60 protein-coding genes (1 of these 60 running past the window's edge) are annotated in these 56,257 nt (G+C 69.2%); 32 read left to right on the forward strand and 28 right to left on the reverse strand.

Annotated elements, in window-relative coordinates; all coding sequences use genetic code 11:
- Positions 1–157: 157 nt before the first annotated feature.
- Positions 158–301: a hypothetical protein gene (locus BMY07_RS35945; protein WP_281245086.1), complete on the reverse strand. Its 144-nt coding sequence runs from the start codon at positions 299–301 to the stop codon at positions 158–160.
- Between the two features lie 350 nt (positions 302–651).
- Between BMY07_RS35945 and BMY07_RS24355 the strand changes: the two genes are divergently transcribed.
- Together BMY07_RS24355 and BMY07_RS24360 are read left to right on the forward strand one after the other, a co-directional pair.
- The gene (locus tag BMY07_RS24355) at positions 652–1,935 is read left to right on the forward strand and encodes a helix-turn-helix domain-containing protein (protein WP_092783739.1); all 1,284 of its coding nucleotides are present in this window, start codon (positions 652–654) and stop codon (positions 1,933–1,935) included.
- 14 nt (positions 1,936–1,949) lie between these two features.
- Positions 1,950–2,309 (forward strand): hypothetical protein, encoded by a 360-nt coding sequence (locus BMY07_RS24360; RefSeq protein WP_092783742.1) that lies wholly within the window; start codon positions 1,950–1,952, stop codon positions 2,307–2,309.
- Between the two features lie 739 nt (positions 2,310–3,048).
- Here the strand turns inward: BMY07_RS24360 and BMY07_RS24365 are convergent.
- The 3 genes from BMY07_RS24365 to BMY07_RS24375 form a co-directional block, all read right to left on the reverse strand.
- Positions 3,049–3,771, reverse strand: coding sequence for a Crp/Fnr family transcriptional regulator (locus BMY07_RS24365; protein WP_143073620.1), 723 nt, complete (start codon positions 3,769–3,771; stop codon positions 3,049–3,051).
- 311 nt (positions 3,772–4,082) lie between these two features.
- Positions 4,083–4,766: a hypothetical protein gene (locus BMY07_RS24370; protein WP_143073621.1), complete on the reverse strand. Its 684-nt coding sequence runs from the start codon at positions 4,764–4,766 to the stop codon at positions 4,083–4,085.
- A 362-nt stretch (positions 4,767–5,128) separates the two neighbouring features.
- The gene (locus BMY07_RS24375) at positions 5,129–7,219 is read right to left on the reverse strand and encodes a hypothetical protein (RefSeq protein WP_143073622.1); all 2,091 of its coding nucleotides are present in this window, start codon (positions 7,217–7,219) and stop codon (positions 5,129–5,131) included.
- 639 nt (positions 7,220–7,858) lie between these two features.
- Between BMY07_RS24375 and BMY07_RS24380 the strand changes: the two genes are divergently transcribed.
- Complete coding sequence (locus tag BMY07_RS24380; protein ID WP_092783211.1) at positions 7,859–8,113, forward strand: hypothetical protein; 255 nt, start codon at positions 7,859–7,861, stop codon at positions 8,111–8,113.
- Between the two features lie 169 nt (positions 8,114–8,282).
- Here the strand turns inward: BMY07_RS24380 and BMY07_RS24385 are convergent, their stop codons facing one another.
- Positions 8,283–9,002 (reverse strand): CPBP family glutamic-type intramembrane protease, encoded by a 720-nt coding sequence (locus BMY07_RS24385; RefSeq protein ID WP_143073623.1) that lies wholly within the window; start codon positions 9,000–9,002, stop codon positions 8,283–8,285.
- 144 nt (positions 9,003–9,146) lie between these two features.
- The gene (locus BMY07_RS24390) at positions 9,147–9,620 is read right to left on the reverse strand and encodes a MarR family transcriptional regulator (RefSeq protein WP_218150752.1); all 474 of its coding nucleotides are present in this window, start codon (positions 9,618–9,620) and stop codon (positions 9,147–9,149) included.
- A gap of 1,114 nt (positions 9,621–10,734) precedes the next feature.
- Here BMY07_RS24390 and BMY07_RS35575 point away from each other — a divergent pair.
- From BMY07_RS35575 to BMY07_RS24400, 3 genes are all read left to right on the forward strand, one after another.
- The gene (locus BMY07_RS35575) at positions 10,735–10,914 is read left to right on the forward strand and encodes a helix-turn-helix domain-containing protein (RefSeq protein ID WP_281245087.1); all 180 of its coding nucleotides are present in this window, start codon (positions 10,735–10,737) and stop codon (positions 10,912–10,914) included.
- 72 nt (positions 10,915–10,986) lie between these two features.
- Positions 10,987–11,973 carry an XRE family transcriptional regulator gene (locus BMY07_RS24395; RefSeq protein WP_245782624.1) on the forward strand — a complete coding sequence of 329 codons (987 nt, stop codon included), beginning with the start codon at positions 10,987–10,989 and terminating at the stop codon, positions 11,971–11,973.
- Positions 11,970–12,506 carry a flavoprotein gene (locus BMY07_RS24400; RefSeq protein ID WP_092783217.1) on the forward strand — a complete coding sequence of 179 codons (537 nt, stop codon included), beginning with the start codon at positions 11,970–11,972 and terminating at the stop codon, positions 12,504–12,506. Before BMY07_RS24395 ends, BMY07_RS24400 begins: the two co-directional genes overlap by 4 nt.
- Before the next feature lie 44 nt (positions 12,507–12,550).
- Here BMY07_RS24400 and BMY07_RS24405 read toward each other — a convergent pair whose 3' ends face one another.
- From BMY07_RS24405 to BMY07_RS24455, 11 genes are all read right to left on the reverse strand, one after another.
- A complete protein-coding gene (locus BMY07_RS24405; RefSeq protein WP_092783220.1) occupies positions 12,551–13,180 on the reverse strand; it encodes a PIG-L deacetylase family protein in 630 nt (209 codons plus the stop codon).
- Positions 13,181–13,185: 5 nt separating this feature from the next.
- Entirely contained in the window at positions 13,186–14,040 is an 855-nt protein-coding gene (locus tag BMY07_RS24410) for a 5'-3' exonuclease (RefSeq protein ID WP_092783223.1), read from the reverse strand.
- Complete coding sequence (locus BMY07_RS24415) at positions 14,040–15,179, reverse strand: glycosyltransferase family 4 protein (RefSeq protein WP_092783226.1); 1,140 nt, start codon at positions 15,177–15,179, stop codon at positions 14,040–14,042. Before BMY07_RS24415 ends, BMY07_RS24410 begins: the two co-directional genes overlap by 1 nt.
- Positions 15,172–15,735: a phosphoribosyltransferase gene (locus BMY07_RS24420; RefSeq protein WP_092783229.1), complete on the reverse strand. Its 564-nt coding sequence runs from the start codon at positions 15,733–15,735 to the stop codon at positions 15,172–15,174. The genes BMY07_RS24415 and BMY07_RS24420 overlap by 8 nt, the downstream gene beginning before the upstream one ends.
- A complete protein-coding gene (locus BMY07_RS24425) occupies positions 15,732–16,709 on the reverse strand; it encodes a radical SAM protein (RefSeq protein WP_092783232.1) in 978 nt (325 codons plus the stop codon). The genes BMY07_RS24420 and BMY07_RS24425 overlap by 4 nt, the downstream gene beginning before the upstream one ends.
- A complete protein-coding gene (locus tag BMY07_RS24430; RefSeq protein ID WP_245782625.1) occupies positions 16,706–17,782 on the reverse strand; it encodes a glycosyltransferase family 2 protein in 1,077 nt (358 codons plus the stop codon). Before BMY07_RS24430 ends, BMY07_RS24425 begins: the two co-directional genes overlap by 4 nt.
- Positions 17,767–18,234, reverse strand: coding sequence for a DUF6884 domain-containing protein (locus BMY07_RS24435; protein ID WP_092783235.1), 468 nt, complete (start codon positions 18,232–18,234; stop codon positions 17,767–17,769). Before BMY07_RS24435 ends, BMY07_RS24430 begins: the two co-directional genes overlap by 16 nt.
- Complete coding sequence (locus BMY07_RS24440; protein ID WP_092783238.1) at positions 18,231–18,788, reverse strand: formylglycine-generating enzyme family protein; 558 nt, start codon at positions 18,786–18,788, stop codon at positions 18,231–18,233. Before BMY07_RS24440 ends, BMY07_RS24435 begins: the two co-directional genes overlap by 4 nt.
- 2 nt (positions 18,789–18,790) lie before the next feature.
- Positions 18,791–19,489 (reverse strand): reverse transcriptase family protein, encoded by a 699-nt coding sequence (locus BMY07_RS24445; protein ID WP_245782626.1) that lies wholly within the window; start codon positions 19,487–19,489, stop codon positions 18,791–18,793.
- Positions 19,490–19,771: 282 nt separating this feature from the next.
- Complete coding sequence (locus BMY07_RS24450) at positions 19,772–20,467, reverse strand: 7-cyano-7-deazaguanine synthase (RefSeq protein ID WP_092783244.1); 696 nt, start codon at positions 20,465–20,467, stop codon at positions 19,772–19,774.
- Positions 20,468–20,473: 6 nt separating this feature from the next.
- Entirely contained in the window at positions 20,474–20,959 is a 486-nt protein-coding gene (locus BMY07_RS24455; RefSeq protein ID WP_245782627.1) for a hypothetical protein, read from the reverse strand.
- A gap of 1,380 nt (positions 20,960–22,339) precedes the next feature.
- On the opposite strand from BMY07_RS24455, the gene BMY07_RS24470 reads away from it, so the two are divergent.
- Both BMY07_RS24470 and BMY07_RS24475 read left to right on the forward strand, forming a co-directional pair.
- On the forward strand, positions 22,340–23,596 hold the full coding sequence (locus BMY07_RS24470; protein WP_245782628.1) for a helix-turn-helix transcriptional regulator: 1,257 nt from the start codon (positions 22,340–22,342) through the stop codon (positions 23,594–23,596).
- Between the two features lie 11 nt (positions 23,597–23,607).
- Positions 23,608–24,342, forward strand: a complete 735-nt coding sequence (locus BMY07_RS24475) for a 5-formyltetrahydrofolate cyclo-ligase (protein WP_092783250.1) — start codon at positions 23,608–23,610, stop codon at positions 24,340–24,342.
- 203 nt (positions 24,343–24,545) lie between these two features.
- On the opposite strand, the gene BMY07_RS24480 is transcribed toward BMY07_RS24475, so the two are convergent.
- On the reverse strand, positions 24,546–25,187 hold the full coding sequence (locus BMY07_RS24480; RefSeq protein WP_245782629.1) for a prepilin peptidase: 642 nt from the start codon (positions 25,185–25,187) through the stop codon (positions 24,546–24,548).
- Positions 25,188–25,585: 398 nt separating this feature from the next.
- Between BMY07_RS24480 and BMY07_RS24485 the strand changes: the two genes are divergently transcribed.
- The 12 genes from BMY07_RS24485 (at position 25,586) to BMY07_RS24540 (ending at position 34,281) form a co-directional block, all read left to right on the forward strand.
- The gene (locus tag BMY07_RS24485; protein ID WP_245782630.1) at positions 25,586–26,038 is read left to right on the forward strand and encodes a hypothetical protein; all 453 of its coding nucleotides are present in this window, start codon (positions 25,586–25,588) and stop codon (positions 26,036–26,038) included.
- Positions 26,032–27,054: a hypothetical protein gene (locus BMY07_RS24490; RefSeq protein WP_092783253.1), complete on the forward strand. Its 1,023-nt coding sequence runs from the start codon at positions 26,032–26,034 to the stop codon at positions 27,052–27,054. The genes BMY07_RS24485 and BMY07_RS24490 overlap by 7 nt, the downstream gene beginning before the upstream one ends.
- 125 nt (positions 27,055–27,179) lie before the next feature.
- Positions 27,180–27,890 carry a hypothetical protein gene (locus tag BMY07_RS24495; RefSeq protein ID WP_092783256.1) on the forward strand — a complete coding sequence of 237 codons (711 nt, stop codon included), beginning with the start codon at positions 27,180–27,182 and terminating at the stop codon, positions 27,888–27,890.
- The gene (locus BMY07_RS24500; protein ID WP_092783259.1) at positions 27,890–28,792 is read left to right on the forward strand and encodes a MinD/ParA family ATP-binding protein; all 903 of its coding nucleotides are present in this window, start codon (positions 27,890–27,892) and stop codon (positions 28,790–28,792) included. The genes BMY07_RS24495 and BMY07_RS24500 overlap by 1 nt, the downstream gene beginning before the upstream one ends.
- A 104-nt stretch (positions 28,793–28,896) precedes the next feature.
- Positions 28,897–30,270, forward strand: a complete 1,374-nt coding sequence (locus BMY07_RS24505; RefSeq protein WP_245782631.1) for a TadA family conjugal transfer-associated ATPase — start codon at positions 28,897–28,899, stop codon at positions 30,268–30,270.
- On the forward strand, positions 30,258–31,181 hold the full coding sequence (locus BMY07_RS24510; RefSeq protein WP_092783262.1) for a type II secretion system F family protein: 924 nt from the start codon (positions 30,258–30,260) through the stop codon (positions 31,179–31,181). The genes BMY07_RS24505 and BMY07_RS24510 overlap by 13 nt, the downstream gene beginning before the upstream one ends.
- A 5-nt stretch (positions 31,182–31,186) precedes the next feature.
- On the forward strand, positions 31,187–32,080 hold the full coding sequence (locus tag BMY07_RS24515) for a type II secretion system F family protein (RefSeq protein WP_092783767.1): 894 nt from the start codon (positions 31,187–31,189) through the stop codon (positions 32,078–32,080).
- Positions 32,081–32,130: 50 nt separating this feature from the next.
- Positions 32,131–32,319, forward strand: a complete 189-nt coding sequence (locus BMY07_RS24520) for a hypothetical protein (protein ID WP_054044579.1) — start codon at positions 32,131–32,133, stop codon at positions 32,317–32,319.
- Between the two features lie 5 nt (positions 32,320–32,324).
- Positions 32,325–32,774, forward strand: coding sequence for a TadE family protein (locus BMY07_RS24525; RefSeq protein WP_092783770.1), 450 nt, complete (start codon positions 32,325–32,327; stop codon positions 32,772–32,774).
- A 135-nt stretch (positions 32,775–32,909) separates the two neighbouring features.
- A complete protein-coding gene (locus BMY07_RS24530; RefSeq protein ID WP_281245089.1) occupies positions 32,910–33,317 on the forward strand; it encodes a pilus assembly protein TadE in 408 nt (135 codons plus the stop codon).
- 98 nt (positions 33,318–33,415) lie between these two features.
- Positions 33,416–33,805 carry a hypothetical protein gene (locus BMY07_RS24535; protein ID WP_092783265.1) on the forward strand — a complete coding sequence of 130 codons (390 nt, stop codon included), beginning with the start codon at positions 33,416–33,418 and terminating at the stop codon, positions 33,803–33,805.
- Positions 33,806–33,855: 50 nt separating this feature from the next.
- Positions 33,856–34,281, forward strand: a complete 426-nt coding sequence (locus BMY07_RS24540) for a hypothetical protein (protein WP_177215747.1) — start codon at positions 33,856–33,858, stop codon at positions 34,279–34,281.
- A gap of 1,154 nt (positions 34,282–35,435) precedes the next feature.
- Here BMY07_RS24540 and BMY07_RS36080 read toward each other — a convergent pair.
- The 4 genes from BMY07_RS36080 to BMY07_RS24550 all read right to left on the reverse strand — a co-directional run bounded on the left by BMY07_RS36080 (position 35,436) and on the right by BMY07_RS24550 (position 38,096).
- Positions 35,436–35,693: a hypothetical protein gene (locus BMY07_RS36080; protein ID WP_342741557.1), complete on the reverse strand. Its 258-nt coding sequence runs from the start codon at positions 35,691–35,693 to the stop codon at positions 35,436–35,438.
- A gap of 27 nt (positions 35,694–35,720) precedes the next feature.
- Entirely contained in the window at positions 35,721–36,470 is a 750-nt protein-coding gene (locus BMY07_RS36085) for a hypothetical protein (RefSeq protein WP_342741558.1), read from the reverse strand.
- A gap of 840 nt (positions 36,471–37,310) precedes the next feature.
- A complete protein-coding gene (locus BMY07_RS36090) occupies positions 37,311–37,466 on the reverse strand; it encodes a hypothetical protein (protein ID WP_342741559.1) in 156 nt (51 codons plus the stop codon).
- Between the two features lie 126 nt (positions 37,467–37,592).
- Positions 37,593–38,096 carry a winged helix-turn-helix transcriptional regulator gene (locus BMY07_RS24550; protein WP_092783776.1) on the reverse strand — a complete coding sequence of 168 codons (504 nt, stop codon included), beginning with the start codon at positions 38,094–38,096 and terminating at the stop codon, positions 37,593–37,595.
- 852 nt (positions 38,097–38,948) lie between these two features.
- Between BMY07_RS24550 and BMY07_RS34515 the strand changes: the two genes are divergently transcribed.
- The 9 genes from BMY07_RS34515 (at position 38,949) to BMY07_RS35585 (ending at position 45,734) form a co-directional block, all read left to right on the forward strand.
- Positions 38,949–39,089: a hypothetical protein gene (locus BMY07_RS34515; protein ID WP_170067831.1), complete on the forward strand. Its 141-nt coding sequence runs from the start codon at positions 38,949–38,951 to the stop codon at positions 39,087–39,089.
- Between the two features lie 34 nt (positions 39,090–39,123).
- Positions 39,124–40,359, forward strand: coding sequence for an AAA family ATPase (locus tag BMY07_RS24555; protein ID WP_092783268.1), 1,236 nt, complete (start codon positions 39,124–39,126; stop codon positions 40,357–40,359).
- Between the two features lie 55 nt (positions 40,360–40,414).
- Positions 40,415–42,220: a hypothetical protein gene (locus tag BMY07_RS24560; RefSeq protein ID WP_092783271.1), complete on the forward strand. Its 1,806-nt coding sequence runs from the start codon at positions 40,415–40,417 to the stop codon at positions 42,218–42,220.
- A gap of 79 nt (positions 42,221–42,299) precedes the next feature.
- Complete coding sequence (locus tag BMY07_RS24565) at positions 42,300–42,557, forward strand: hypothetical protein (protein WP_092783274.1); 258 nt, start codon at positions 42,300–42,302, stop codon at positions 42,555–42,557.
- Positions 42,558–42,644: 87 nt separating this feature from the next.
- Entirely contained in the window at positions 42,645–43,172 is a 528-nt protein-coding gene (locus BMY07_RS24570) for a hypothetical protein (RefSeq protein ID WP_177215748.1), read from the forward strand.
- Positions 43,169–43,513 (forward strand): hypothetical protein, encoded by a 345-nt coding sequence (locus tag BMY07_RS24575; RefSeq protein ID WP_092783276.1) that lies wholly within the window; start codon positions 43,169–43,171, stop codon positions 43,511–43,513. The genes BMY07_RS24570 and BMY07_RS24575 overlap by 4 nt, the downstream gene beginning before the upstream one ends.
- A gap of 165 nt (positions 43,514–43,678) precedes the next feature.
- Positions 43,679–44,407 (forward strand): restriction system modified-DNA reader domain-containing protein, encoded by a 729-nt coding sequence (locus BMY07_RS24580; RefSeq protein ID WP_143073624.1) that lies wholly within the window; start codon positions 43,679–43,681, stop codon positions 44,405–44,407.
- A gap of 26 nt (positions 44,408–44,433) precedes the next feature.
- The gene (locus tag BMY07_RS24585; RefSeq protein ID WP_092783282.1) at positions 44,434–45,033 is read left to right on the forward strand and encodes a hypothetical protein; all 600 of its coding nucleotides are present in this window, start codon (positions 44,434–44,436) and stop codon (positions 45,031–45,033) included.
- Positions 45,030–45,734 carry a hypothetical protein gene (locus tag BMY07_RS35585; RefSeq protein WP_245782632.1) on the forward strand — a complete coding sequence of 235 codons (705 nt, stop codon included), beginning with the start codon at positions 45,030–45,032 and terminating at the stop codon, positions 45,732–45,734. Before BMY07_RS24585 ends, BMY07_RS35585 begins: the two co-directional genes overlap by 4 nt.
- Before the next feature lie 632 nt (positions 45,735–46,366).
- Here BMY07_RS35585 and BMY07_RS24600 read toward each other — a convergent pair.
- Complete coding sequence (locus BMY07_RS24600) at positions 46,367–46,900, reverse strand: MarR family transcriptional regulator (protein WP_092783285.1); 534 nt, start codon at positions 46,898–46,900, stop codon at positions 46,367–46,369.
- 430 nt (positions 46,901–47,330) lie between these two features.
- Between BMY07_RS24600 and BMY07_RS24605 the strand changes: the two genes are divergently transcribed.
- From BMY07_RS24605 to BMY07_RS24615, 3 genes are all read left to right on the forward strand, one after another.
- Positions 47,331–47,531, forward strand: coding sequence for a hypothetical protein (locus BMY07_RS24605; protein WP_092783288.1), 201 nt, complete (start codon positions 47,331–47,333; stop codon positions 47,529–47,531).
- Between the two features lie 107 nt (positions 47,532–47,638).
- Positions 47,639–48,451 carry a restriction system modified-DNA reader domain-containing protein gene (locus BMY07_RS24610; RefSeq protein ID WP_143073625.1) on the forward strand — a complete coding sequence of 271 codons (813 nt, stop codon included), beginning with the start codon at positions 47,639–47,641 and terminating at the stop codon, positions 48,449–48,451.
- 100 nt (positions 48,452–48,551) lie between these two features.
- A complete protein-coding gene (locus BMY07_RS24615; protein ID WP_092783294.1) occupies positions 48,552–48,971 on the forward strand; it encodes a hypothetical protein in 420 nt (139 codons plus the stop codon).
- Here the strand turns inward: BMY07_RS24615 and BMY07_RS24620 are convergent.
- From BMY07_RS24620 to BMY07_RS24640, 5 genes are all read right to left on the reverse strand, one after another.
- Positions 48,958–49,884 carry a C40 family peptidase gene (locus BMY07_RS24620; protein WP_092783782.1) on the reverse strand — a complete coding sequence of 309 codons (927 nt, stop codon included), beginning with the start codon at positions 49,882–49,884 and terminating at the stop codon, positions 48,958–48,960. The genes BMY07_RS24615 and BMY07_RS24620 overlap by 14 nt on opposite strands.
- Before the next feature lie 58 nt (positions 49,885–49,942).
- Positions 49,943–51,034 (reverse strand): replication-relaxation family protein, encoded by a 1,092-nt coding sequence (locus BMY07_RS24625; RefSeq protein ID WP_092783297.1) that lies wholly within the window; start codon positions 51,032–51,034, stop codon positions 49,943–49,945.
- A gap of 88 nt (positions 51,035–51,122) precedes the next feature.
- Positions 51,123–53,771: a DUF8128 domain-containing protein gene (locus BMY07_RS24630; RefSeq protein ID WP_092783300.1), complete on the reverse strand. Its 2,649-nt coding sequence runs from the start codon at positions 53,769–53,771 to the stop codon at positions 51,123–51,125.
- 52 nt (positions 53,772–53,823) lie between these two features.
- On the reverse strand, positions 53,824–55,749 hold the full coding sequence (locus BMY07_RS24635; RefSeq protein WP_092783303.1) for a VirB4 family type IV secretion system protein: 1,926 nt from the start codon (positions 55,747–55,749) through the stop codon (positions 53,824–53,826).
- Positions 55,749–56,257, reverse strand: the 3' end of a protein-coding gene (locus tag BMY07_RS24640; protein WP_092783306.1) for a PrgI family protein. It continues 748 nt past the right edge of the window; the window shows 509 of its 1,257 coding nt (coding positions 749–1,257); its start codon lies beyond the right edge, outside the window; the stop codon is at positions 55,749–55,751. Before BMY07_RS24640 ends, BMY07_RS24635 begins: the two co-directional genes overlap by 1 nt.

Consider the following 56,257-nt stretch of genomic DNA (forward strand, 5'->3'; position numbering starts at 1 on the left):
GCAGCGCCGACCCTCGCGGGTCGGCGAGGATCGCAACTCTCATCGACCACGGACGGGTGCAGGTTCGGGCTGACCGTTAGCGCCCGGCGTTCTTAGGCGGCGTCGGGGCTGACCGGGAGCAGCCCGATGTCGTCGTTGATGATCGGGCCGGTGCGGATCAGTTGGCGAGGGCTCGGGTGATGGAGTCGTCGGTGCGGTGACGGCGGACCGGGTCGCCGAGGTCTTCGATGGTGAGCCAGGCGACGGTCATCCCGGCCTCGACCGCTGCTGGCGGGTACGGCCACAGCGATGGGTCAAGCATTCCCGCCCTCCCACTCGCGAGTGGGAACTTGTCGAAGCGGAGGCGGCCCCACCACCACCATCGCTCATTCCTCGGCGGCACGTCTCGGCGGAACGGGTTTCGGATACTCGGGCTTCGGCGAAGCCGACGCCTGCCTGACCGCAGCGAGGCCAGTCAACGCTCGGTGATCAACGACGGCCAGAGCGCCGATGGGGCGGCTACGAGGCGGCAATGAGGCGGCACTAGGTTTGACCTGCGCAAACGACTTTTCTGAGGTGGTAGTCCGAACGGGTGCGGCTCGCGGAGCGGGTGATCAGTCGTGACCGGTAGCTGGTTATCGTGGTGGGTGACCGAGGGGTGAGGTGGTGTTCATGGGCAACCGGCGAGAGGCGTTCGCCGCGCGGCGTGAGCAGATGGGCTATACCCAGGAGAACTTCGGGGCGGCGGTGGGGGTGGAGTTCTCCACTGTCGGACGTTGGGAACGGGGTGACCTGACCCCGCAGCCGTATCGCCGCCACCGTATTGCCCAGGCGCTCGGTGTGAGCCTGGACGAGTTGGGTGCGTTGCTCACGCCACCCCGGCAGACTTCTACCGTTGCCGTTGTAGTACCCGACTCTGCGGAGGCCGACGATATGAACCGTCGAGACCTGCTGCGCTTGTTCAGCATGACGGGTGCGCTGCTCGGGCTGTCTGCTGACGAGGCAGCTCTCGGCGATGTCGACCGGTTCGCTGCGGGGGCTCGCACCGGCATGGTTGACACGGCCGGGGCATCGGAGTTCGCCCAGCTCAACTCCCACCTGTGGCGCGTGTTCGCCCTGTCACCGACCAAGGCGCAAGCGTTACCACTGGTGCGGGCCCAGCTCCATGTGCTCACTGACTCGCTACGCCGACCGCAGACATCGGCCATTCGGCGGTGGCTGTGCGAACTGACCGCCGACCTGTATCAGCTGGCCGGTGAGATCTTCTTCGACGGCGATCGGTACACCGACGCCGCCCACTGCTACGCGCTGGCGGCGACAGCGGGCAAGGAGGCAGCCGCGTCTGACATGTGGGCCTGTGCGTTGACCAGACACGCCTTCATCGCCGTGTACGAGCGCCGGTTCGCCGAGGCCGTACCGCTGCTCGACCTGGCCGCCGGCCTTGCCCGCCGAGGCGACCCCGCCCTCTCGACCCGGCAATGGGTCGCCGCTGTACAGGCAGAGACCTACGCTGGTCTCGGCGACCTGGATGGTTGCCAGCGCGCACTCGACACGGCCGCCGAAGTCCAACACCTGCGCGGTCCGGTCCACAACGGCGGTTGGCTGCGGTTCGATGGTTCCCGCCTGTCCGAGGAACGCGGCACCTGTTACGTCACTCTGGGACGCTACGACCTCGCTGAGGCCGCCCTGACCGATGCGCTGGCTGGCGCCTTGACCGCCCGCCGGAAAGCCGGTGTGCTCACTGACCTGGCGATGATCGGAGTGCATCGGCGCGATCCTGACCAGGTCGCGACCTACGTCAACGCCGCCCTGGCCACCGCCCGCCAGACCGGCTCCGGAGTCATCGCACGCAAGCTGCGCGGCCTCCAGCCGAACCTGACCCCATTGCTCACCGATCAGCAGATCCAGCGACTCGATGCAGAGATCACCGAACTCGTCGGCAACCGCGCCGCATGATGGAGGACGACAGGATGCACAACGACCGTGGCCGTGTGTTCCGTGAGGCGTGGATCGCCGGAGTCACCAAGCACTACCCGGGCGAGCCCAAGCCGGGCTACATCACCCCGTGGGACCAGACTCCGGACTGGGAACGCGAAGCCGCGACCGCCGTGTACGACCAGGTCCTCGCCTTCATCAAGGCCACCGACGGCGCCACCGCCAAGCTCACCCCGGACCAGAAGGGCCGTTTCGTGGCGCTGTGCTGGATTGGCCAGATCTACAAGCACTTCCCCGACCCGAAGCCGTCCTACGTCGCGGACTGGGACGACCTACCCGATTGGCAGAAGGCTACGGACATCGACATCTTCGAGCGCATCGAACAAGACAGCTGACCTGTATGACGGCATTGGAGACATACGGCGTGGTCACTCGCTAATCAGGCCGGTGGCGAAACCCGCAAGAGAGGGTGAACGGCGCGGACGGCAAGCGGGGGACTTGCGGCTCGGCGTGAGGCGATGGGCTTCACCCAGGAAGGACTCACCGCAGCTGCGGATGTGGAGTTCTCCACCGTTAGTCAGTGGGAAACGTGGTTGCGATGACGCCTCAGCCGTCGCGGCCTCCTCGAATCGCGAAAGCACTGGGAATCTCTCTCGACGAGCTGAATCTGCTGCTCGGGCGGTTCCCGGCTGCCGGTTCGCAGGACCTGCCACAGCCGGTCATAGGGCAAGCTCTTCGAGCGGTCCCCACAGACCTCCCCCTTGTCGAGCTCGCCAGTGCCGGCAATCACGGCCGCGTATGACCTTGTCGGGAGCCTCGACATCGGTCCGGTGCCAGCTGGATTCTTCGCAAATCGCGCACCGCCAGCGTCACGCGGCCCATAAGCCAATGCCGCGAGTCAACTTGCATCATCGCAGCTCGGAGATAGCGTCGGCCTTTTCGCGAACGGCGCGGTTGGCACGCCCGGCAGCCTGTCACGGTCGACCGACGCCACCGCGACCTGGGCGTTCGTACTATCCGCACAGATGACGTCCAAAGGGACATATGTAGTCAGCCCGCGCGGCCAGTTCGGCGCGCCGAAACCTTGCTTGACCTGCCCGAATTTCTGACTCGGCGGGATTGGGCCAGAGGTTGCTATCGGGGATCGTTCAAGGCCTGCTGTGCGAACTGGCGGAGTTTGTCGATGGTGGTGATGTTGATTCGGCGGTAGTGGACTGTGAGGCCGTGTGGTCGGAGGTCGGCGATGGCCTTTTCGACGGTCCGGTGGGCCATCCCTGCGAGAGAGCCGAGGTCGTGCTGGGTGAGCGGGGGAAGTTGCCCTCTGCCGTCGATGAGGTCGGCATGGTTGTCGACGAGTTCGAGGAGCAGTATGGCCAGTCGGGTCGAGGCTTTCCTGATGGTGGTGTCGAGTTGGCGGCGGTTGGCCCAGCGCAGGTGTGATTCGATCGCCCGGCACAGGTTGATCGTGAGGTCTGGATGGGTTGTGAGCATTCTGGACAACGTGTGGGTGCTCATGGTCTGGACTAATACGGCGGTGGCCGCTTGTGCGGTCGTAGCCTGAGGGGTGCCGGGGCGGAGTGCGCTCGCCTCGCCGATCATGTTCCCGGCTCCGCGTAAGCCAAGGAGGGTTTCTGTGCCAGTGGCGGTGTGGGCGGCTATCTTGACCGTGCCGTCGAGGATGAATGATGCGGTTGCGCAGGTGTCGCCTTCGCGCAGGAGGGTCGTGCCCGGCGGATGGCTGATGGTGTGACTGACCTGAAACAGCATGCTCCTGGTCTCGGCGGTAAGCGAACCGAGCAGCGTGTCGGCGGGCCACTGAGCGCTCTGAAGCGACCGGAGCATGTCCGATGTGGACAATCCGACCTCCTTGTCGGGGTGTAGGGCAGGAGATTGCTTGTCGGGTGGCGAATGTGGCGTCCTATCCGATCGGACGTCGTAGTTCGAGCCGCGCGGCGACGAACGGGTGCTCCGGAGAGGGCCAGGATGTAGATCTGCCACTTCGTCGGAGGCGGGTGCTCCGGTGTTGACTGGTCCGACATGCTCGGCAGCGAGACCCGCGAGGTTTAGGCGACCGTGGGGCGTCCATTGCGCCGTCGGGGAAGCTTGGCGGTGGTGGTGTTTGTGTCAGGCGCGGTTGTGTTGGTGAGATCGGCCGTGTCGCTGGAGTGTCATGGTTGGGTCAGCATGGTGTCGATAGAGGTGCTGGCGGCGCTCAAGAGCGCGGTGACGCGTGTGATCGCCCACGTCGAGGGCCGTGTCCGGGTGACGAGTAGGGCGTGTGCGCGCTCGAGTACGACGCGCGCGTCGTGCGGACGGTGCTGGCGCAGGTGCAGTGCGCCGAGTTCGGTCAGGGCCGTTGCCTCGCCACGGGGATCGTCGTTGTGCTGGTGATGGTTAACGGCGAGGATCAACCGCTCGTGGGCCAGGGCGTGGTCGCCGCGGGTGTCGATGACGAGCGCGGCGAGGATCATCACCTCGCCTACCCGAACGGGGTCTTTGGTCGAGGTGGTGTCGATGAGGGCAGCGGCGGTGGTGGCGTCGCCGATATCGAGGTGGGCGCGGGCCAGGCGCAGCGTCATGGTGTCGATGATGGGTTGGTCGCCGAGGCCGCGGGCGCTGAGATGGGCCGCTGTGTGCACGGTAATGGCGAGGTGGGCGCTGTCGGTGGGTAGGTGTAGCCGGGCCCAGGGCAGCATCGCGTCGGCGATGCGGGGTATGGCTGCCGCGATGGTGGTGTCGGTGAGGTGATCAGGGTCGGTGGCCGCGCGCAGGCATTGCAGGAGCGCGGGTGCGGCGTGGTTGAACCAGGCCTGTGCTTGATGGTGGTCGTGGAATTGCGCGGCCTCGCTCACTGATCCTGGTGGGAGTACGGCCCGGGAGGCCGGTGTGACCAATCGGTGACCGGGGTCGAGCACCCCGGCTGCGGCCCGCGCGGCTGCTTGCCACCACAGCACCGCGCGCCGCGTCCCGATGCGTGTGTCGGCGTGGGGCTGCGGTGGGGCTGTGGCCGTGGTCTCGTAGCAGTGGTCGTGGCCGCAGGAGTTGGCGTGGCGCAGGGTCCGGTCCACCAACAGCATGTCGAGTAGGCGGCGGGTGTGGTCGTGGGAGGTGTCCAGTACGTGAGCGGCCACCGTCGGGGTGAACGGGCCGGGAACACCGGCCAGTCGCCTCGCTGCCCACGACTGCGCACGTGGCGTGGATGGCCGCGGTGGGGTCATGTCGTCTCCGGGCGGGTTGGAATGCGGTCATCGGGTAGTCGGGGGTCGGCGCGCAGCAGACGGTGGTCGAGGACTCCGCGGCAGGCGAGGTCGTCGACGAGGGTGGTGAGGACACGGATTTGGTCGCGCCAGCGGGTAAGTGGGCGCGGTTCGAGGGCGGCGAGCCATCGTGCTGAGCTGACGCCCAGGACTCCGGCGGTGAGGTAGAGGCGGGTGACGCGCAGGGTCCGGCCGTCTTCGTTCGGGGGGATAGCCGAACCGGGGCCTGGGGTAAGTGCCCGCAGTCGTTGGGCGTCGAGGTTGGCGTGGTCGCGGGCCTGAGTGATCAGCTCGCCCAGGGTGGGCGCGCGGTGGCCACGACGGTGGTGGCGCGCGGCGCCGTGTAGTTGGCCCGCGGTGGTGCCGTCCAGGGCGGCGAGGACCGCGGCCCCACTGAAGCCGAGGTTGTCGCAGTGGCGCAGGAACTCGGAAACGGTCATGGGAGCAGACCCGCTCTCCCATGCGGCGGACCGATCCATCCTCTTCTTCGGTGAGACTGGGGAATCGGGAGGTGAGGGTTGGTGGTGGCGTGTGGCGGTGAGCAGGGCGCCGAGGGCGGTGGCGATGGTGGCTTCGTCTGGACGGGGCGGGCGCGGCGGGAGCGCGTGGGCCACAGGTAGCAACGGCGTGAAGATGGCCCGCAGGCGCTGTGCTTGGGCGCGAGGTAGGTCGATGGTGTGGTGTTCGCCGTCAAGACCAAACGTCACCGTGACGTGGTCGGTGCCGTGGTTGGGTTCGTGCCGCCACGCGGCGGGAAGGACTGTGGGCGGGGTGGCGGGGTGGCGGTGCAAGACCGCGGTCAGGGCTGTCGTGGGGCGGTCAAGGAGGTCGGCGAGGGTGCTTTCGGAGATCGGGTCAAGCACCGTGATGCAGGTGTGGGTGTCGGCGCGTACCCGGTTGGCCCATCCGGCCAGCAACGCGGCATCGGGGGCCGGATCGGTGGCGAGGCTGTTGAGATCGACCATTCGGGTGCCCGGCGGGAGGGTGACCCCAGCGGGCACCGAAGCGGGATGGTGGAGACCGTTCAGGTGAGCTAGGCGGGCGAGGACGGCGGCCGTGGCCGTGACCGGGCAACCGCCAAGGCGCCGTACCAGCAGGATCCAACAACCGGTGGGCACCGGCAAGGACCCCTTCTCGTAGTGCGCCAGGGTGAGGGCGCCCAGGGTGGGGCTGTGCAGAGCGGCGGCGCGGACGATCCCGAGGCGGGTGCGTCGACGCAGGTGGGTGAGCACCTCGCCCGGTACTCCGCAGGGGTCCTGTGTGGTGGGTGTCCAGGATCCGATGGCCGGGCAGTTGCCGAGAGCGCGGAGCTCGACTCGCGCGATCAGGGTAACGAGATCGGTCTTGAGGTGAGCGCAGTAGTCCAGCAGCTCTGGCAGCGGAGGATCCACTTGGGTGCTTTCCCACTGCCACACTGTGTCCGGGGCTATGCGGCTGCCCTCGACGGCCTCGTCAACGGTGAGACCGGCGTGACCGCGGTTCTCGCGAAGCAATTCCGCGAGAACCGCGGTCACGGTGTCCGGGCAGGAAGGGGCCTGCCCGTACCCGGAGATTGGGGCGGCCACTCGTGCAACACGGTCTCGTCCGCGTAGGCGCGCCAAGGGGATCGGCAGCGCTCCTGCGGTAGCGGCCTCCCCGACCGCGCGGGCGGCGACGGCGGCGTCGGCCACGACCCGGTCGAGGGTAACGCCGGTGGCGAGTGCGGCGATCACCGCGGCGGGCGTCTTCAGTCTGGGGGCTTGCTGGAGCAGTTCATCCGCCCACAGCCCGTCCACCTCGGTCGCAAGGGACGGGCCGGTCACAAGGTGCTGGCGTGTGCTGGCCCTGGGCTGCCGGGACTTGCTGTGCTGTCGCCGTCGTGTGCGCGCCAGTGCGGCGGCGGCCATCGTGGACCGCAGCGTGTCCGGTGTCGCGCCCTCCAGCGCGGCGAGCACTCCCGCAGCGGTGATTCCGTATCGCCTGCACAGGCCATCGAGCGCGACCACGCTCCCGCCGCCCGTGTGGGCGGGTGCGGGCAAACCCGCGCGGCGCGCCACTGTCTGGACCACCACCGAGATCATCCCGGCGGCGTCCGCGATCCCGAATAACGCGGCAGGGTCCCTGCGCGCTCGGCCTGAGCGACGGGTGGGCGCTGCGATAGCCCCTGCCGGACGGCGCTGCGGCGGTACGGGCCGCGATGACGTGATCTGTGGCGGGGTGGGTACCGCGTCGGAACGTGGAACGGGTTCGAGGAGTTCGGCGACCCGCCACCGCGCCGTCCACGGGGCCTCGGCGACCGCTAGGACTCCCGACACTGGCACCTTGAAGGCCCGGCACAGCATCACTAGATCCCCGACGTAGAGGGTCTCTTCCCCGCGCTCCAGCGCGGCGATACGTGCGGGTGGCAACGCCAGGCTGCCCACCATCTCGGTGCACCGTGACTCGCTCCACCCATGCACTTGTCGCAGCCCGCGCAACGAAGCCCCTAGCAGCACCGCCGTCGTTCCACCAGCAGGTTTGCGGGTTTGCGTTGGCGCTTGATCGTCATGGGCAGCGGTGGAGGAATCGATGACGCCGAACAGGTCAGCGGCCGACACGCCTAGCGACCGGCAGTACCGCAGGAGGCCGATCACCGAGGGTTCGCTCCCGTTAACCTCCCACATCCCTGCGCTCGCGCGGGTATGAGCCACCCGCCACACCACCGAGGCATGGCGGTCGGTGACTGCGCGGCGCACCCGCGCCAACGCCACTCCCAACCGGGCAAGCAAGGCCACGGTGAGATCGTCAAGTCCATGTCCGGGAAACCGAAGACGTCCGAGATCGACCTTGGAACCTATCGCGACCACACCCGGGCGCGCGGCCATGTCAACTCCCTGCGCTGTGTCGGCCCGGCGCGTCGTCATGATCGCCCCACCGTCGACCGGGTCCGCGTGATCCCGCCGACATCGGTCGCCGGTTCCTGACTGACAGGACCGTCGTGAACCGTCTGACCCATGACGGCGTCGTCGCCTCTGCCGCTGGGGTCCGCATGACCGACGCGACGCGCGCAGGCGCGCGGCGGACGTAGTGCGTGGTGAAGGAACGGGAAAGGCCTGCCCGACATGGGGTACACATGATGTGCAGCACGTCTGCTCAGCTCAGAGTAGTGGCGTTGTGGGCGATATGCGCCACGGCCAGAGGCACCACGGACCGGCAGCGCAGCATCAACAACGCCAGGGCTGCCGCCCACACCACAGTGGCAGCGGCGGCCGTGACCCCGAGGTGCAAGTGGGCGACAGCCCGATACCCCGCCACCACCGCGATGATCGCCCACACTGGAGTTCGCGCTATGGACAACAGAACGATGACGGTCGCGGCGGCGACTTCCTCGGCGATGCCGGTGAGCAGTACCGGCCACAGAACGAATCCGTTGTCAGCGGGCACCGGCCCAGGTGCGCCTGCCGCGATCAACGATTCTGCTGCCACGGCACAGGCCCGCATCGCGATCCAGGCCAGGCCGCAGACGAGCGTGAGATCCCATGCCTTATCCCACCTGCGCGGCAAGGTCAGCCCCAACGGGCGCCATCCCACGGTCAGCCACGCCATGGCCAAGGCGGTCAAGCAAGTGACGATCTCGACGAGGGTAGCGGTCAGCGGTGTGCGGGTCCCGCGAATTCCCAACGAAGTACCGGAAAGCAACTGCGCGGCGTTGACCATCGCCACACCGCTGGTGATCAGCACAACAGCGGCGGCCATCACCCACGCGCGACGGCGCGACATCGACTGAGGCGGTGGTTGCGGAACGAAAGGTTCACGCAATGACACCGACTTCGTCCGCTGCGACGTCCGAACCGAGGTGTTGGGCAGCATCATATGCTCTCTGTGACATGTCGACCGTTCGACAGGTAGCCGAGGATTGCTGGTTCATATGCTTGATCAGGTACAGCTTGTACGTTCCGAATGGACTGGTCTGGCCAACCTCGTTGGCGGACAAGGAGATCCTTGTTGCCAAGATGTTCACGTGCGTGCCCGCAGGCGCCGTCGGGCGACGGGTCTGACCATGCAGCGCAGGCGGGCGACGAGCTGGTCCAGCTCACAGTTCAACTCGGATGAGATCGGCGGCGCGATGTCAGGGCCACCCGAAACGATGGTCGTGGGTTCTGGCGTGCGCAGTGCGATGTGCAGATGCCGGTCAAACGCGTCGGCGATATCGGTGCCGACCTCGGTCAGTTCGACACGGACACGTCGTCTGTCCTCCGTGTCAGCGACCCGGTACACGAGCCCGACGCCGGCGAGACGGTCGATGAGTGCGGTGACTGACGCCGAGTTCAGGTTCAACGCCGCGCCCAGCTCACCCGCGGAATAGGCGAGGTCGCGGGTCGCGACGTGCAGCACGGCCCGCAGGTCGGTCGGGTGCAAGCCACAGGCTGCGGCGAAGGAGACCATGACGCGATCGAGCGCCAGAGCCAGTGCGACCATCGTCTCGGACACGGGCGGCGGTGAAGTGCTCACACAGCCGCGCGAGTCTTCCCCGGCGTCGACGCGGATACGGGAGCTGCTCACCGGGTGCCCGCGCTCGCTCGGTCCAGTGCTGATCATGATTTGCCTCGGGTAGTGCAGCGGTAGCGGGCCGGTCACGTGCAAGCGCAGCACTCATGACCGGCCCAAGGCGGACTATGGAGTGGCGACTTCGTCGAGCAATCCCTGCGCCTTCGCCACACCGAGGTCAGACTTGGCCGCACACACATTGTCTGGGCGCCGCGGACGAAGGAAGACCGCGACCCGGTGGGCGAGTGCCCACGCAGCAATGATCTTGTCCAAACTCGGTGAGCCGGTCCTCGGCCAGGTCGACGACAGCGGCGATCGCGGCAACATCACCCCACGCATCTGCACTGAATCAAGCTCACTTTCGCTTTCCCGGATAGCCGAGGTCCCACAGATGCGGTCGTACCGTCGCATCCATCGCCCCGCCAGCGCGACACCAGTCAACGCTGTCCCGCACCCCCATCACCAGAGCGGCCATACGGCGATTGTGGGGCGCCCACAGGGCGGCATCGCGCTTGACCACCACGTTCCCTGGCGACGGTAATAGAAGGCCACTTTCGAGTACCTGAGCAGACATCGGCATCCCGCCGTGTCGCGGAGGCCAGGGCGTTGCGCCCCCGACCGGCCCGCCTTGCCGGGCTTGAGGCGTTCCGGTCTCGGGCCATGCCGCTACCGCAAGTCCTTCGCCGTCAGCCGTCCAGACCAGCGGCGGGTTTTCACCACCGTCAACGGCATCCAGGCCCCCTAGCGTGGGACCTTGGTGTCGTTGGTGGTTGACTGCACCAACTCCGCCGACTCACGGACTTGGATTCCCGGGCTTTCATGGACGCCTATGGCGGTTATGACATGACCGCGTGGTTCAGCCACCGCATCCTGGCGACTATCGGAGAACTACGTTGGACGGCTCCATCTTGGTAGTGCGGAGACCAGCACGGAGGCGGTCCGACAGGTATGGTGCCGTGTGGCGTACCTGCGTGGCGAGGTCGAGCGTCCTTGATCGTCAGCCTTTGCGTCGGCGGCTTTCCACTTACTCATAAATGAAGATCTGAGGTGGCAGACGGTGGACCGGCGACAGGAACTCTCTGCTCGGCGCGAGGCGATGGGTTTCACGCAGGAATCGCTTGCGCAGAAGCTCGGTGTGGAAGTCTCGACGGTCGGTCGATGGGAACGTGGCACGCTCACGCCACAACCTTGGCGTAGGTCGAGAATCGCATCCGAACTCAGGCTCTCGCTCGCCTAGCTCCACGCACTGCTCAATCCATCGACCTCCGACGCCACGTCTGCTGAGGCAACGGTCAGCAGACGTGTAGTCATGCGGGACACAGCTCTGCTGACGGGCGCGATCCTGGCGCACCGTTGGCCCCCTGCGCCTGAGAACTTCACCGAAGTCACCTCGGACGAATATGCTTTGCGAGGTCTTTCCTCGACCACGGCGGCTGTGACGCGGTTGCATCAGGCCTATCAAGCCGCTCGATACGCCGAGGTAGGTGGCGCACTGTCCACCGTCAATGACGCCATCACGGCCTTGGTGTCCACCAGCCGGGGACAAGAACGACGCCAGGCTCTGGTTCTGGAATGCAGTGCCGCAGTGGTGGAGGCGAAGCTGACAACCAAGGCAGGTGACGGTGCGGCGGCACGGGTTGCCGCCGAGCGCGCGAAAGTGGCTGCCGACGACGCTGACGACCCGTTTGGACAGGCTGCTGCGGCCTACCAGATGACTTGCGCCTTGCTCAAGCTCAACCAAGCCGCCGCAGCGGAGGAACTCGCGGTCGGTTCAGCCTCAAGCGTGGCTGGCGATGATCCTCGCCGCATCAGTTGGGCGGGCGCGCTGACGTTGATCGCGGCGATCACCGCAGCACGGCGAAACGACCTCGCCACTGCCCATGGCAGGCTGGACACAGCACAACGACTCGCAGACCGGCTCGGACGAGACGCCAACATCGGCTACATGGCGTTCGGCCCCGCCAACGTCACCATCCACCGCATGTCGGCTGCTGTGGCGTTGGACGATCCGTACCAACTGCTCGCCACGAGCGAACGACTCGATGCCACGCGGATGCCCGCGGGATTGCGCGGACGGCGAGCCCAGTTCCACCTCGACAGCGCTTGGGCCCACACCCAGATCGACGAGGATGCCCTTGCGGTGCTGCACTTGCTGGAAACCGATCGGATCGCCCCCGAGATCGTTTACACCAGTCGTGCGGCCCACAACCTCATCCGAGACCTGATGGCACGGGAACGGCGCCGTGAAGTACCCGGTCTGCGTGAACTGGCGATCCGTACCGGAGTGGCGGCGTGAGCCATGACCGCGGCTCTGCCTACCTCGTGGTGGCGGCCGCGCCGCCGGTGCTGAAGATCGACGAGTTCGTTGCTCTGCTGTCCGAGCAGGGATGGCGGGTATCGTTGATCGCCACTCCCGCAGCGGCCTCATGGATCGATCTCGACACACTCGCTGCCGAAACCGGCTGCCTGACGCGGGTGACCGCGCGTCCACCAGGCCAACAGGACTCGTTGCCGAGGGCGGACGTCGTCATTGCAGCGCCGCTGACGTTCAACTCCCTCAACAAGTGGGCCGCGGGTATCAGCGACAGTGTGGCTCTGGGTGTTTTGAACGAGTTGCTCGGCGCCGAGGTACCGATCATCGCCGCACCGTGCGTGAAAGCATTGCTGCGCAAGCATCCCGCGTACGCCGACAGTGTAGAACGCCTCACGCTGTGCGGGGTGGTCATGCTTGACCCCGACGCGGTGACCACACGCGCCGACGATGGACTTGCCGCCTTCGACTGGGCGCAGATCCTGTCAGCCGTGGCCGTGAGCACCAGCGACGGGTAGTCGAGCGGTTGACGTCCGCCGCATGATCGCGAGGCCCGTCGAGGTCACAGTGCTGCCGCGGCTGGCAGGCGTCCGAGTACGGGAAGCGGGACGAAACTCTCGGCGTGGTCGACGCCGATGCGTGCGCCCCACATCCGGGCGAGGTTCTCAGCCATCGGGCCGAAGTGTTCGGCGATGGGCTGGGAGGCGTGCGCGGTCAGGGCGCGTTGCTTGGTTGCCCAGGTGGTGGTGATATCGACGGTAGTGTGGGCACGAACGGGACCGTCGAGGGTGAGGCTGTTATAGGTGTCGGTGGTGTAGACCCGCCGAGGGCGTCCGGTGGCGATGACGACCTCGGGAAGTGCCTCCAGCACGGCGTCGGCGATGCGTCGGTGGTCGGGGTGCACATCGCGTAGCGGGTGGGTGAGGACGACCTCGGGGCGAGTGTCCAGCAGCAGTTCGCGTACGGTCGCCGCGGTGGGCTCGTTGATCAGGTGGAGCCCGGCGCCGAGTACGGCGGCCCCGGCGGCGGCCTCGCTGGCGCGGGGCTCGGGGTGGCGTGGGACGGCGATGGTGACCTTGGCTCCGGCGGCGGTGCAGAGGGCGAGCGTGCCGCCTGCCCAGAGTTCGGCGTCGTCGGGATGAGCCATCACGGTCAGCACCGAGCCAGGTGGGATGAACGCGGCTGTGGTCATCGGAGTCACCACAGCCCGAGCTTGTCGATGACCTCGGCAGGGGTGGGCAGCGCACGGCTGCTGCGGCCGGTGGGTAGCAGGGGCAGGGCGAGGTCGGTGCGCATCCTGATCAGGTCGCGCCAGCCGAGGACCTGGTTCCAGGCTTCGGCGACGGCCTTGCCCTTGGTGCCGGTGAGCCGTCCGGAGTCGGGGAGCTGGTCGAGGGTGAGGCCGCTGGCCAGGAGCGTGGCGGCGGTGCCCGTGCCGACGCCGCGCACGCCGGGGATGTTGTCGGCGGGGTCGCCGGTGAGGGCACGGTAGTCCGCCCACTGGGTCGGTTGGACCTGGTAGCGGTCGAACACGGTGTCGGGTTCGATGTGGCGGCGGCCTCGCTTCATGGCGGTGTTGAGCACCCGGACGCGGTCGTCGATGAGCTGGTAGAAGTCGCGGTCACCGGACATGATCCACACCCGGCGCTTCGGATCGTCGCGATGGACGTGGGTGGCAAGGGTGGCGATCACGTCGTCGGCCTCGGCGGTGTCGATTTCGATCCAGGCCAGCTCGTAGGCAGTCAGCGCTTCCTGGACGTGTGGGATGGCGCGGATGGGTTTGAGCGCGGCGTCGTCGAGGACGCGGTTGGCCTTGTAGTCGCTGTCGGTGGCTTGGCGTTCGGCCGCGCCGTGCTGGCCGTCGAACACCACGATCACCTCGGGCGGCGCGGTGAACTCTTCGCGGATGGCTACGCGCAGTAGCGCGAAGAAGGCGAACTCGGCGGTCAGGTCACGGGTCTTGTCGCGAGAGTGGATCGCGGCGGGGAAGCCGAAGGCTCCGCGCCAGAGCAGATTGTGGCCGTCGACCAGCAGAAGTGGGACATCGGTCATCACCGCACCGCCTTGAGGAAGTCATGGGCGACTGTGGTGGGCAGATAGTCCCGCGAGCGGTAGTACGCAGCCCGTGATAGCACTGCGTAGCGTACCGGATCATCGAGGAGGGCTTCGGCGGCACCCCACAGCCCGAACTCGCCGTGGGCGCGGGGCACCACGATCCCGCCGGCTTTCGCCCCGGTGTCGATGAGGGCGGGAAGGTTGTCCACGTCGAAGGCGACAACCGGGGTGCCGACGCTCATGGCCTCCAGGGCGATGAGCCCGAAGGTCTCCTTGGTCGAGGGCACGATGACGACGGCGGCGTCGGCGAGCCACGGCTGGACCTCGTTCCAGGGCAGGCCGCCGTCGCGGATGCTGCCCATGAGCAGGTGGGTCGTGGAGTGGGCGCAGCGGCGGTACTCGGCGGCCTGTGCGCCAACAGCGTGCTCGAACCCGGCCTCGGCGAGCACGACCTCAATGCCGCGGTCGACGAGGTGACCGGCGTCGAGCAAGGCGCGGACGTTCTTCTCCGGCCCGAGCCGGGCCAACACCCGCATCGGCCCGCCCAGCCGCAGCGCCTCGCGTTGGCGGGCGTCGGGCGCGCCGTGATCATCGAGCAGCGCGTTGGGCACGATCTGCCAGCAGGTGCTGTCGTACCCCCGGTCGTGGGCTTGATCGAGGACCGTGGTCGACGGCGCGACCACCACGTCGGCGCGCTCCAAGGCGGGTGTGAGGTCCTGGTCGTGGCCGACGACGTGCATCGCCAGTACCGTGCGCACGGCAGGGCAGGCGGGGGCAAGGCGTCCGAGTCCCCAGAGGGCGTCGACGTAGACCGCGATGTCGACGTGGTGGCGGTGGTAGAGGGCGCGCAGGTCGGCGGCGATGATCTCGTCCTGGCCGTGCGAGCTGATTGCCTCGCGTAGTTCGTTGTCGGCGGCGGGGAAGGTGACTTCGGCCGAGCCGAGCACGATCAGATCCTCGTCCAGTTCGTCCTTGGTCGGGTCGGGTTTGACGGCGGTGATGATCAGGGCCCGGTGTCCGAGTTGACGTAGTCCGTGGGCTAGGGCGGCAATGGCGCGTTCCATCCCGGCTGGGGCGTTGTGGGTGTAGGAGGCCAGGACGAATGCGACGGTGATCGACTTGGTGGCCTCAGGCATGGCTGGTCACCTGCTCGGGGATGGGTATGTCGGTGGTCGGCTGGTCGGGGCGTTTCTCCCAAGGGAAGGCGACCCAGTCCGACACGGTCCACACCGAGTAGTCCGGGCAGGTCTGCGCCCCGGAGTTCAGGCACAGAGTCGCGGTGATCACTCGGGCGTCTGGGGCGAGGACGGGGGTGAGGACGTTGCGGAGTGTGTGCAGGGTTGCTCCGCTGCCGCAGATGTCGTCGACGACGAGGATGGTGCCGTCGAGCTTGCGGCGGCCGAGGATGCTGTGGAAGGTGTCGAAGTCGACGGTGACCTTGCCGGTGGCCTGTTGGTAGAGGCCGTCGTCGGCGTTGTGTCTGGCCTGCACGGTCCGGGGGTTCACGCCGAGACGGTCGGCGAGGATGCGGGCGGGGGCGATGCCACCGTTGGCGATGCCGATGACGTGGTCGACCTTCGGATGGTCGCGGCTGATGGCGGCGAACAGCAGCAGGCAGGCTTCGCCCAGGGCCTTGGGGGTGACGCTCCAGACGCGCTGGTGCTCGAACACGCGCTGTGCGGTGCGGGTCATGCCGAACCGTCCCGTTCGGCCACGGCCAGGCTGACCGGCCCGCTCAGCGGGCGCAGGGCGGCGATGGCTGCGCTGTCCGGGGCGTTGCGCCAGACCTGTCCATCGGCGCGCACGACCGTGAACCCCGCGGCGTCGGCTCGGGTTCGCAACCGCACCGGAACCGGTGTCGCGCCGAGCACGCCGACAAGGTGGCGTGCGTCCTCGTCGGGCACCTCTTCGGCATCAGCAAGGGAAGCACCTTCGCCGAAGGGCAAGTACTGCAGGACGGTCACGCCGTGGACGCCGAGCCGGTCGGCCAGCTCGACCAGCTCGGGTAGTCCGGGGGCGCTGGAGCGCATGAGCACGGTCTGGATCTGGGTAGGAATGCCGTGCGCGATGGCGGCACGGATGCCGGCGACGGCCATGGCGAAGCTTCCCTCGCCGCGCCAGCGGTCGTGCCGCTTCGGGTCCGGGCCGTCGAGGCTGACCCGGATCGCGTCCACTCGGCGGGCAAGGGCTTCGGCACGGCGGGGCAGGTGGGTGCCGTTGGTGGTGACGCTAACCGCGCAGCCGCTTCCGACCAGCACGTCGAGCAAGGTCGGCAGGTCGCGGATGAGCAGCGGTTCACCGCCGGAGACGTCAACCCCGAGCACGCCCGAAGCCGCGATCCTGGCCGCGACCTCGGCCCGCTCGCCGCGGCCGAGCTCCGGGACGGACTTGTCGTCAAGGCAGTGCGGACAGGCGAGGTTGCAGCGCACGATGGGCGACCAGCACACACTGACCGGCATCCCGGCGCCCAGCTCGCCGGGATGGACTTCCGGCAGAGCTGCTACGTCCTCTGCGGCCAGGGCAATGCGTCCGGCTGGCATCGGCTCGCCGGCTTGGCGGGTCAGGCCGGTGAGTGGGTCGTAGACGACACCGGTCCCGCCGCGCGTGCCGGAGCCGACCATCCGGCGCGCCGAGGTGCGGTCAGTGCTGGCGGTCGAGATGGTCATCGGTGAACCTCACAGTGGGTGAGCAGGCTGGACATGGTGGCGATGAAGTTCTGGGTGCGGCCACGCGGGGCGGGCAGTTCCAGCAGGTCGCGGTAGCGGGCCAGCGTGCGCGGCCAGCCAGCGAGCTTGTGCTGCCACTGCTCGGCGGCATCGGGTGGATCGAGATGGAACCCGACGGCCTGGCGCAGCGGGATGACCAACAGCCCAGTGGCGATCAGGCACGCTCCGAGGTAGGTGTCCTCCATGCCCCATCCCAAGCGGCCGAACTCGGCGTCGAAGCCCCCGACGTCCAGCACGGCGGCACGCGGTACGGCGACCAGGGCGGTGACCACCATGCGCGGCAGATCCCAGTCGTAGTACGACTGCCCGTACCCGAGATCGATGAAGTCGTGGGTGTCATCGAGCGGGCGACCATCGAGCGGCTCGGCCAGTGTGGTCCCGCTGTAGGGCAGCACCGTCTTTGGAGGTGGCCGCCACACGACCCTGTGGTCTGCCGCGAGGTTTGGAATACGCCTCGAAATGGCTGGATCCCGGTGGTGGACCTCGTAGCGAACGTTGTGGCGGAACCCGACAAGCACACTCGTGTCGGTGGCACGAGCGGCTATGTCGGTGATCACGTGCGGAGGAATCACCATGTCGCCGTCGAGGTACAGCACGGTTTGCCCGTGCGCCAGGGCGGTGCCGACGTTGCGGGCGGTGGCCGCGCCCATTCGCTGCGGTAGCCGCACAAGCCGGTCAACCACCCGATGCCCCGCAGCGACCTGAACCGTGTCGTCGGCGCTGAAGTCATCGACGACGATGACCTCGAACTTGTGCCGGTGGTGTTGGGCGTCGAGCGCATCGAGAACGGTGGACAAACTATGGCCGACTTGGTAAGCAGGAATGACCACGGAGACGGTCTGCGAGGCTGCCAGCCAGCAAGTCGCAGGGGTCGCCTGGTGCCATCCGATCCCGTCGGCAAGAGCCTCCCAAGCGTGGACGCTGGACGAGTGATTGTTGCCCTGGTGCTGCAGATGCCTCCGCAGCGGCAGCGAGCCATCAGCGGACCGTCGCGTGGTCACAACCAGCCCCACCCAGCCAGCATCGTGCGAACGTCACGCCAGTCGACAGGATTGGGCGCTAGCGTCAATGTGAGCGGTGGCGCGTGGTCGAAAAGGCACTCGAGAGCTAGCTGATAGAGCGGTTCCAGCACCACCAACACGTGCCGAAGCTCCTCGGCCAGCAAGTCGGTGGTCAGGTGTTCGGTGATGCGAGCCTGGAGGACTCGCGCCTCGCCGCGGGTGCGCAGTTTGTGGTCATAGGTGCCAACCGTGTCGTCGGGGTGGAGCAGACCGTGTTCGGCGGACAGGATGCGCACCCGCGCTCGGTGCTCGGGAGACAGTTGATCGCGAAGCTGCGGCACGAGCGCGCCTTGGTAGAGCTCCACTGCTGGGACAGGATCTGTGGTGACCAGCTTCTCTCGGCTGCAAGAGACAATGATCAGCCCTTGCTCAGGTTCGAGCCTGGTGCAGGTGGTGGAGGTCATGACTGGCGTACCAGCCGAATCCCGATGCCCGGCGAGGCCAACTCGGCGGGCGCCGCGTTGCGGAAGGTGGTGCGTGCGTACAACGGGGGTGAGGCGTAGGAGCCGCCGCGCAGCGTGACGCCACCGCCCATCGTGGAGCGGGCAGTCCACTCCCACACGTTGCCCGCCACGTCCAACAGCCCCTCCGGCGTCGCCCCGGCCGGGTGGGAGTCGACCGGGCAGGTGGTGTCGAGGCCGCGGCCGCGCAGGTTCGCCAACTCGGGTGTCCAGCCCTGCTCGCCCCACGGCCAGCGTCGGCGGGCGGCTCCGCCCGCCATCCACTCCCACTCCGCCGAGGTCGGCAATCGCCCACCCAGGGCGCGGGCGGTCTCGGTGGCCTCGGCATGCGTCATTCCGGTGACCGGGTGCAGTTCGGGTCCAGCACGGCGCTCACCGTGCAGTTGGGCGTAGGTGATCGGGGTGCGCGTCCACAGCAGTGTGCCGACCTTCACCGGTCGGGCATCGTCGCCGAACCGGCAGGTTCCTCCGGGTACCTCGAGCCACTCGATGTGCATGGTCAACCCCCGATCAGAAACAAGTCTTCGACGTTGGCGTGTGGTCGTACGCGGCTCTTGGATTCATTGGGGCGCAACCCGAGCCGGGCGAGAGCGTCGACGATGTCCGAGTAGGCGTCGTAGGCCTCGGCGGCATCAGTGGCGAAAGCGGCGTAGTTGTCGGCGAAGCGCACCACCCGCAGCCCGCCCAGCAAGGCATCGGAACGAGATAGGCGCAGGTTGATCAGCAGCGGCGCGAGCCCGGAACCCGGCGCGACCGGGTACGGCATCGCGGACAGCGCGGTACGAAATCGGTCGAGAAAGGTTCCGTCGTGGACGTGCTGGGCACACCAGTCGACGACCTGCTCGACCGTGGCGTCCTCGGACACCGAGGCCACATCCACGTCGGCGACCGCGCGCAAGCCAGCATCGACGTGAGCCGCGGCCTGGCGCAACGCGGTGATGCGGTTGCGGCGAGGCCGATAGCCGGACACCCAGTCGGCCAGCACCTGCGTCTCCAGGACCGGCTCGAGAGCGTTGCGCAACGCGCGGTGCACCAATCGGTCGATCATCGTAGGCACGCACACCGTCATCGACTTGCCGGTATAGGTCGGGAAAGCCACTTCCCGAACCGGTCCCGGCTGCCAGGTGCCTTCGGCCAGCTGCTCGGCCAGTCGGGGCAGCAGTTCGACCGAACGCCTCCGCAACTCCCCGAGCGTCATCCGGTCCGCACCAGGGGTGGAGGTGCGTCTCCCACACTGCCGCAAGGCGGTCCGCAGGCGCTTCTCGTCCAGCAACGGCATCAGCGAGTGCGCTTGCCGGACAGGGGCTGGCGACACCATGCGCGGTTGCGCTAGCGTCGGGCCCGCTTGGGCGGCAGGTACGCTCCCCCGATCACCGAGATCAGGCTCGCACCCCAACACGCGCGAGCTGTGAACGAGGGAAAGACGGCCCCGCCCAGGCCCGGAACTTGGCGGCTTCACATCCACGATCCTCACGCCCCTTTACGCGGCCCGGTAGATGGCGGGATCAGCAATGTTGTTGTCGAGAAAGGCTTCCCGGCGCTCGGTGCCCGTCCCGCAGTGTGCCCCCCGGCCCCGGTAGCAGGACCACGTGCGGGCGAACGGCACCGTCAGCGCCTCGCCGACGCCATCGATGTCGATCTTGGTCAATGGCAGGAACGGAGCGAGCACCTGAAACCCCGGTACCAACAGCCTCTCGTTGGCCACCAGCGCGCTGCGGGCGAATCGCTCCGCGAACTCCGGCAGGCAATCGGAATAGATGGCGTGATCTCCGGCGTTCGCGCCGAACGCGACCGCGTCCGCGAGCACCACGATGGCGACCGCCACGGTGATATCGAGCATGATCGCGTTGCGGTTCGGAACCACCGTGGCCGCAATCGACTCGGCGGTGTAGTGCCCATCGGGCACCGCCACCGGGCTGTCGGTCAACGCCGAACCGGGCAGCAGCGCACCCAGGCTGGTCCGGTCGATGATTCGGTGCGGGCTCAGGTGCAGCCGTGCGATCTCGGCGGCGTGGCCGAGTTCGACGCGGTGGCGCTGCCCGTAGTCGAACAAGACCAGCGTCGGGCGGCTGTGGCGCGCGGCCAGCCAGTAGGCCCGCGCGGTGGAGTCCAAGCCGTCGGAGGCGATGACGACTGCGTGTTCGAGGTGGCGGTGTTCGGGGCGTTCGATCATCATGTCCGGTCACCACGTCCGCGTGAAGGTGCGCCGAATCGCGCCGACTACGGCTCCCCAACTCGGGAGTTCGCCGCCCGCCTCGGGGCGCTGCAACCAGCGCAGGCCGCCCTCAGCCGCGCCAAACGCGGGCAGCGCGACCGTGTCGCCCGGCCTATACCACCCGACCTGGGCGGAAACGAGATCGTCGACGGTCGACTGGCGCATGGGCGTGCGCGGCCGGGTCAGGAAGACCCAGTCGACCGTCTTCTCGCCGGACACGACGACGATCGGAGCGCGCATCATCGCCCGGATCAGCTCGTGGTTTACCTCGCCGCCGAACCCGGCCCACATCACCAGCGCGTCGACCGTCTCGCCCAGGCACAGCCGGACTTCACCGCTTTCCGAGTCGAGCGTCGTCGGCCAGCTCAGCAGGTTCGTGTAGTACCGCCGAAGCACGCTCGGGGCGATGTGGTCGTCACGCTGCCGGGTGTCGGTCGCGGTTGCTGTAGTCATGTGAAGGCTCCCGTAGTGCAGGGTTGGTGCGGCGGAGCCGAGGCGCCTCAAGGGAAAACCTCGGCCCCGCCGTGATCGAGGACGCGGCACTCATGGCCGCGCGGATTACGCTGATCATCGGTCGGCGCGAGTTCACGAGTCAGGGAATGTCAAGCCTCGCTCCGACCCCATACGGGCCGACCGGATGCGGAGCGCACAGTCGTGGGCGGGTTGTCGACACGGGCCACGCGGCTTCGCTTTCCCTGCTGAAGCCCAAGCCGTGCGTGCCGACCGTCTTCAGCGCGTGTGACAACACCGGTGACGGTGGCTGCTTCGGCTCACGCCAATGCTTGCCGACGTAGGACGACACGGCCTGGCTGTGTCTGCCGGACGTGGCCTCGGAGCGTTGTTGCCGGGACGCCAGCACCAGCAGGCAACTGACGAACACCACAGCGGCGACGGCCGTGATGACCGGAGCCAAGGGCATCATGAGGCCTCACCTCGCAGGGAGGGGATCGCGGCGGAACCAGGTATCGGGGTCGTGGTTCCGCCGCGACATGACGGTGAAGCAGAGCGCCCTGCGACGGTCGCGTGACCACCGTCGCCGTACTGCATCACCGTGCTCGCCATGCCGATCTCCTCGGAGGAGCCAGATCCGCCGGGGGCAGGGGCGGCGGCCACCTCAACAGCCGTGGCGATAGCGGAGCGGAACTGCTCGGCCTCAGCGGCGTCGAGCCTGGCAACCTCACCTGGGGGTGCCATCACTACGACGTTCGAGCCACGCACGAGCACCGTCAAGCTCCGAGGGCGGCCGGCGATATCCCGGCACGTCACCGTCCAAGCTCTGTGGTCGTTCATCGTGCGTCACCGGCTCGTGCGGTGGCCCAACTCCGTACCCACACCGGCTGCACGAGAGAACACGGCACAGCGAGCTTTGTTCGTAGGCATCGCGAAACCGCAGGTTCCGCGAATCGCTGGGAGAGTGTCATCATCTACTCCGTAACTCAGCGAGTCCCGATTTTCTTTTCCCGAACTTCCTGCTACTCCCATAGTGTTGAGCGTTTGGTCATCCGCCTGCCGAACCGGCAGCGTGCACGGATTACGGCGTTAGGTGCTGGTAGAACCGCTGTAAGACCTGCCCACGCAGCTAACCGTCCGCGACGCGCGGCGAGCCAGAGCGGGGGCGCGGCGGCGATGGGGCGTCAACGGGGCGGCAGTGGTGATGAACTGCGGAAATGACAACAGAATCGCGATATGCCATCTGGGTGAAACCAAGGGCCTCTGTGTATCCCTCAGAAAAGTGCAGTCACGTGGTCGTGGGTTGTGGTGCCGGACTGACTCGTCCGGAGGAACAGGCTGACGAGACCCGAGGGTGGAAAGTAGCCGTCGATCGTTACCGGGATGATGTCGTCCGCAGCGGACATGCGCCTTGACCTGCCCAAACAGGGACGGGACCATCAGCAGACCGAGCCGCTACGAACGGGGACGAGCATGACGCTGCGACGAAACAGCCTGGCCCGGCGACGAGCGGCGATGGGGTACACCCAGGAGACGTTCGCGACTCGACTCAAGCTCGACCGGTCCACCGTCGCCCGGTGGGAACGCGGTGTCCAATCGCCTCAGCCTTGGAACCAGGCCGACGTCGCCGAGGCTCTGGGGATCACCCCAGAGGTGCTCGATCAGTACCTCACGGAGACGGCTGCCAGCGCTGCACCTGGCCAAGATCACGTCAGCCTCGCTCCACGGCGTTCGTCCGGAGTCGATCTTGTGGCGGTAGCTCACCTGCGGCAGGAAGTGCAAGCCCTAGGCGCACGCTATGACCGAACTCCATCCATCCCCCTTCTGGCCGATGCAGGCCCCACGTTCGGACAGATCGCCCTGCTCGCACGCGAGGCACCGTACGGACGCGTGCGTCGCGAGCTGAAGGCGGTGGAGTCGGAAGCTGCAACGTTGATGGGACAACTCGTCTGGGATGCCTCCCAACGTCGTGATCAAGACAGCGCGCGTACCTACTTCGACCAAGCCGCGTCTGCGGCGCGCGAAGTCGGCGATATCATTGCGGAAGGGCAGGCAATACTTCGCGCAAGCTACCTGGCTCTCTACGGCGACCGCGACCCACGCGCTGGTCTCGCACTCACTCGACACGTCGCGGAGATGACGTCCGCCAGCAGCTCGGCACTTACGGGGCTGGCGCTCCTCCATAACGCTGAAGCCCACGCCATGCTGGGAGACGTACGTGGCTGCGAGATTGCACTCGCAGATGCCGAGGTTCACTTCGACAAAATCACCGAGAATGACCCGGCGTATCATCTATTCTCGGATAGTCAATTCGCTCGGCTTGCGGGGTCGTGCTATCTATTCCTCGGCCATCACCGTCGTGCCCAGAATATCCTCGAAAAGGCTGCCCGTGCGACCGGGCGGCTAAGCAAATCACGAGCAATCATTCTTGGCAATCTCTCGCTCGCTCAAGCCCGGCAAGGCGAACCGAACGCTGCCGCCGCTGTCCTGCATGAGGCCATCGACATCATCGAAGCCACGCGGGGCGGGGGTGGCATGAACATCGCCTTCGACGCTGCCCGGGAGCTACGACGTTGGCGCGCCGAATCCTTTGTTCAGGATCTTCACGACCGCTTGTTGGCCCTGATGACCGCCGCGTAAGGAGCGACACTGTGACGACGTCCATCGATGACCTGAAGAATGCGGCTCGCAACCAGGTATGGGCTGCCCTTACCGCTTGCGGGGCCGTGCATGATACCGACGTCTACGGCCGCATCCCCAACTTCGTCGACTCGCACCTCGCTGCCGACCGCCTCGCTGCGTTGCCAGCCTGGCAGTCAGCCGGAGTGGTCAAAGCTGTACCAGACAAGGCTCAGTTGCCCGTCCGAGCCCGAGCGCTCCGTGAAGGCAAGATAGTCTACATGGCCGTTCCGAAGCTTGCCAAGCAACGCCCCTTCTACCTGCTTGACCCCGAACACCTCACCGTACCTCCCGAACAAGCCGCCGATAGTCACGTCGCCGCTGACATCGCCCCCACTGTCGATGTAGACAGCCTGCTGCCAATCGACCTCATCGTGTGCGGCAGCGTCGCTGTGAACCGTCACGGCGTCCGTCTGGGCAAGGGCGCTGGCTACTCTGACTTGGAGGTCGCACTTCTTCAGGAAGCGGGGCTCATACGACAAGAGACCGTGATTGCGACCACCGTGCACTCACTCCAAGTCGTCGACGGCGAACTTCCCGAGTCAGAGCACGACTTCAGCGTCGACCTCATCGTCACGCCTGACGAAGTCATCAATTGTGCTCCACGACGTCGTTCGCCAGGATTGCTTTGGGAATGCCTCCCCGCCGAGAAGATCGCCGCCATCCCTGCTCTCGCCTCAAGAGCCTCTGCACCTCGTCGTAGCTAAGCGATGCTGCAAATTGACTTCAGCAGGTGGGGTGAGTCCTCTCCTGACGGGAGGTCAGCGACCGTGATCGCTTCGGACAAGCGAGACTGACCTCCATCAGGTGTCCCATGCTTGGGCATTTTGCATTCTTACACAATGTCAGCTTGCTTTGCCACATTGCGGGCATCTATGACCGCTACGCGGACGTGAGAAGCCGCCGCGCTCTAAGGGCCAGTCGCGCTCAACAGGACGGTCGCTACGGCGCCCAATGCGAGGAAGGGGCCGAGCGGCATCGGGTCGTCACTCTTGACACGTCCGGTCGCTCTGAGCGCAATCCGAACGATCGCTGCGAGCAACCAACCGAGAAATGTTCCAGTGAACAGCGCCGTCCAACTCCACCAGCCAAGCGCGAGCCCCAGGAGACCGGCAAGCTTGACGTCACCGGCACCGAGTCCGCCGACCGCGAGCGCGAGGCCGAGGTACGCCGCGGCGAGGACGGCCATGCCGGTCACCGACCGCAGCAACTGGTCATAGCTCGACTCAAGCACAGCATCCGCACCGAAGGCGGTTGCGAGGACGAGGTAGCTGGGCAGCACCACCGCGCCGGGAAGACGCTGCTCAGCCAAATCAATCATCACGAGCGGCACCAGCACGGCTGTTAGGTAGCTGTACGCCAACAGGGCGACGCTCCAGTTCAGCCGCCAGGCCAATGCCGTGAACAGCAGCCCGGTGAGCACTGTCGCCACCATCCAACTCCAACGACTGAACGGCTTCGTCCGCAGCAGCGTTCGTGTCAAGAGGCCGAGAAGGATCCCAGACAGCACGCCGAGCGCGGCCCACGAAATGATCAATACCAGGGAGGTCAAGCATCCTCACCGCCTATGACCCTTTGTAGCAGTATTGACACCGCGTTCGCCTCCAAGATGAGGTGCTCTTCGATCTAAGGGATACCTCGTGACGACTCGCCGAGTGACTGAACTAGACCGATCGGGTGAACTTTGCGGGTGGCCGCCATGCCGACTTCAAAGTCTGTGCTTTCCGACTTTGCAGTCGGTGGGGGAACGTGGTGTAGACGTGTTAAGTGTCACGAGACACAAGACGATCGTTACGGAAGTGTGGGGGTGCGCCTGTGACAGGGGGGATGTTTCGCTCCTGGGGTGGTCGCGCGGTCATGGGCGCGATGAGCCTCGTAGTTCTCGCAGCCTGTAGCTCAGGCAATTTGGGGAGTCCGCCGTCCGGGACGTCGGGTCCTGCGGGGGCCCCTTTGGCGACATCGAGCCCGACCACCTCGCTGTCCGCAGGAGACAAGGCCAACAACGAAGCTTTGGCCGCGTACTTGGGGATGTGGAAGGACTTCGCCATCGCGGGAGTCACATCGGACTGGCAATCGACGGGCCTCGTGCGGCACGCAACCGGCATCGCCCTAACGAACCTGACGCGCGGACTCTATGCCGATCGCTACAACGGGCTGGTGACCAAGGGCGAGGCCACCCATGACGCCAAGGTGATGTCGGCTGAGCCTGCTGACAAGCCAACGAAGATCATCGTGACCGATTGCAGCGACTCCACCAAGGCGCTGAAGCACCGCGCCGACAATGGTCAACTTGCCGACGACACGCCAGGTGGGCGCCGGTTGATCAATGGCCAAGTGGAACCTCAAGCTGACGGATCTTGGAAGGTCACTGATTTCGCGGTGCACGAGGTGGGATCATGCTGACAACCAAACGACTTTCTATCGTTTCCGCCGCAGTCGGCATCGGGATGCTCCTCGGCGCCGCGCCTGCCCTCGCTGGCGACAACTACGGCAACGTCAACTGCAGTCAGACTCCCTCTCCGTTGTGCGACCTGGGGGCTGGCACGAGCGGTGACCCCAACAGGCCGGGGGGAAACGGAGGCTCCAACAAGCCGGGCCGCCCTGGAGGCAACGACTCGAGCACCGGCAGGCCCAGCAAGCCCGGCGACACCATCGTCGGCGGTGACTCGGGCCTGGCGAGTTGTTCTTACCTCCGGAGCGATTACCAGCCACCCTCCGGTGGCGTCGTCACGGCCGCCTACAAGCCGCCGACGACCAACGGCGGCGTGGTCCACGCCGCAGTCTTCCGGCCGACAGCGTTTCGTGCTCAAGCGGCGCAGCCTGGCCAGGGGCCCGGCGCGTGGTACGTCTGGCAATGCACTACCCAGGGCGTCACCGATGGGCTCTACCGGCCGCCGGTATGGATCGCCGACGGACAGCAGCCCGGCGCGGCCCTGTTGCCCTCACCCGCCGAGCTCGCGCAGATGGCCCGCAAGCAGCTCCGGCTGCCCTCGCCGTCGATCGCGGCGAACCCTGCTGGTGACCAGTTGGTGAATCTGCCGACCTGGATGTGGCTGTCCGGCGGCTGGGGACCGGTTTCGGCCACCGCCTCGGTTCCCGGTGTGTCGGTGACGGCGGTCGCGACGCCGACCTCCGTGACCTGGGCGACGGGTGACGGCTCGACCGTCACCTGCACCGGCGCCGGAACGCCCTACAAGGCAGGCACAGATCCGAAAGCGCCATCGCCGGATTGCGGCCACGTCTACCGCCGATCGTCAGCGAGCCAACCAGGGCAGGCGTACCCGGTGACGGCGACCGTGCACTGGACGGTGACCTGGTCCGGTGCGGGCCAGGGCGGGACGTTCCCGGACATGACTACGACGGGCAACGCGACCTTCCGCGTGGCGGAGTCGCAGGCTCTTAACAACGGCGGCGGCTGACCCCCGCCACTGCCTCCCCGCGAGGCACCACTTCCCAGCCCACAAAGCGATGACCACCTGTTCCGCTCGCTGACCATCCTCTGGCGACGCGGCGCACTACCCCCATGCCTTTTGGAGGTACCGGCGTGAGTACCAACACCACGATCCGGCCCGATACCGACCGAGTCACGAGCACGGCCAACGGCCCCTGGATCAACGACGGCAAGAAGCCTCCCGCCTCGCGGTTGCGCACCACAGGGCGCCGCCGCAGCGTGCCGTACCTGTTGCTCGGCGTGCTGCTCGTCCTGGCGTGCGTGGGTGGCTTCGTGCTGATCTCGCTGAACTCCGGAGATCGGCAGGCGGTGCTCGCGCTGGCTCGCGGCGTGCCGGTAGGGCACGTGCTGACCACACAGGACCTGCGCCAGGTCAACGTCGCGGTCGACCCCGGTGTCGCGGTCGTCGGCGCGGACCAGGCGGCCACCGTGGTCGGCAGGCCGATGGCCACCAGCCTGTCGGCCGGGGCGCTGCTCACCCCGGACGCCGTCGGCGGCGCCGCGCTCCCGGCTAACGGGCAGGCCATCGCCGCCCTCGCGCTCAAACCAGGCCAGTTCCCTGCGGAAGTCGGACCGGGAGCACGGGTGTCGGTGGTGTTCGTGCCCGGCCAGGCTGGAACCGCGACCAGTCCTCCCGCCGATGGCGGCACGGTCTGGCCCGCGGTGGTGACCAGCGTGAGCACCCCGGCGAACGACCAGAACACCGTGGTGTCGGTCCAGTTGTCCGAGGCCGCCGCCCGCCAGGTCGCCGCGGTGCCGGCCGGTCAGTTGTCGATCGTGATGCTCTCTGCTGGGGGTCGCTGATGTTGATCTCGGTCCTGTCCCTGAAAGGCTCACCGGGCGCCACCACGCTGGCCGTGGCCTTGGCCGCCCGCTGGCCCGCTCCGGCACGTGCACTGGTGGTCGAGGCTGACCCGTCCGGCGGCGATCTCGGCCTGCGGTTCTCGCTGACCTCGACACCGGGCCTGGTGAGTCTCGCCGCCGCCGCACGCCGCAGCGGCGACGCCGACCTGGTGTGGCGGCACACCCAGCAGCTCCCCGGCGGCCTGCCGGTGATCGCCGCCCCACCCGACGCCGACCAGGCCCGCGCGGCACTGTCAGCCTTGGCTCCCGACCCGACCAGCGGCCTGGGTGTTCTGCGCGCGGCGACAAACCAACCGGGCACGGTGGTCATCGTCGACTGCGGGCGCGTGGACCCCGGCTCGCCCGCTCTGCCGATCGTGCGCGCCTCCGACGCGATTGTGCTGCTGTCGCGGGCTCACGCCGACGACCTCGCGCACCTGCCGCGCCGGCTGCCCACCGTCGGCCGCTGGAGCCCCAACCCCGTGCTGCTGCTGGTGGGCGAGGGCTACTCCACCGCCGAGGTCGCCCGCGAACTCGGCGTGCCGCCGCTGGGGCGCGTGCCCGACGACCCGAGCGGCGCGGCCGTGCTGTGCGGGCGGCCGAACAAGCTGCGCTGGGGGCGCAGCGGCCCCGCGCATTCGGCGCTCGGCCGCTTCGCTCACCGCGTCGCCACCGAACTCGCCACGCGCGAGCGCGCACCGGCCAGCCAGAGTCAGCCCCGACCCGCTGAGCCGGTGACGCAGGTCCCGGTCCTGCGCTCGATTCCGGGTGTGCCACCCGGCGCGGCCTCGTCCAACGGCGTACGCGTCGCGCCGACCGCCGCGACCGATCACCGCGACCAGCAGGGAGGGCAGGCATCGTGACGTACCCGAGCAACCAGTACCCGGCGCCGGTGCCTCTGCGCCCCCACCAACAGCAGCCCGGAACGGCCCCGTTCGGTAGCGCCGCACCGGGTACAGATACTGGCGTGCCACCGCTGGGATGGGGCACCGACGAGGACACGGCTGACTTGTCAGCCGCCACGACGCGGCTGAGGCAGCACCTGCGGGAGCGGTTGAACGCCGAACTCCCGCAGAGGGTGGCCGATCAGCAGGACCGCACCGGAACGACGGCCAACCGCGAGGCACGTCGCGAGCTGGCACGCGGCATCCTCGACGAGGCGCTGCGGGTGCACACCGAGAACGAGCTGGCCGCGGGCCGGCAGCTGCTGCCGCGCGAGGTCGAGCAGCGGGTCGTGGGCGAGGTCGTCAACGAGCTGTTCGGCATGGCCGGGCTCCAGCCGCTGCTGGACGACCCGATGGTGGAGACGATCAACGCCAACCGCTTCGACCGGGTGTTCGTCCAGTACAACGACGGCCGCCGCGCCCCGGTCGGGCCGATCGCGGGCTCGAACGAGGAGCTGACCGACCTGGTGCGGCTGCTCGCCGCACGCGCGTCGAGCCAGGAGCGGCGGTTCGACCAGGGCTCCCCGGCGGTCAACCTCCAGCTCCCCGGCGGGGAGCGGCTCTTCGCGGTGATGGGTCTGACCGCCGGGGGCGTGACCGCGCTGTCGATCCGCCGCCACGGCTACCTCACCGTCACCCTGCCGGAGCTGCGCCGCCGAGGCACCGTCGATCCCGGCCTGGAGCAGTTCCTGCGGGCGCTGGTCAAGGCCCGCAAGAACGTCTTGATCACCGGCGGCACCGGCGCGGGCAAGACCACCCTGCTGCGTGCGCTGGCGTCCGAGATGGACCCGCTGGAACGCATCGTCACCATCGAGGACGCCTTCGAACTCGGCCTGGACCACGACCCGGACATCCACGCCGACGTGACCGCCTTCCAGGCCCGCGAAGCCAACGTCGAAGGCGAAGGCGCGATCAGCCAGGCCGAACTCGTGCGGTGGGGCCTGCGCATGTCGCCGGACCGGGTGATCGTCGGCGAGATCCGCGGTCCCGAGGTCATCCCGATGTGCAACGCCATGTCCCAGGGCAACGACGGCTCGATGGCCACCCTGCACGCCTCCAGTTCGCGGATCGCGTTCACCCGCCTCGCCTCCTATGCCGCCCAAGGTGTCGAGCGGCTCCCGCTGGAGGCCACCAACCTGCTGGTCGCCTCGGCTGTGCACTTCGTGGTGCACCTGGCCCGCGCCGAGGACCGCCGCACCCGTGTCGTGTCCTCGATCCGCGAGGTCGTCGGCGCCGATGGCCCGCAGGTGATCTCCAACGAGGTCTACCGCCCTGGTCCCGACCGCCGCGCGCGCCCCGTCGCCGGAGCGCTGCGCAGCGACACCCTCGACGACCTGGCCGACGTCGGCTTCGACCCCGGCGTGCTGGAGAACCCCGAGGGCTGGTGGGCGCCGTGAGCATCACCCTCAGCCCCACCACCGCAGCCGCGGCGCTGCTCGGCGGCGGCACCGGGCTCGGCCTGCTGCTGGTGGTCCTCGGCTGGCGCGGAACCGACCCCCGGCGTCAACGCCGCACCCGGACCCGCGCGGCCGGGACCGTGGACCAGCACCGCAGCCTGCGGATCGCGCTCGCCATCACCGCCGGGGTGGTGCCCGGTCTGCTCACCGGCTGGGTCGTCGGCGCCGTCCTGGCCGGCGTCGCCGCCTGGGCGCTGCCCAGGGTGCTCGGCCGCGACCCCGAACACGCCCGCCGAGTCGCACGGATCGAGGCCATCGCCACCTGGACCGAGATGCTCCGCGACACCCTGTCGGCCGCCGCCGGTCTTGAGCAGGCCATCCTCGCCACAGCGCCGCTGGCGCCGACGGCCATCCGCGGCGAGGTCGGCGAGCTCGCCACCGGGATCGAGAACGGCGACCGGCTCGCACCCGCACTACGCCGACTCGGCGAACGCCTCGACGATCCGGTCGGCGACCTGGTCATCGCCGCCCTGCTGCTGGCCGCCGAACAACAGACTCGCCAGCTCGCCGAGCTGCTCGGGTCGCTGGCCGACGCCGCCCGCGGGCAAGCCTCGATGCGGATGCGCGTCGAGGCCGGACGCGCCCGCACCCGTACTTCGGTGCGCGTCATCGTCGGCACCACCCTGGCCTTCGCCGTCGCCGTGGTGCTGCTCAACCGCAACTACATGGGCGCCTACGACAGCGCCGCCGGGCAGATCGTGCTGCTGGGCATCGGAGCGCTGTTCGCCGCAGGGATCGCGTGGCTGAACCGCATCGCCCGCGTCGCCCAGCCCGACCGCTTCCTTTCCACCGCCGAGCAGGACCCGGCAACCCGCCCGGCACAGGTCCTCGTCACCGCGAGGCAGGAGTGAACACCATGATCACCTACATCGCCCTGGGCATCGGATCCGGGATCGGCCTGTGGGCCTTGGCGGTCTACCTGTTCCCGCCACGACCTGCCCTCGGCGCGGTCCTGGCCCACGCCACCGCCCCACCCGCTCCGCCACCCATCCTCGCCACCGACGACACCGGCTGGGCCGCACGTCTCGGCCGACCCGCCGTCGCCCCCTTGCGCGCGTTGGGGCTTCCCGGCCCGCGCCTGGCCAAGGACCTGGCAGTCATCGGCCGTTCGACCTCGACCCACCTGGCGGAGAAAGCCACCCTCACCGTTGCCGGGTTGCTACTGCCCGTCCTGCTGACCGTGGTCCTCACCGTGGCCGGACTCGGACCCGGCTTCGAGTTCCCGATCATCGCCGGACTCGTCCTGGCGGCCGTCGGGTTCGTCCTGCCGGACCTGCAGGCCCGTTCCGACGCCGCGAAGCTGCGCACCGGGTTCCGCCACGCGCTTTCCGCCTACCTGGACCTGGTGTGGATCACCCTGGCCGGGGGAGCCGGGGTCGACAGCGCGCTGGGCGACTCGGTCAACATCGGACGAGGGTGGGCGTTCGAGCAGATCCGCCGAGCCCTGGACACCGCCCGCCTCACGCGCACGACGCCGTGGGCGACGCTGCGCCAGCTCGGCGAGGAACTCGACGTGACCGAACTCGCCGAACTCGCCGCGTCGGTCAGCCTGGCCGGCACCGAGGGCGCCAAGGTCCGTACCTCCCTGGCCGCCAAGGCCGGAGCGCTGCGCACTCACCAGATCACCGAAGCCGAGGGCGACGCTCAGGCCGCTACCGAACGCATGAGCCTGCCGGTGATGGCTCTGTTCCTCGGGTTCCTGGCCTTCATCGCCTACCCCGCGCTCACGCAGGTCCTCAATGGACTGTGACATCTCGCGCGGGCAACGACCGAACGTGAACGACAAGGGAGGACAACACGATGCGCACTCAAGTGGAGGCATTGTGGACAGTGGTGCAAGCACGGTGGGAGGAGCTGCGCCGACAGCCGGAGGCCGGGTACTCGACCGAAACCGTCCTAGTGACCGCACTGCTCGTCGTGGCCGCGCTCGCGGTGATCGCGATCGTCATCGCGAAGGTCACCGAGAAGGCCAACGGCATCACCATGTGATCCCGATGAGCCACAGGCACAGCAAGCGGTCACCAGTGACCCGCGCCGGATGGTGTCGAGTCCGTCGAGCGCTGCGCGGTGACCGTGGCTCGGTCAGCGCGGAACTGGTCATCGCGACACCCCTGCTGTTGCTGATGCTGATGGCCATCGTGCAGTTCGCGCTCTGGTCACACGCCACCCACATCGCCCAAGCCGCCGCCTCGCAGGGGCTCGCGGTCGCACGGTCCCAGAACAAGACCGCCGCGGCCGGCACGTCCAGCGCGCGGCAACTGCTCGACCAGCTCGCGAGCGGCCCGCTCACCGGCTCCGCCGTCACCTCGGATCGGAGCGCGGCCTCGGCGTCGGTGCGGGTCAGCGGGACCGCGACCTCGGTCGTGCCGTTCCTGAGCCTGCCTGTGCACGCCGAGGCCGTCGGGCCCGTCGAACGCTTCGTCCCCGACCTGGCGAGCGGGTGACTCGCGATGACACCGCAGACGATGCCATCGCAGACGCCGCCCCGCGCGCCCGTCACGTCCCCAGGACGGCGTCACGGGCGCGTGCGCCCCGGTTGGCGGGGGTGGGCGGCCTGGTGGCGTGCTGATGACGGCTCGGTGGCCGCCGAAATCACCATCGCCGCGCCGTTCCTGGTCATGCTGCTGGTGTTCGTCGGGGTGGTCATCCACCGCGGGGTGGACGCGCGGATCCGCATCGACGACGCCGCCCACCAGGCGGCCCGCGCCGCGAGTATCGAACGCACCCCGACGGCTGCGACCGCCGCGGCCCAGTCGACCGCCGCGACCGCGCTGTCCTCGGCGGGGGTGACGTGCGCTTCCCTGTCGGTGAGCACGTCGACCGGCGGCTTGCGCCCCGGCGGCACGGTCAGCGTGACCGTGTCCTGCGCCGTCGACTTCGGCGACGCGCTCATCCTCGGCGTGCCCGGCGGCAAGACCCTGTCGGCCACCTCGGTCGAACCCGTGGACCTCTGGCGTTCGACCCTGAACACCGGGAGCCGGACATGACCCGGCGAGGCCGCCACGCTCGGCGCCGCCGTTGGTCGACCTCGTGGTCGACGTGGTGGCGCACGCGCCTGCGGTGGTGGCGCGCCGACGAGGGCCGCGTGACCGCGTTCGTCCTGGCGCTGACCGTCGGCATCCTGGCCTTGGCCGGCCTGACCCTCGACGGTGGCCTCGCGCTGGCCGCAAAAGTACGGGCCAACGGCCAGGCCGAGGCCGCAGCCCGCGCAGGGGCCCAGGCCATCGACCTCACCGCCTACCGCGGCAACGGCACCCTCCAACTCGTGCCCGCCCAGGCGGTCGCCAACGCCCAAGCGCACCTGGCCGCCGAGGGCGCCTCCGGCACGGTGACCGTCTCGGGCGACACCGTCACGGTCACCGTGACCGCCTCGCAGACCACCCAGTTGCTCGGGCTCGTCGGTATCGGGTCGCTCCAAGTGCACGGGCAGGGCAGCGCACACCCGCAGCGCGGGGTGACCGCGATCGACCCATGACCACACCGTCGCCCGTCGTGAACATGGCATCGCAGAGAAGGAGAAGCAGCATGGCAACGCCCGAGGAGATCCGTCAGCGGGTCGAGGAGGCCGACACCGCCCGCAGCGTCCGCAGGGCCGCGGCCGCGCAGCAGGTTGGCGAACTCGCGGGGCGCCGGGCCGCGATTGTCGAACAGCTCGCCGAGGTGGAGCGTGAGCTCGGCGAGGTGCTGGCCGACGCCCAGGACGTCATCGACGTCGACGAGCTGGCGGCGTTCACCGACCTCAAGCCATCCGACCTCACCGGGTGGCTCGTAGCCCGCAAGCCCGGCCGCGGCAAGCGAAAGAAGGCCGTGACCACGACCGGCGCGCCGGGTGAAACGCGCTCCATTTCCGGACCGAGGACACCGGCACCTGAGCAGAGGTCCAACTCCCGCGAGGGCTCGACCGCTGCCGGGACGGACAAGCCCGAGCCGCTCGTCGCCCATGCGAGTTGACCGCGCTCGCGTCGCCCACGCGGTTCGCCCATAGCTCCGACTCATCACGGCCGTGTGACCGGGCGGCGAGCGAACACGTCCAGTTCTGCTGAGGAAACGAGAACGTCATGGCCACATCACCGCATCGCTCCCGCCGCAAGCCGCGTCGGCCGCCGCGAACGCGAGGCCGGATGTGGCAGGGCATCGGGTGGGTGCTGGGATTCCTCGCGAGGCTGGTGCGCGCACTGCTGGCGGCTGCCGTCTTGGTCGCGCTGCTGGCCGGGTTGCCGTGGGCGTTGACGCACTTCGTCGGCTGGCCCCTGCCGGACCACCTGCCCTCCTGGGCGGAAGTCCAGGGTGTCCTGCTCGGCCCGATGACCACCACGTTCCTGCTGGACTTCCTCGCCTGCCTGACATGGCTCGTGTGGGCCTTCTTCACCCTCGACGTCGCCCGCTGCGCGGTCGAGATCGCCCGCGACGCGGCGATGCCCGACCTGTCAGCGGCCGGACCGGTGCACCGAATCGCGGCCGTGCTCGTCGGCGCGGTCCTGATCTCCATCCTCGGCCACCGCGCCGGCCTGCCCGCCACGAGCCCATCCGCTGCGGACGGTGCCGCTGCTGACGTGGTGGCGACGGCTCCCGCGTGGAACACATCCACCGAACCAGCAGAGTTCACTGGGGTGCGACCGGCCGCCCACAGCGTGCCGTATCCCCACAAGGCGACCGGAGCGACCGAGCAGCCCAGCCGCGCGAAGTCCGCCGTGGTGCTTTCGTACAACCCCGACACCGGCGTGTACGACTCGCTGTGGCGGATGTCGGAACGCACCCTCGGCGACGGCAACCGCTGGCCGGAGATCTACGCACTCAACAAGGGCAAACCCCAACCGAACGGCGGCACCTTCACTCGCCCCAGCCTGATCTTCCCCGGCGAGGAGATGGCCCTGCCCGACGACGCCACCATCAGCTCCCCACCAGCCACCGCCCCGGTGCCACCGCCAGTAACGCCGCCCCCTGCACCCGAGCCCCCACCCACCAGCACGACGACACCGGCCCCCTCCACAACAGAACCACCCGCTACCACCGAAGCCCCACCGACCACTCAGGCGCCACCGACGACCCAAGCACCGCCGAGCACCGACGCGGTGGGCGAGCCGGGAATCAGCTGGGGCGAGGAACTATTCGTCGGCCTTGGCCTGGCCGCAGCGGTCAGCGCCGCCCTGGTCGCGACCCGGCGCCGGAATCGACGCCGGTACCAGCCAGGCAGCGGCGACCGCAGCGACCTGCCCGTCGCCCCGGTCGTCTACCAGCTGCGGCTGGCGCACCTGCGCGCCGACCACGACGACACCACAAGCGCCGACGATGAGGTAGATCTCGACTGGCCCAGTGAGCGCCCACCACGCCGACCGGCACCGCCGCTCGTACTCGGCACCCACGCCGACACCGACATCCCCGACGACCAATCACCGGTCCTGCCGGTCGGTGTCCGGGTCGGCCGCGAGGTTGCCGTGGACATCGCCTCCGCACACGGCCTGGGCCTGCTCGGCGCGGGTGCCCCCGCAGCGGTCCGTGCGCTGCTCGTCACCATCCTGAGCACGGCCTTCACCACCACCCACAGGCCGGCCACGGTCATCGTGCCGGTCGACGACCTCGCGGCCCTGTTCGGCAGGCGCGTAGCGCAGGCACCGCTTCCCGCGGGTGTGCGGGTGGCAGCCGACCTGGACGCCGCTCTGGACATGCTGGAATCCGAGACCTTGGTGCGCGTCGGTCAACTCCGGCCCACCGGCCAACCCTGGGAACCCGTCGTGCTGGCGGCCCGCGCACCCGGCCGCCAGGCCCGCAGGCTGCAGGCTGTACTGGACAACGGCTCGACCGTCGGCGTGACCGGACTGTTGCTGGGCCAGTGGAGCGCCGGGGTGACCGCCTACGTCCGCGACGACGGCACCATCTCCACCACCAGCCCTGGCCTGGGCGAGCCGCTGCGCGGCGCCCGTGTGTTCCGACTGGGCGACGATCACCTCGCCGACCTGCTGGACCTCCTGCGTGACGCCAACCCCGGCGACGAGTCCGAGCTCACTGCTACCGCCGGCGACGAACCGTATCCGGCTGTCGTGCCGCGTCCTCACGTCGTCGTGGCCGGTTCCGTTCCCGTCACCGTTGAGCCCCCGGACACCGTGGTCGACCGCGGCGCGCGCACCGACGATCGCGGACATGCAGTCGGTGAGGACACGAGCCAGTCGCCGGTCGCCGACACAGACCTGGAGCTGCTGGCAGCCCCAAGCGATGACGACCGGCGAGGCGACGGTGAGCTGGAGATCCTTCGGCCGGAGCCCGCGCCCGCGACGTCACCCGGTCTTCGGCTGCGCCCCGTCCAGCCTGTTCGCCCCGACGCCGAGCAAGCAACCCAGAATGCCGGTGAAAGCCACCGGCCGGCGGGGAGCCGACCACAGGGCCCCGCCGAGCCTCGCGAGGTGTCGTCCGCGCCGTTGCGCGTCAGCGTGCTCGGGCCGCCGCGGGTGTGGTGGCGTCCCGAGCCAGCAACACCCGATGGCGAGGCCGCCGAACGCGAGATCACCTCGGCGTTCCAGCCACGCCTGCGCGAACTGCTGGTCTTCCTGGCGCTGCACCCCGACGGCGCCAGCCGCGAGGCGCTCATCGCCGCCCTGTGGGCAACAAGCCCACCGGAGCGGACCACCAACGCGATGAACACCTCGCTCTCGCGCCTGCGCCGCGCCCTGGCCGCCGCAACCGGCAACGTGTTGTCCGACCTCGTGGTGGTCGGCGAGGGCCGCTACCGGCTGGACCCCGACCTGGTGGAGATCGACTACCACCACTTCGCCGCCGCCGTGGCCGCCCGCCGCACCGCCGTCACCGACGCCGACCGGGTCGAGGCGTACCGGCGGATCGTCGACAGCTACACCGGCCCTCTGGCCGACGGGTTGAGCACCGACTGGATCGAGACCGCCCGCGAGGCCATCCGCCGCGACGCGATCGACGCCGTCGCCGCCCTGGCCCGCGCCCTGGTCGAGGACGACCCACAGCAGACGCTGGACCTACTCGAGATCGCGCGCGCGTTCGACCCGCACAACGAACTGATCTACCGCGACATCATGCGCCTGCAGGAACGCCTCGGACAGCTCGACGCCATCCCGCGCACCCTGACCCTGCTGACCACACGGCTCGCCGAGGTCGACGATCGGCCCACGCACCAGGCCGTCGACCTGGCCGACCGGCTACGTCGCCGCCACGACGCCCCCGGAGAAGCCGGGGCGAGCCGACCGCGGGCGCAGCCGAGCCGGATGAACCCCGCAGGCACCCTCGTGCGCGGCGTTGGGTCACCCGACGCCGCCACCGGCACGAGGGCGACGTCCAGCGGAGTGGAACCGGCCGTCACCGGCCGGGGAGTCGAGATCCACGACATCATCGAGAATGGCCGCCTCCTCGCCACTGCGACGGCTGTGCGCTTGCGCCTGCGAGAGCAATTCCGGATGAGCACGAGTCCACTTGAGCAGAGGCTCTGCCAGCGTCAACACCTCGGCCACCGCCGGGGTCAACGAGTACGCGACTTCCGGCGGAAAAGACTTATCGCAACTCTCGCGGACGATGAGTCCCTGCTTGCGCATCTTTTTCAATGTGCGCGCCAGAATGCTATCGTGCAGTACAGCGTGTTTGTCCGTCCAATTCTCGTCGATGGAATACGAGTTCACCGTGGAAAGAATCTCTACCCGACGCAGCGGGCCGTCCCGGAGTGCCACCAGGATGGCGGGCACCCACTTGTCCCCGAAAAGGTTCTTCAGGTCGTACACTCCACGAAGGACCCTGTCGTCTCGCTCCGTCACCGCGCCTCCCCGTGTGCACTGACCGGGCCCCCACTGCGCGCCCGCTCGTCACGTCCTGCGGCACGCCCTTCCCCGAGCCTGCCGTCGAGGCGATCGTGCCTGCTCAGCGCGACCGCTCCGTCACCCACCGCCTCCCCTGGCGACGGGCGTCGAGCTCCCACGCTACGCCAAACGGTCGAAATCGCCCACCGTATTCCTACTCAACCCAACTCCGATGAAATGTCACCCGGCGTAGCCGGTATGGAGATCGACAGCGCGTACGGTCACTTCCGTTGGGGGTTCATACGGGGGATCACATTGGGGATCAGGTTGGGGATCCTGTTAGAGCGCCACCCCCTCCGGCCAGTAAAGACGCCGGTCAGAGGGGTTGTAGGGGGATCCGCTGGTATCCCAGACTCGCTTGGCCACAAGCCGGTGAACACATCGGGGCGGACTGGTGGCCGGCTGCCTGCCCTGTCGGGCTCGTCGTCACCCCTGCCTCGTGACTGCGTTCTCTCTGCCCTAATTCCTCCCCTCCTAATGTTCTCTAAACTCCTTTCTTTTATTCCTTATGCGTCGCCGGCTTTCGTTTGCCCGCTCGTCTCCTGCTGCTTGTTGCGCTCTTTGGCCTGCGGAAACGCGATGGCATTTCGGTCGGAAATGCGCGGGCGCACGCTAGCCCAATTCCCGGAATGGTGACGGCGGTGGCCGATCGAAAAGAGTCTTGAAAATGAGCCGCTAAACCTATTGCATGACGCGCGGCGCAGAGTCATAATTGAATTGTCGCCGGGGGAGCCGGAAATAACACCGAATACCACGCCCGGCGCGAGCCATGTTGAAAACGGGGAGTCAATTATGTGTTACGCCGACACCGTGACGAATGACGACGGAACCGCCACCGCGTTTTGCTACTGCGGATGGTCGGCGGACCACGCCACCCCGGAAGCGGCGGACACCGACGCCGAACGGCACCAGACCGCCGCCGACGCCGCCGAGTCCGCGCTCGCCGCCTGACCCGCCGCCCGTACACCCGAAAGGAACGCCCGCGATGACCACGCCCACCCCGCCCGCCCCGGCACCGACCACCACGCCGACCGCCCCGGCGGGCGCGCCGAAACGGCTCGGGAACGGTGAACTGCGCGCGATGGTCGCCAAAGTTCTCGCGGACAACGCGGGCACGGAACTCACGCCGCGCACCATCGCGCACACCCTGAATCGGTCATCCGGGGCGGTGGGCAACGCGTGCAAGGTGTTGGCGGACCGGGGGGAGGCCGAGGTCGCTTCCACGTCCCCGCTGGCCTATCGGGCGACCGCGACCACGGCGTCCGCCGCCGCGCCCACGATCACCCCCGCCCCACCGCGCACGCCCCGCTCGAAGACCCCGAAATCGACGACCAGCGCACCGGCCGCGGTGCCCACGACCACGCCTGCCCCGTCGGGTGCGGGCGGGTCCGCCGTCGGGTTGGCGGGCGTGGTCACCGGTCCGGTGAAACGCCCCAACGGGATGGACTACCACCCCCGGTTGCTGTCCGGGATGCCGGACGTGACCGCGCTGCGGCGGTTGCGGGACGCCGGGGTCGCCGCCCTGATGTACGGACCGCCCGGCACGGGCAAGACGTCGGTGGTGGAGGCGGCGTTCCCGGACTGCATCACGGTTCAGGGCGACGGGGACACCGTGGTCGCCGACTTCGTGGGCGACTACACCAAAACCCCGGACGGCGAGTTCGTGTTCGTGCACGGTCCGCTGGTCCACGCGATGCGTGACGGGGTGCCGCTGTTCATCGACGACGCGACGCTGATCCCGCCGACCGTGCTCGCCGTGGTCTACCCCGCGATGGACGGACGCCGCCAGATCGTGATCAAGGCCAACGGCGGCGAGGTCGTGGACGCCGCGCCGGGGTTCTACGTGGTCGCCGGGCACAACCCCGGCGTGCACGGGGCGGTGCTGACCGACGCCCTCGCGTCCCGGTTCTCCGTGCAGGTTCAGGTGTCCAGCGATTACGACCTCGCCGACCAGTTAGGCGTGGACAAGAAGGCGGTGCGCGTGGCGCGCAACCTCGCCACCCGGCAGGAACGGGGCGAGGTCGGGTGGGCACCCCAACTGCGGGAACTGTTGGCGTTCAAGAAGATCGCCGCCGTGTTGGGCGTGGACGCCGCCGCCGGGAACCTCGTGGGCATCGCGCCGGAAGAGGACCGCGCCACCGTCGCCGCCGTGGTGCGCGACGCGTTCGGGCGCACCGTCACCCCACTCGCCCTCGGTGCCCGCATCACCACCAAACCCTGACCCCCAACCCGCCCGCCCGGCGAACCGCGCGACCGTCGCGAAAGGACCCGTAACCGTGAGCACCCACTTCACCACCGACCCGACCGCCACCGGTGCCGCCGTGTTCCCCGCCCGCCCCGAATGGCTGACGCTGTCCGCCGCCTTCGCCGACGAGGTCCCGATCATCGCCGACCGCGACGACCTCCTGGTCACCGTCGCACCCGGCGCGGGCGGGGGTGCCCCGGCGTGTTTCTACCCCGCCCGCGCGCTGATCGAGGTTGACGGTGACCACCTCGGGGTGGACCCCGCCACCGTGGACCCCGCGAACCTGTCCGACCGCCCCCGCTACGCCCCGGCATGGGGTGCCCTGACCCACGAATGCGGGCACGCCCGCCACACCGCCTGGGAACCCCCGGACGACGCCCCGCCCGGCGTGGTCGCCGCCGCCATGCTGCTGGAAGAGCCCCGCATGGAAGCCGCACAGGTCCGCCGCCGCCCCGACGACCGGCACTGGTTGCGGGCGTGCGTGAAGGGCATCGTCGCCGCCGACCTGCACCTGTTCGCCGACCCCGCCACCGCCCCGCAAATGACCCCCGCGCACGCCGCGCACACCGCCGCGCTGTTGCTGGGACGCGCCGACGGCGGGGTGCTCACCCGCGCCGAGGTCGCCCCCGTCGCCCGTGTCATCGAGGACGTGCTCGGGGACGAGGTGCTGGGCAAGTTGCGGGCGGTGTGGCGCAAGGCGTTGCGCACCGCCGACGATGACGGCGAGACCATGCTCGAACTCGGGCGGCAGTGGTGCGAGATCCTCGGCACCGACCCGGACGCCGACCCCAACACCCCCGCCGACCCGGACCCCGGCGCGGCACCCGACCCGTCCGGTACCCCCGACCCGTCCGGCGGCACCCCTGGCACCGGTACGCCCAACGCCCCCGCCGACCCGTCGCCGTTGGCGGACGCGATCGCCGCCGTGCTCAACGGGGTGGCGGCGAAGGTGGCGCGGGAGAAGGCACCCGAGGACCCCGCCGCCGTCGCCGCCGCCGAAAAGGCGAAAGCCGACGCCGCCGACAAGGAGGCGCAGAAGGCGGCACGGCGGGTGTTCGCCGCTGGTGGTCCCCGCACCGGGATCACCCGGCTCGCGGGCACCCGCCCGCCCACCCCGGAGGAGCGCACCGCCGCACGGGTGTTGGCGCGGGCGTTGGACACCGCCGGGGTCCGGGAACGGGTCGCGGTGAAGTCCACCTCGGACGTCCCGCCGGGACGGTTGCGGATGCGCGGGGTGCGTGCCGCCGAAGCCCAACGTGCCGCCGGGGCGGTGGTCACCGCCGAACCGTTCACCCGCACCACCCGCACCCCGGTCACCGTCCCGCCGTTGCGAGTCGGGGTCGCGTGCGACGTGTCCGGGTCGATGCGGTGGGCGTGCGCGCACGTGGCCTCGGCGGCGTGGATTCTGGCCAACGCCGCCCGCCACACCAGGGTGCCCACCGACACCGCGAGCGTGATCTTCGGCCACCACGTGCGCCCGCTGACCCACCCCGGCCGCCTGCCCGCCGAGGTCACCGAGTTCGAGTCCAACGACAACTGGGAGGACATCCCGGTCGCGCTGGACGCCCTCGACGGTGCCCTCGGGCTGTCCCGCCCCGGCGCGGCGCGGCTGCTGGTCATCGTGTCCGACGGCCAGTACCGCAACCAGCCCCGCATCGCCGGGCAGCGCAAACTCGACCGGTTGCGCGCGTCCGGGTGCGCCGTGCTGTGGCTGACCACCGGCACCCACGACACCCCGCTCGACGGGTCCACCGTCCACGTGCTGACCGACCCCACCACCACCGCCCGCGCCATCGGGCACGCCGCCACCGCCGCCCTCCGCGCGACCACCCGCTAGCCCATCGGTCCGGGGCGGGGCACCCGCCCCGGACCACCCACCCACCCACACCAACCCACGACCACGAGGTGACCCCGCGATGACCGACAACCGACTCGCCACCGTGGGCGACGTGATCGCCGCCCTGTCCGCCTACGACCCGACCACGCCCCTGCGCATCGCCGCCCAACCCGGCTACCCGATGGAACACCACCTCGCGCGCGTGGTGCGCACCCCCGACGACGCCGAAGGCGACGGCACCCCGCCCACCGACCCGCCCGTCGTGTGGCTCGGCACCGGTGAGCAGGTCGGCTACCTCCCCGCCTCCGCCGCCGACGCCCTCGGGTGGTCGCGATGACCACGACCTTCACCGTGCTCGCCGAGCTGCCCTCGGCCGGCGAGGCCGCGGCGCGAGGCGCCGGCCAAAAGGCGGCGAGCTGAGGCCATGTCGACCAAGACCGACTTCTACCTCGGGCGCGGCCATGACGCCGAGTGGCTCGGCTCCCTGCAATGGGAATGCGAACCCGAGAACCTCCAGCGCGTCCCGCCCGGACGCCTCGCGCTGACCGCGACCGACGAGCCCACCTACCGCGCCGCTGTCGCCGACCTGTTCATCACTTGGGAGACCGAAGGCATCGGCGCGGCCTACCCCCGCCGAACCGGATGGCCGTGGCCGTGGGCGACCAGCCACGTGAGCAGTTGGATCGTCGCCTTCGACCCCGCCGCTCCCGGCGTGTTCCTCACGGTCGGCGGCGGGGTGCGCTGGGAACCACTCGACCCACGCAACCCCCGCGAACCCGCCGAGGACATCGGACCCCCGGACATCGAGGCGTGGCTGCGCGCACCCGCCGACCCGCCCTCGGTCCCGCTCCCGCTCATGCGCGACCCCGACACCGGGCTGCCCACCGCCGCCGGACAGTGCCTCACCAACCCGCACGACACCCAACACAGCACCCAAGGAGAAGGCCGATGACCACCCACAACCCGCACGAGGCCGAAGGCGTCGCACGCAGCTTTACCGAGAACGGCTGCACGGTGACCTCGATCATCTACGACCCCGCCGACGCGCAACAGATCTTGTACGGCACCGTCACCCGCGACGGCGTACTCGTCGGCAGCTACTACTGCGCCGACCGCATCCGCCAGCGGGACTGGCGGATCGTCACCGCCGACGGTCACGACCTCGCCGTCGACGGCACTCCCGTCCGGCCGTTGGACGAAGGCTCCGCCGTCATCGTGCTGACCACCATCCTCACCGCGCCCAAGCACGAGATCGACCAGCGCCTTCGGGACGCGACTCGTCCACCCCGGTGACCTCGAACCACCAGGCCATGTCTCGCGGACACCACTCACCCGCAACCTGCCCACCTGGAGGACAGCTGTGACCACGCACCACGGCGCGACGAAGCCAACAATTCCCGGCACTCTGCCACCCGAGACCGTGTTGCTCGCCCCCACGGTTCCGCCCGCCGTGCCGATGTGCCCGCCCGCTGGGGCGTGGGGTCTCGTCGTGGTCGCCGTGCGGACCACCGACGCCGCCGGAGCCCCGGTCAGCTTCGCCGGGACGCCCCCGCACCCGACCCCGCGCACACCGACACCGCCGCCCTGCTCGCCGGGGCGTGGCTACCCGAGCCGCCGCCCGCCACCCTGCACGCCGGGGACGTCGTGGTGCGCCCGCACACCTCGACCACTGACCCCGCGCTGACCGATGTCGAGGTTCTCGCCGCGATGCGGGGCGAGTGGCGCACCGTGCGGACGTGGGAGGCGGTGGACGCGCGCTGGCCGCATGAGGTCGCCATGACAGTGCTGGTGCACATGCGCTACCTCGCCGACGCCGCCCTTCAAGACGCGCAGTGGGTGACGCTGACAGGGCCGATCGCAGCCGCGATGCCCGACTGGCTCTCGCGCGGACTGGGCCTTGCCGGCGAGCCCGCGGCCTCGGCGCCTCGCCGCGTACCAGACGGCCTCGCCGAGCTGCTCGAGGCCGAGCTGCTCGCCGAGGGCGACCAGATCGTGCTCGACGAGCACACTGCCACCGTCCAGGCAGGCGGGGTTCTCCACCACGGACCGGACGAGTTCGCCGTGTCGACCGTCAACGCCCTCGCCACCCACCTCTGCGACTTCACCGCGAACGGCTGGCACCTGTGGCGACGCGCTCACGACAACCGCCTGCTGGCCGACCTGCGCACCGAACTCGCCCGTCGCTGAACCGAACCACCCGGAAGGACTCCGAGATGACCAGCACGATGACCGAACCAGACGAGACCACCGGCACCAGCCCACAGCGCTACCACCACACCCGCACCATCGAGATCGCCGGACGCACCGTCCGAGCCCACGTCGAACGCGACTTCTACATCAACCAGAGCCGCGCCGTCGCCGAGGTCCTCAACGACCAGATGACCTGGACCAGCCTCGCCGCCGACGCGCCCAGCGACTGGTGGCACAACACCCCAACACCAGGACCCGACATCGACGACCCCGCCCGGTTCCTCAGCCCCGTCACCGAACGCCTCCTCCAGCGCGCCGCCACGATCCTCGCCACCCCGCCGACCACACACACCATCTCGCCGCACCTGCACGGCGCGATCAGCGCGCTCCTGGCGACCAGCTACGGCTACGACGCCGAGCACCGCATCGATCCCGACGAGATCACCTGGGCCTACACCCACGGCGGTGCGCTGCACATCATCGAACACCCGGACGGCAGCGTCACCTTCACCAAACACCACCGCGAGGACTGCCCCTTCATCACTAGCCGGGGCGCGCAGGAGTGCGACGAGGACTGCTACTTCCCACACCCCGCCGACGTCGAACGCGCACACGGCCGATGATCCCCACGACCGCCGACTTCTACGACGAAACCGGACGCTGTGCCCGCTGGCTTGGAGCCATCCACGGCAACGCCGACCCCGAAACCCTGCGGGCCTTCGACTCCGGCCGACTCATGCTGGAAGCCACCGACCCGACGACGTTTGCCGACGCCGTACTCGACCTGCTCGACGTGTTCACCCAGCAGAACCTCGGACAAGGTCATCATCCCCGCGACGGCTGGCCGTGGTCATGGCCGGACAGCCGCAGCACCGACTGGATCTACCTCTTCGACCGAGGTCGCGCGTGGGTGATCACCGGCCGCATTTGGAGCTACGCGATGCCGCGAGTTGACCACCCGCCACAACGACCCGCAGCGACCGGGCACGCCCCACCCGGACCAGACCGAAAGGTACGACAGCACATGCCCGACCTCCTAGACCTCTCCGCACCCCGGCCGCAGTGCCCGGACTGCGAGGTCGCCATCGGCCAGCCACACGTCGAGGGTTGCGACGTGGCCAGGTGCCTGCGCACCGGACTTCAACGCCTGAGCTGCGAGCACGAACACGACTGCGGCAAGGACACCTGGTCCGGCCGCTGGCCCGGCGAGACCGACTGCGAACGCCTCGGCTGGATGATCGGCCCCGGCCTACCCGACCTCAACCGGCTTCTCACCGAGGCGACGTGGAACCCCGCCACCCAACAATGGGACGCCGTCTCCTAGCCAATCCGCACCACCCACCCAACCCCAGCGGGGCGGCCACGCACGCCCCACCCACCAGCGACCCCCAACGGGTCGCTGGTCGGCCTTCACGACCAGCCCATACAGACACCGCCGTGCCAGCATCGACCCGCACAACATTGCGGGCCGCAACGCCTCCGCGCCTCGCCTTCCGTTGAACGGCCCGGCCCCGAGAAGGCCCCCGGCCCTTGAGTTTCGCCGGCCGAGGTCAATGTTTTGCGCCGAGAGGCTATGGAGGCACGTGCTCAGGTGAACATCCGCATGGTGCACCACGGGGGGCTCCCTAACTCGCTGCGGCACGAACCGGTGCGGAAATTCTTGCGGGAAGTAGGGCGCGCCTGTTCGCCTGCTATCGGCTCGCCCCACCGCGACAAGGGTCAGCGGCTACTTCCGCGTCATCGAATTATCAAGCACGTCAACGATTTACACGATCACGACAGCCACGATCGAACCGCATAGGGGTCGTCCCCTGCTGTCGGTCCCCGCCCGCCGTTGGCGACATACAACCCCGGAAACCCCTACCTACGAACGTTAAACCCCCGGACGCCGTCGTGCCCCCAACGATAATCCGTTGGAGGCACGTGACGATATGGACCGCCCGACACCGGGGACGGCTACTCCGTTGTCGCCGCAGTCGTAGCGGCGAGGGAGTACTTCCTCGGCTTGTCACTGGTTCGCACGGCGTAGCCGCTCTCAACCAGCTTCTCCAGCGCGTTGTTTACCGCACCAGAGGATCGGTCCAACGCCTTGCCGATCGCGTTCGGACTGAACTCGCCCGAGTTGTCCCGCAGGTAGTCCTCGACCATGCCGCGCAACGCCCCCGGTGCCAACCGCTGAGACTTCTCCGACTGCTTCCCCGGCTGGTCGTCGGTGGGCTGGTCGTCCGTGGTGGTGGACCAGCGGTCGGCGGGACGGGAACCGCCGTCGGCGATCCTGGCGGTGCGGGCGACGAGGCCGTCCTTCTCCCAGCGGGTGAGGATCTTGGGTGCGGTCGACTTGCCGATTCCGGCGGCGGTGGACAGGGCGGTGGCGGTGCTGCCGGGGTTGTCCCGGAGTGCCTGCCACAGCTTCTCTTCGGTCTCCGTGCGCGGCTTCGCCGGGTCGGTCGCCGGAGTCGGGACGGCTCGAAGGGTGCGATTGATGGACATGACTACCTCGCATTGGTGACGGGTCAGGTTGGGTGGTCATGCCCCGGCCGGAGCGGGTGCGGCCCCCCGGTGCGCATCCGGTGGTGTGTTGGGCCGCACGACTATGGACGCTTCCTTCGGCGCATGAAGTCAAGCGGTACATCAAAACCCCTTGTCTCCTGTGGACGTACGCCGCGTCGTGTCACGTCGTTAGTACAAACCGGTCCACTTCGCGCCTATGCCACCCACGGGCGTTGACACCTCCGCGCGCACGAAGCGTCCATACACGTCGACCCGACCACGAACCGTTGGAACCAAAGGGGGTTGACCGAATGCGCGACTTGAACGAACTCGCCACACCCGCGCGCCGGCCGCGGCGGGACCGCGGCGCCCACAGCTCGAACTTGCGCCTTGGACGTATCGGCGAGGGCACGGGACGCAGGAGCGCGGCGTGATCGCCTTGACGGCGCGGGACGTGCCCGAGATCCGCGCACGCATGACTGACTGGGCACGCGACCCCACGCTTGACGGCGCGGGCAACTGGTTCCGCTTCTTCCTGGGACCGAGGCCGATCTGGATCGACCCGCACTTCGCCGGTCCGGAGGACAAGCCGTTGCTCGGCGGCGAGCGCGTGAACGTCCTGCGCCGATGACACCACTCCCACCGTGCGACCACCCCGATCTGAAGGGCACCGCCATGACCGCCGGTTCCGATGCCGTTCCGCCCCACCAGCACGCCGCTGCCGTACCGAACACCGCTATGCCACCCGACGACCCCGCGACGCATCCCGCGCCGTCACAAGACGACGAAGAGACGGCGTTGTTGCGGTGGGAAGGGCTGCCCGCCGACGCGACCGTGCTCGTGCCGTCGCTGGGCCCCACACCGATGCGCGTCCCGGACAACGCCTGGGCGATGCTCGTGCTCGCCGTGGACATCCTTGGCGAGGTCGATCCCGACACCGCCGGACAGGTCGCCTTGTTCGCCGGGAGCTGGCTCGCCGACCAGCCACCCGCCGATCTCCACGAAGGCGACCTCGTCATCCGCCCACTCCCACCCGAACAGGACCTCGGTAGGCCGGACGACAACCACGTCGCCGACGTGGAGGTGCTGCTGGCCTACCGAGGCCGGTGGATGCCCATCGGGCGCTGGGCGGGAGTGGATGAGCGCTGGCCGTGGACGCTCGCACCCACGGTCGCCGCCGCGATGCGGCTTTACATCGACGCCGCCGAGACGCTCAGCCGGGAGGCGGTGCTGACCTCCGAACGCCCCGGATCCTCGCCGCTGCGTTGGGCGGGAACGGTCCTGAGCGACCTGATGTCGGCCGACCTGGTGACCTACGGCGAGGAACTCGTGTGGGAACGCTGCGCGGGCGAGGTGCGCCACACCGCTCGACTGCGGATCGACGGCACCTTCCTGCTCGCGGACGGCGAGCGGGTCTTCGCGACCCCGTCGGCCGCCGCGACCGCCCTGAGCGGCAAGCACCACCACGGCTGGAGCGCGTGGCGACGCACCTCCGACGGCCGCTTCCTGGCCGACCTGCGCGCCGAACTCCGTGCCCGGCGGGAGCGGTAGTCCACGCGCCACTCGACATCACTCCCGAGTCACAAACGCCTTGTCGGACCGCCCGACTGTGGTGGGCGGTCCGACGGCGTTCACTCACGAAGGACTCGTCATGGCTGAACCTGACGTCCCGGCGGACCTGCAGGTTGTGTGGGGCGCGCGGGTCGAGATCGAACGTGGCTACCGGTTGGAGGCGATCGCCGTGGCCATGTCCGCCGACATCGCCGAGCTGCGCGAGGACGGCGGTCTTCCCGACCACATCCACACCCGCATCACCGTGCTGCCCCAAGACCGGCTGCTGGAGATCCGGGTCGAGGGCCTGTCGGTCGAGACCGATCCGGACCGCACCATCAGCCGCGAGGTGATGAACACGCTGTTCGAGTTGGCCAGCGACCACAACATCATCACCCTCGATGCCGTCTCGCCGCCGCTGTTCACCCAGCGGATCGTGCTGGTGGACCCCTACGGCCAGCCCTTCGCCGCCAAGATCGGTGCGGGCATGGGCGAACCCGAACCGTTCACGCCGCGATAGAGGCCGCCGGGCGGGTTGCCCCTGCGTAGTCGTCGCCGTTGTACCGGTAGTTGTCGATCTGTACCGGTTGCCCAAAGGTCGGCGCGTTGATCATGAGTCCGCCGCCGATGTAGAGGCCGACGTGGTGGATGTTGCCGGGTGTGCCGTAGAAGACGAGGTCGCCCGGCAACAGCGGCTGCCCGGCCGGGACGCGCGGGCCCGCGTCGAATTGGGTCTGGGCGGTGCGGGGCAGGTTCACTCCGGCGGCGGCGTAGGCGGCCTTGGTCAGCCCGGAGCAGTCGAAGCCCGCGTGTCCGCCGTCGGGGCCGTTGCCGCCCCACACGTAGGGCAGCCCTCGTTGCCCGCAGGCGTGGTTGATCGCGGCGAGGGTGATGGCGTTGGGGGCTTGGATGGCGTTGCAGTCGCCGTTACCGACGCTGGTCGCGGCGGCCTCGGCGTACTTGGCGGCCTGTTCGAGGACCTTGTCGACGTACCAGTTGGCGTGGTTGTAGGCGAAGATCGCCGCTCGGAGGTCGCCTCGGCGTACTCCGTTGTCGCACAGCAGGAAGGCGGCGGCGTGGATGGCGTCGTGTGGGTTGTACCGCGAGGGCGGGCTGGCGCCGCCTGGTGGGATCTGGTGGGCGGCGATGACGCCGTTGAAGGTCGGTGCGAGGAACTGCATCGGCCCGCCAGCCCCGGCGAAGTTCTCGCCCTCGGTTACCCCTGGTGCCTTCAGGCGGCCGTGGTCGGTCTCGACCTTGCCGATCGCGGCGAGCACGGTCCAGTCCAGGCCGGGGCAGTCCGGGGCTGCGGTGACGTAGAGCAGGCAGTACTCGGGCGGGATGTCGGCGATCGGTTTCGTGCAGTCGATGGTGGTGTTCGAGGAGCTGCCGAACAGCGCGTCCACCACGGCACTCACGCTCTGGCCGATCATGACGGGGATGAGCAGCAGGATGGCCGCGGCTCCGATGGCGATCTTGGCGAGCACGCTCTCACCACCTCCCCGGCTGGCCCGCCCCGCGTGGCGCCCGTGGGCTGGTCGCGGTGGGCGGCATCGGCGAGGGCGGCGACATCGGTTGCGGTGAGTCGACTCCCGCCGGGGTCTCCTCGGTGGGCGTGACCGGCGGAGGCACGTGCGGCCAGGCGTCGGGCAATCCCGACAGCGCTCGCCGGGACGCTCCGGCCGGGGCGTTGAGCGGCAGCCAGACCTCGTCGGCCGGGCTCGGGTGGACGGCCTCGGGGTTAAGCAGCTCGGCAGCCGCGGTGGCGATCGGCACCGAGCGCCGGTCGTCGAGCTCGCGCCACGCCTTCGCGAGCAGCCGGCGGGCGGCGGCCTCGCGCCGCGAGGTCGGCAGCCACACCAGCAGCGGCGTGGTGATACCGGTGGCTTGCGCGAGGGCGGCGTAGCCGGCCAGTTTCCCGGCGAGCTTGCTCAGCGGCTCGGTCCCGAAGTCGTACTCGAGGAACCACTCCATCTGCCGGTCGTTGCTCTGACCACCGTGCTGGTCGTGGTACCTCCAGCGGCCGTAGCCGTCGGGTTTGATCAAGTCGCCGAAGTGGCGGGCGCAGCGGGTCTCCGACCACCACGCCGCCAGCTCGACCTGTTCGCCGGGGTGCGGGTGGCGAGCGCGGTCGACCAGGGCGGTGAACCACTCGTTGACGCCGACGGTGTGGGCCAGGCGCAGGCTGTGGGCGACGCCGAAGACCCGGTCGTGCCGGTAGCCGAGTTCCTTGAGGTCCAGGCCGTCCTCGGCGGCGAGCACGGCCGCGCCGGCGGGCGCCAGGACGTAGTGCATGGGCGCGGTGCCGAGGGTCACGAACGGCTGGAACCGGTCGACGACACCCCACAGGTAGAGCTCACGCAGCCGCATCCGCCCGGAGCGGAAGCTGGGAAAGGCCAGGGCGGTGATCTGGTGTGCGGTAAGGACTTTGTGTTCCCAGAGCATCCGGGCGATCCACTTGTCGCGCGGGGTCAGCCGCCACGCCAGGACGGCTTGGTGCTCGGCGGTGTTCGCGACACGCGGGGTGGGCCGGGTCGGCTTGTGGCCGCGCAGAGCGCGCTGGCGGGTGGGATTGGTGATCATTGGGCACCTCCGGGTGGGCAGGGCGAAACCGCCCCGGCGCGAAGCGCGCCGGGGCGTGATGGACGGGGCGGAAGAGCGGAGGGTGAGGTCAGCCGTTGCGGCGAGGGTCGGCGCTACGCGGGCGCGCGACGGGCTCGTTTCGGCTCGCGGGTCGCGACGGGCCCGACGAGCCGCGAGGCGGCCGAGTGCCGGTGGTTGCGGACCCGCCGGTGGCGGCCTCGGTCGCGCGAGTCCGCGCCGTGCGGCGCGCCACGCCGCGGATCTCCCGTGCCCGTCCGGGAACGGCGGGCGGGAGGGGCTGAGTGAGCATCGTGAACGGCTGAGCTTCCTCGCCGTTGAGCACCAGGCGCACGGCGGCGTGATAGACGCCGAGGTGGGCGAGGTCGTGGTCGGACAGCCGCGGTGCGGTGTGGCGGGACAGTTCGCGCGAGTCCTCGGGGCTGGCGTTGAAGAAGATCTTCGAGCGGGCGTTGGTGGACATGCCCTCGCGCAGTTCGCGGGGGAGCTGGCCGAGGTGTTGGTGGGCCAGGGTCATCGCGACCCGGAACCCACGGGCCTCGGCGAGCATGTCCTCGATGGGATACGGCAGGTTCAGGAAGTTGTGACACTCGTCGATCACCATCGAGGCGTCCCGGCGTTGCCGCTGCGGTGTCCGCGCCCGCCCGGTGGTCGCCTGCCAGGTCCGGGCGACGACCAGCGATCCGACCAGCCGGGTGGTCTCCTCGCCCAGTGAGCCCTTGGGGATGCGCACCAGACAGATCCCGCCGTCGAGAACCTGACCCATGTCCACTGTGGAGTGACCGCCCGCGATCGCGTCGCGGACGAACGGCCGCAACAGGAACGCGCGGAGTTTGTTCATCAGCGGACTGATGACCTGTGAGCGCGACGAGTCGGTGAGTTCCTCGTACCAGGACCAGAACCCGCGCAGCACGGGGTCGGTGATCCCGGCGGTGACCCGGCTGCGGAACGCCTCGTCGGCCAACAGCTTGGGCAGGTCCGCCAGGGTGGCGACGCCTTCCTGACTGCGCAGGGTGAGGCAGGCGGCGCGCATGACGTCGTCGGTGCGCGGACCCCAGAACGCCGAGTAGACCCGCCGGAACACCGACACGAGGTTGTCCACGGTCAAGTCGGTCTCCCCGCCGTCCAAGGGATTGAGGCACGGCGGCCGAGACTTGCTGTCGGCGTCGAAGATCACCACCCGATCGGCAGCCGAGCGCGGAAGGCGGGACAGGACGTCGGTGACGAGGTCGCCCTTGGGGTCGATCAGCACGATCCCGCGGCCTGCCTCGGCGTCGGCCAGGATCATGTTGCCGAGCAGGGTCGACTTGCCCGAGCCGGTCGCGCCGATGACGTGCAGGTGGTGGCGGGCGTCCGGGACGCGCAGGGCAACGGGGCGCTGGTGGCCGGTGTCGGTGACCCCGATCGGCTTGGCCTCCGGCCCCGGTGTGGCGATGCCCGGTGGGGGCGCGATCGCTCGGGCTCCGGCGCGTTGGATGCCGGGGATGGCCTCGTCGGTGGGCAGGTGCGCGATCGCGGCCAGCTCGGGCACCGACAGCAGGTCGCCCCGCCCCAGACGACGGGAGTCGATGACACGGCCGGGGTTGCGGACGCGGTGACGGGTGTAGTGGTTGTGTTCGGTGTAGGAGGCGAACGAGGCCGCCAGGGCGTGAGCCCGTCCGCGGGCGACCTCCCGTGTGCGGCGGACCTCGGCGTCGTCGGTATCGGTGGGCAGCAGCGTCGCCACGGCGTAGCGGACGACCGTCTCGAACTGGCTACCGCGCTGCTTGCCCACGATCGCGCGATTCTGCGCGGAATATTCCAGCGAGGTCTGCGGATCGCTGTGCAAGGCCCCGGTCTTCGTCCACGCCGAAGCCGTACGTCGCGAGCGGCTGCCCGTGCTGGGGGTGATCGCGTCGAGCAGGCGACCGACCAGGCGGGTCGAGCCGCCGGTGTGGACTCGTCGGGCGGCGCGGCGGGCTTGCTGGACGCGGCGGCCGGTGACCGGGCGGGCCAGCACCTGCACGCAGGCGTACTCCTCACGTCCAAGTCCGACCGGCGCGCCGATCAACGCGCGGATCGGGTCGGCGTCGAAGGCGCTGCGGAGGGGCAACGCCTCGGGTCGCGCCAGCCGTAGCTCGCCGCCGACCACCAGGCGCCGTTGCTCCTCCTCGGGCGTCGGCAGCGGTGGCTCGGCCGGACCGACGCGGGTGTGCGCGCCTGGCCAGGCCGCCTCCACGGCGCGTTCGACCAGGCCGGGTGGGATGACACCGGGCACCCACAAGCGGATCGCGACCCCGGCCTCGGAGAACACGTACTCGCACGCCACGTGCGGCTGGCCGGTGAACGCCCGCCGCCACCCAGGGCGCAGCAGGCCGACGAGGTTGGACCACAACGCGGCCCCACCCGCGGGATCAACCTGCGGCGGGGCGAGCACGGTGACCTGACGGGCGTCGGCCAGCAGCGCCTCGTGGCAGCGGCGGGCCCACCACCGCCGGCCGAGCACGATCCCGGTGATGAACACCGCGAGGACCGGCGCCGCGATCGGGCCCCAGTCCAGGGCGAGGTCCCGCAGCCGGGCCAGCAGCGCGAGTAGTGCGCCGCCGGGATCGCGCAGGTAGTCCTCCATCCACCCGGCGGCGACAAGCGTCGTCGAGTGCGTGGGCGGGGTGGTGAGGAGAGGTGTTTCCGGTGGCTGGTTGGGGGCAGGCGGTACCCACGTCAGTGTTCGGGGCAGCATGAACGAGTCCCTTCACGGGAGAGGTGCGTACGAGGTGGTGGTGCGCGCGTGGTCAGGCGGCGTCGAGGTGGACCTGGTCCTCGTCGTCACCGGAGTCGGAGCCGAACTCGTCGCCGTCGAAGCCCAGGTTGACGAACGCGGCCTCGGCCTCGTCGACCGGTTCGGCGGTGTCGGCGTACGCGGCGAGTTCGGCTGGGTTGCTGGTGACCAGGTAGTGCTCGGTGGGTGAGGCGATGCTCTGGAACGCCACCCGCTGCGTGCCGGCTGACAGCAGGCCCTGGCCACGGTCGGCCGAGAGCAGGAACGCGCGCTCCCCGGCGGAGAGGTCGAAGGTCTGGGTGATCTCGTCGATGGCCTGCGACGCCTGCCGCAGCAGGATCTGGGTTGCCGCGTTCGCCACGACAGCCTTGCCCAGGTCGCTGCCGAGCACGTCGGCGGTGTCCTGGGTCGCCACGGTCAACCCGGCCCAGTGCTTGCGCGACGCTTTGGCCATGCGGAACAGGAACTCCGCCCCGGACTTCTCCTTCATCAGCAGCCACGCCTCGTCCACCACGACCAAACGCGGGCGCCGGATCGCCGGATTGCTGACCCGCCGCCATACCGCGTCGAGCGTGAGCAGGGTGCCGATGCCCTTCAGCTCGTCCGGCAGGTCGCGGAGGCTGAACACCACGAGGTGCCCTTCGGGGTTGACGCTGCTGGGCCCGTCGAACAGCTGCTTGAACGCGCCCTCGACGAACGGGTGCAGCCTCGCCGCCAGCTCGCCCGCGGCCCGGTCGCCGGCCTGCCCGGCGCCCGCGAGCTGGTCCCGCAAGACCCGCAGCGTCGGGGACGGCCGGGTCCAGGTCCGGGCGTCGGCGGTGATCCCCACGCTCTGGTACGTCGCGGCGATCGCCCGGTCCAACGCCGCCCGCTCCGCCGCCTCCAGCTCGCCACCGACCAGAACGGCGATGACGGTGTGCAGGAACAGGCTGCGCCGCACGAGCGCGTCTTTCGGGGCGGTGCGGCGGCCGTCGGCACGGGTGTGGATCGGCAGATCGAACGGGTTGAGGCGAACGCCTCGCGCGCCGAGGTGGACGTAGGTGCCGCCGACCGCGGCGGCCAGCCGGGCGTACTCGTCCTCGGGGTCGACGACAGCGATCTCGATGCCCCGGTACAGGCTGCGCAGCAGCTCCAGCTTCACCAAGTAGGACTTGCCCGCGCCGGAGCGGCCGAGGATCACCGAGTTGTGGTTGTGCATCCCGTCGCCGAACCGGTCCCAGTGCACCAACCCCTGGGAGCCGACGTTGTAGCCGTAGAGCACCCCTGACGGTGCCGCGACCGAGGTGGGGTCCGGGGCGGGCAGGTCGGGGCTGGTGAACGGGAACGCCGCCGCCAACGCCGAGGTGTCGAACGTCCTGCGCATCCCGATGAGGTCCAGGCCCATCGGCAATGTCGACACCCAGCCCTGCAGGGACCGGTAGGTGGTGTGCTTCGCGTCGAGCAACAGGCTCGCGCACAGCGACCGCAGCGCGGCTACCTCGTCGGTGAGGACTTTCTCGGTGGCGGCGTGGATGGTCAGGTACAGGCCGACTCGGAACAGCTTTCCCTCACCGCGGGCCACCCTCGAACTGAGGTCGTAGGCGTCTTCGGTGGCGGCCTCGACCTGCGGGTCGAACAGGCGGCCGTGCTCGGCGGTGTGGCGCCGCCCGGCCTCCAGCTTCGCCAGTTGCTTCTTCAGTCGGGAGGCGGCGGTGGCGGGGTCGATCGGTTCGATGTGCACCGAGACGTCCAGGCGGTCGGGGTAGGTCAGCAGCGGCGACAGCCAGCCGGGGTGCACCTCGCGCGGGAAGCCGACCACGGCGAAGCTGGAGACCCATTCGCCGCCGACCTCCAGGTGCCGGGCGGCCACCGACAGGGCGTCGGGTGTGAACGTGGCGGCGGCCGACGAGGCCGCCGGGGCGGCCGGGTTGCCGCGGGTCTTGCGTGTGCGGGAGGCCATCAGGACCGCCCCCTCTCGTCCTCGTAGTCGTCGTCCTCGTAGTCCCAGTCGTCCTCGTACTCGTCGCTGTCCTCCGACTGCCTCGACGGCGCGTGGGTGGATGCCGTGGTGGTGTGCGCGAAGTAGGAGCCGTCGTCGATGTCGTCCTCGGTGAGGTCCGCGCCGGAGGTGGTGATGACCTCGTCCGCGCCGGCCAGCCCTGCCGAGGGCGGGAGCAGGCTGTCGGGGTTGCACGCCGAGGCCAGCACTGCTGTGGCCTGTCCGGCGTCGAGCGGGGTGACGACGATCCCGGCCGGCGACAGCAGCTCGATCGCCTCGCCGAGACGGCGCACCAGACGGGACTCCGCCGCTCGCCGGGTTCCGGCGTCCACCTGACCGGCCGCCTGTTTGCCGCGCTTGCCCACCATCGACCCGAGCACCGCCATCGGACCGGGCCCGCCCAACCCGTCGGTCGGGGTCGCGATGCCGAGCGGCTCGCGCAGCACGAGCAGCACCTGGCGGCGCAGCA

The sequence above is a fragment of the Actinokineospora terrae genome (genome assembly GCF_900111175.1).
GTDB lineage: Bacteria > Actinomycetota > Actinomycetes > Mycobacteriales > Pseudonocardiaceae > Actinokineospora > Actinokineospora terrae.

Bases quoted from the DNA above. Each gene is read 5' to 3' on its own strand.
- BMY07_RS35945 (WP_281245086.1), bottom strand. From the start codon at position 301: ATGCTTGACCCATCGCTGTGGCCGTACCCGCCAGCAGCGGTCGAGGCC.
- BMY07_RS24355 (WP_092783739.1), top strand. From the start codon at position 652: ATGGGCAACCGGCGAGAGGCGTTCGCCGCGCGGCGTGAGCAGATGGGC.
- BMY07_RS24360 (WP_092783742.1), top strand. From the start codon at position 1,950: ATGCACAACGACCGTGGCCGTGTGTTCCGTGAGGCGTGGATCGCCGGA.
- BMY07_RS24380 (WP_092783211.1), top strand. From the start codon at position 7,859: ATGGCGGTCGGTGACTGCGCGGCGCACCCGCGCCAACGCCACTCCCAA.
- BMY07_RS24385 (WP_143073623.1), bottom strand. From the start codon at position 9,002: ATGATGCTGCCCAACACCTCGGTTCGGACGTCGCAGCGGACGAAGTCG.
- BMY07_RS24395 (WP_245782624.1), top strand. From the start codon at position 10,987: ATGCGGGACACAGCTCTGCTGACGGGCGCGATCCTGGCGCACCGTTGG.
- BMY07_RS24405 (WP_092783220.1), bottom strand. From the start codon at position 13,180: ATGACCACAGCCGCGTTCATCCCACCTGGCTCGGTGCTGACCGTGATG.
- BMY07_RS24410 (WP_092783223.1), bottom strand. From the start codon at position 14,040: ATGACCGATGTCCCACTTCTGCTGGTCGACGGCCACAATCTGCTCTGG.
- BMY07_RS24415 (WP_092783226.1), bottom strand. From the start codon at position 15,179: ATGCCTGAGGCCACCAAGTCGATCACCGTCGCATTCGTCCTGGCCTCC.
- BMY07_RS24420 (WP_092783229.1), bottom strand. From the start codon at position 15,735: ATGACCCGCACCGCACAGCGCGTGTTCGAGCACCAGCGCGTCTGGAGC.
- BMY07_RS24425 (WP_092783232.1), bottom strand. From the start codon at position 16,709: ATGACCATCTCGACCGCCAGCACTGACCGCACCTCGGCGCGCCGGATG.
- BMY07_RS24435 (WP_092783235.1), bottom strand. From the start codon at position 18,234: ATGACCTCCACCACCTGCACCAGGCTCGAACCTGAGCAAGGGCTGATC.
- BMY07_RS24440 (WP_092783238.1), bottom strand. From the start codon at position 18,788: ATGCACATCGAGTGGCTCGAGGTACCCGGAGGAACCTGCCGGTTCGGC.
- BMY07_RS24445 (WP_245782626.1), bottom strand. From the start codon at position 19,489: ATGACGCTCGGGGAGTTGCGGAGGCGTTCGGTCGAACTGCTGCCCCGA.
- BMY07_RS24450 (WP_092783244.1), bottom strand. From the start codon at position 20,467: ATGATGATCGAACGCCCCGAACACCGCCACCTCGAACACGCAGTCGTC.
- BMY07_RS24455 (WP_245782627.1), bottom strand. From the start codon at position 20,959: ATGACTACAGCAACCGCGACCGACACCCGGCAGCGTGACGACCACATC.
- BMY07_RS24470 (WP_245782628.1), top strand. From the start codon at position 22,340: ATGATGTCGTCCGCAGCGGACATGCGCCTTGACCTGCCCAAACAGGGA.
- BMY07_RS24490 (WP_092783253.1), top strand. From the start codon at position 26,032: ATGCTGACAACCAAACGACTTTCTATCGTTTCCGCCGCAGTCGGCATC.
- BMY07_RS24500 (WP_092783259.1), top strand. From the start codon at position 27,890: ATGTTGATCTCGGTCCTGTCCCTGAAAGGCTCACCGGGCGCCACCACG.
- BMY07_RS24515 (WP_092783767.1), top strand. From the start codon at position 31,187: ATGATCACCTACATCGCCCTGGGCATCGGATCCGGGATCGGCCTGTGG.
- BMY07_RS24520 (WP_054044579.1), top strand. From the start codon at position 32,131: ATGCGCACTCAAGTGGAGGCATTGTGGACAGTGGTGCAAGCACGGTGG.
- BMY07_RS24525 (WP_092783770.1), top strand. From the start codon at position 32,325: ATGAGCCACAGGCACAGCAAGCGGTCACCAGTGACCCGCGCCGGATGG.
- BMY07_RS24540 (WP_177215747.1), top strand. From the start codon at position 33,856: ATGGCAACGCCCGAGGAGATCCGTCAGCGGGTCGAGGAGGCCGACACC.
- BMY07_RS36085 (WP_342741558.1), bottom strand. From the start codon at position 36,470: ATGTCCGCGATCGTCGGTGCGCGCGCCGCGGTCGACCACGGTGTCCGG.
- BMY07_RS24555 (WP_092783268.1), top strand. From the start codon at position 39,124: ATGACCACGCCCACCCCGCCCGCCCCGGCACCGACCACCACGCCGACC.
- BMY07_RS24565 (WP_092783274.1), top strand. From the start codon at position 42,300: ATGACCGACAACCGACTCGCCACCGTGGGCGACGTGATCGCCGCCCTG.
- BMY07_RS24570 (WP_177215748.1), top strand. From the start codon at position 42,645: ATGTCGACCAAGACCGACTTCTACCTCGGGCGCGGCCATGACGCCGAG.
- BMY07_RS24575 (WP_092783276.1), top strand. From the start codon at position 43,169: ATGACCACCCACAACCCGCACGAGGCCGAAGGCGTCGCACGCAGCTTT.
- BMY07_RS24585 (WP_092783282.1), top strand. From the start codon at position 44,434: ATGACCAGCACGATGACCGAACCAGACGAGACCACCGGCACCAGCCCA.
- BMY07_RS35585 (WP_245782632.1), top strand. From the start codon at position 45,030: ATGATCCCCACGACCGCCGACTTCTACGACGAAACCGGACGCTGTGCC.
- BMY07_RS24600 (WP_092783285.1), bottom strand. From the start codon at position 46,900: ATGTCCATCAATCGCACCCTTCGAGCCGTCCCGACTCCGGCGACCGAC.
- BMY07_RS24610 (WP_143073625.1), top strand. From the start codon at position 47,639: ATGCCACCCGACGACCCCGCGACGCATCCCGCGCCGTCACAAGACGAC.
- BMY07_RS24615 (WP_092783294.1), top strand. From the start codon at position 48,552: ATGGCTGAACCTGACGTCCCGGCGGACCTGCAGGTTGTGTGGGGCGCG.
- BMY07_RS24620 (WP_092783782.1), bottom strand. From the start codon at position 49,884: ATGATCGGCCAGAGCGTGAGTGCCGTGGTGGACGCGCTGTTCGGCAGC.
- BMY07_RS24625 (WP_092783297.1), bottom strand. From the start codon at position 51,034: ATGATCACCAATCCCACCCGCCAGCGCGCTCTGCGCGGCCACAAGCCG.
- BMY07_RS24630 (WP_092783300.1), bottom strand. From the start codon at position 53,771: ATGCTGCCCCGAACACTGACGTGGGTACCGCCTGCCCCCAACCAGCCA.
- BMY07_RS24635 (WP_092783303.1), bottom strand. From the start codon at position 55,749: ATGGCCTCCCGCACACGCAAGACCCGCGGCAACCCGGCCGCCCCGGCG.